At 66.0% G+C, this 57,671-nt stretch carries 49 protein-coding genes (2 of these 49 cut by a window edge); 23 read left to right on the forward strand and 26 right to left on the reverse strand.

All coding sequences use genetic code 11. The annotated features are described in order from the left end of the window. The 3 genes from ACSYAO_RS14130 to ACSYAO_RS14140 form a co-directional block, all read right to left on the reverse strand. Positions 1–131 carry the 5' end (the start) of a hypothetical protein gene (locus ACSYAO_RS14130; RefSeq protein ID WP_006376283.1) on the reverse strand. It extends 190 nt beyond the left edge of the window, so only the first 131 of its 321 coding nucleotides appear in the window; its start codon is at positions 129–131; its stop codon lies off the left edge, out of view. Positions 132–264: 133 nt separating this feature from the next. After that, complete coding sequence (locus ACSYAO_RS14135; RefSeq protein ID WP_049463182.1) at positions 265–1,017, reverse strand: hypothetical protein; 753 nt, start codon at positions 1,015–1,017, stop codon at positions 265–267. Positions 1,018–1,126: 109 nt separating this feature from the next. Next, complete coding sequence (locus ACSYAO_RS14140; RefSeq protein ID WP_049463181.1) at positions 1,127–3,589, reverse strand: S9 family peptidase; 2,463 nt, start codon at positions 3,587–3,589, stop codon at positions 1,127–1,129. Positions 3,590–3,845: 256 nt separating this feature from the next. Between ACSYAO_RS14140 and ACSYAO_RS14145 the strand changes: the two genes are divergently transcribed. Beyond that, positions 3,846–4,502 (forward strand): DUF6602 domain-containing protein, encoded by a 657-nt coding sequence (locus ACSYAO_RS14145; protein ID WP_149909395.1) that lies wholly within the window; start codon positions 3,846–3,848, stop codon positions 4,500–4,502. A gap of 131 nt (positions 4,503–4,633) precedes the next feature. On the opposite strand, the gene ACSYAO_RS14150 is transcribed toward ACSYAO_RS14145, so the two are convergent. Then, positions 4,634–4,963, reverse strand: coding sequence for a hypothetical protein (locus ACSYAO_RS14150; RefSeq protein WP_006376346.1), 330 nt, complete (start codon positions 4,961–4,963; stop codon positions 4,634–4,636). A 572-nt stretch (positions 4,964–5,535) separates the two neighbouring features. On the opposite strand from ACSYAO_RS14150, the gene ACSYAO_RS14155 reads away from it, so the two are divergent. The 4 genes from ACSYAO_RS14155 (at position 5,536) to ACSYAO_RS14170 (ending at position 8,693) form a co-directional block, all read left to right on the forward strand. Continuing rightward, the gene (locus tag ACSYAO_RS14155; RefSeq protein WP_223224724.1) at positions 5,536–6,042 is read left to right on the forward strand and encodes a hypothetical protein; all 507 of its coding nucleotides are present in this window, start codon (positions 5,536–5,538) and stop codon (positions 6,040–6,042) included. Between the two features lie 12 nt (positions 6,043–6,054). Further along, positions 6,055–7,476: an XVIPCD domain-containing protein gene (locus ACSYAO_RS14160; RefSeq protein ID WP_049463178.1), complete on the forward strand. Its 1,422-nt coding sequence runs from the start codon at positions 6,055–6,057 to the stop codon at positions 7,474–7,476. 70 nt (positions 7,477–7,546) lie between these two features. Then, entirely contained in the window at positions 7,547–8,323 is a 777-nt protein-coding gene (locus ACSYAO_RS14165; protein ID WP_049463177.1) for a HipA family kinase, read from the forward strand. After that, entirely contained in the window at positions 8,301–8,693 is a 393-nt protein-coding gene (locus ACSYAO_RS14170; RefSeq protein ID WP_049400180.1) for a DUF3037 domain-containing protein, read from the forward strand. The genes ACSYAO_RS14165 and ACSYAO_RS14170 overlap by 23 nt, the downstream gene beginning before the upstream one ends. Before the next feature lie 12 nt (positions 8,694–8,705). Here the strand turns inward: ACSYAO_RS14170 and ACSYAO_RS14175 are convergent, their stop codons facing one another. The 3 genes from ACSYAO_RS14175 to ACSYAO_RS14185 all read right to left on the reverse strand — a co-directional run bounded on the left by ACSYAO_RS14175 (position 8,706) and on the right by ACSYAO_RS14185 (position 11,548). Beyond that, positions 8,706–8,930 (reverse strand): hypothetical protein, encoded by a 225-nt coding sequence (locus ACSYAO_RS14175; RefSeq protein WP_149909396.1) that lies wholly within the window; start codon positions 8,928–8,930, stop codon positions 8,706–8,708. A gap of 62 nt (positions 8,931–8,992) precedes the next feature. Beyond that, positions 8,993–10,423 carry a serine hydrolase domain-containing protein gene (locus ACSYAO_RS14180; protein WP_049463175.1) on the reverse strand — a complete coding sequence of 477 codons (1,431 nt, stop codon included), beginning with the start codon at positions 10,421–10,423 and terminating at the stop codon, positions 8,993–8,995. A gap of 219 nt (positions 10,424–10,642) precedes the next feature. Continuing rightward, positions 10,643–11,548, reverse strand: coding sequence for a LysR family transcriptional regulator (locus ACSYAO_RS14185; protein ID WP_049400186.1), 906 nt, complete (start codon positions 11,546–11,548; stop codon positions 10,643–10,645). A gap of 119 nt (positions 11,549–11,667) precedes the next feature. Here ACSYAO_RS14185 and ACSYAO_RS14190 point away from each other — a divergent pair, with 119 nt between their 5' ends. Continuing rightward, a complete protein-coding gene (locus ACSYAO_RS14190) occupies positions 11,668–12,657 on the forward strand; it encodes a zinc-dependent alcohol dehydrogenase family protein (RefSeq protein ID WP_049463174.1) in 990 nt (329 codons plus the stop codon). Positions 12,658–12,700: 43 nt separating this feature from the next. On the opposite strand, the gene ACSYAO_RS14195 is transcribed toward ACSYAO_RS14190, so the two are convergent. From ACSYAO_RS14195 to ligA, 7 genes are all read right to left on the reverse strand, one after another. Further along, positions 12,701–15,229 carry a membrane-bound PQQ-dependent dehydrogenase, glucose/quinate/shikimate family gene (locus ACSYAO_RS14195; RefSeq protein WP_049463173.1) on the reverse strand — a complete coding sequence of 843 codons (2,529 nt, stop codon included), beginning with the start codon at positions 15,227–15,229 and terminating at the stop codon, positions 12,701–12,703. Positions 15,230–15,360: 131 nt separating this feature from the next. Continuing rightward, on the reverse strand, positions 15,361–18,075 hold the full coding sequence (gyrA, locus tag ACSYAO_RS14200; RefSeq protein ID WP_049400193.1) for a DNA gyrase subunit A: 2,715 nt from the start codon (positions 18,073–18,075) through the stop codon (positions 15,361–15,363). A gap of 220 nt (positions 18,076–18,295) precedes the next feature. Next, positions 18,296–19,360 carry an S-methyl-5-thioribose-1-phosphate isomerase gene (mtnA, locus tag ACSYAO_RS14205; RefSeq protein ID WP_049400195.1) on the reverse strand — a complete coding sequence of 355 codons (1,065 nt, stop codon included), beginning with the start codon at positions 19,358–19,360 and terminating at the stop codon, positions 18,296–18,298. Positions 19,361–19,407: 47 nt separating this feature from the next. After that, the gene (locus ACSYAO_RS14210; RefSeq protein ID WP_049463172.1) at positions 19,408–20,136 is read right to left on the reverse strand and encodes a DUF3011 domain-containing protein; all 729 of its coding nucleotides are present in this window, start codon (positions 20,134–20,136) and stop codon (positions 19,408–19,410) included. Positions 20,137–20,278: 142 nt separating this feature from the next. Then, positions 20,279–21,235: an EF-P lysine aminoacylase EpmA gene (gene epmA / locus ACSYAO_RS14215; RefSeq protein WP_049463171.1), complete on the reverse strand. Its 957-nt coding sequence runs from the start codon at positions 21,233–21,235 to the stop codon at positions 20,279–20,281. Continuing rightward, on the reverse strand, positions 21,232–21,717 hold the full coding sequence (locus ACSYAO_RS14220) for a GNAT family N-acetyltransferase (RefSeq protein WP_005413904.1): 486 nt from the start codon (positions 21,715–21,717) through the stop codon (positions 21,232–21,234). Before ACSYAO_RS14220 ends, epmA begins: the two co-directional genes overlap by 4 nt. A 49-nt stretch (positions 21,718–21,766) precedes the next feature. Beyond that, positions 21,767–24,238, reverse strand: a complete 2,472-nt coding sequence (gene ligA, locus ACSYAO_RS14225; RefSeq protein WP_188348097.1) for an NAD-dependent DNA ligase LigA — start codon at positions 24,236–24,238, stop codon at positions 21,767–21,769. Between the two features lie 338 nt (positions 24,239–24,576). Between ligA and ACSYAO_RS14230 the strand changes: the two genes are divergently transcribed. Beyond that, on the forward strand, positions 24,577–25,701 hold the full coding sequence (locus ACSYAO_RS14230; protein WP_049463169.1) for a pyridoxal phosphate-dependent aminotransferase: 1,125 nt from the start codon (positions 24,577–24,579) through the stop codon (positions 25,699–25,701). Positions 25,702–25,876: 175 nt separating this feature from the next. Continuing rightward, the gene (locus ACSYAO_RS14235) at positions 25,877–26,323 is read left to right on the forward strand and encodes an REP-associated tyrosine transposase (protein WP_080103081.1); all 447 of its coding nucleotides are present in this window, start codon (positions 25,877–25,879) and stop codon (positions 26,321–26,323) included. A gap of 134 nt (positions 26,324–26,457) precedes the next feature. On the opposite strand, the gene zipA is transcribed toward ACSYAO_RS14235, so the two are convergent. The 7 genes from zipA to ACSYAO_RS14270 all read right to left on the reverse strand — a co-directional run bounded on the left by zipA (position 26,458) and on the right by ACSYAO_RS14270 (position 33,359). Continuing rightward, positions 26,458–27,195, reverse strand: a complete 738-nt coding sequence (gene zipA / locus ACSYAO_RS14240) for a cell division protein ZipA (RefSeq protein ID WP_049463166.1) — start codon at positions 27,193–27,195, stop codon at positions 26,458–26,460. A gap of 46 nt (positions 27,196–27,241) precedes the next feature. Next, positions 27,242–30,745: a chromosome segregation protein SMC gene (smc, locus tag ACSYAO_RS14245; RefSeq protein WP_049463165.1), complete on the reverse strand. Its 3,504-nt coding sequence runs from the start codon at positions 30,743–30,745 to the stop codon at positions 27,242–27,244. 259 nt (positions 30,746–31,004) lie between these two features. Next, positions 31,005–31,454, reverse strand: coding sequence for a 50S ribosomal protein L9 (gene rplI, locus ACSYAO_RS14250; RefSeq protein ID WP_005410227.1), 450 nt, complete (start codon positions 31,452–31,454; stop codon positions 31,005–31,007). Between the two features lie 105 nt (positions 31,455–31,559). Then, the gene (gene rpsR, locus ACSYAO_RS14255; protein WP_002804494.1) at positions 31,560–31,790 is read right to left on the reverse strand and encodes a 30S ribosomal protein S18; all 231 of its coding nucleotides are present in this window, start codon (positions 31,788–31,790) and stop codon (positions 31,560–31,562) included. A gap of 11 nt (positions 31,791–31,801) precedes the next feature. After that, positions 31,802–32,239: a 30S ribosomal protein S6 gene (gene rpsF, locus ACSYAO_RS14260; RefSeq protein WP_005410228.1), complete on the reverse strand. Its 438-nt coding sequence runs from the start codon at positions 32,237–32,239 to the stop codon at positions 31,802–31,804. Positions 32,240–32,399: 160 nt separating this feature from the next. Then, the gene (locus tag ACSYAO_RS14265) at positions 32,400–32,942 is read right to left on the reverse strand and encodes a CbrC family protein (protein WP_049463164.1); all 543 of its coding nucleotides are present in this window, start codon (positions 32,940–32,942) and stop codon (positions 32,400–32,402) included. Between the two features lie 78 nt (positions 32,943–33,020). Continuing rightward, entirely contained in the window at positions 33,021–33,359 is a 339-nt protein-coding gene (locus tag ACSYAO_RS14270) for a HesB/IscA family protein (RefSeq protein WP_006376495.1), read from the reverse strand. 128 nt (positions 33,360–33,487) lie between these two features. On the opposite strand from ACSYAO_RS14270, the gene asnS reads away from it, so the two are divergent. The 12 genes from asnS (at position 33,488) to ACSYAO_RS14330 (ending at position 44,068) form a co-directional block, all read left to right on the forward strand. Continuing rightward, positions 33,488–34,882 (forward strand): asparagine--tRNA ligase, encoded by a 1,395-nt coding sequence (gene asnS / locus ACSYAO_RS14275; protein WP_049400203.1) that lies wholly within the window; start codon positions 33,488–33,490, stop codon positions 34,880–34,882. A gap of 30 nt (positions 34,883–34,912) precedes the next feature. Then, positions 34,913–35,212, forward strand: a complete 300-nt coding sequence (locus ACSYAO_RS14280) for a hypothetical protein (RefSeq protein WP_005417403.1) — start codon at positions 34,913–34,915, stop codon at positions 35,210–35,212. Between the two features lie 7 nt (positions 35,213–35,219). Beyond that, positions 35,220–35,534, forward strand: a complete 315-nt coding sequence (locus ACSYAO_RS14285; RefSeq protein WP_149909398.1) for a hypothetical protein — start codon at positions 35,220–35,222, stop codon at positions 35,532–35,534. A gap of 7 nt (positions 35,535–35,541) precedes the next feature. After that, positions 35,542–36,180, forward strand: a complete 639-nt coding sequence (locus ACSYAO_RS14290) for an FMN-binding negative transcriptional regulator (protein WP_149909399.1) — start codon at positions 35,542–35,544, stop codon at positions 36,178–36,180. A 72-nt stretch (positions 36,181–36,252) separates the two neighbouring features. Continuing rightward, on the forward strand, positions 36,253–36,915 hold the full coding sequence (gene can / locus ACSYAO_RS14295; RefSeq protein WP_014037740.1) for a carbonate dehydratase: 663 nt from the start codon (positions 36,253–36,255) through the stop codon (positions 36,913–36,915). Between the two features lie 19 nt (positions 36,916–36,934). After that, on the forward strand, positions 36,935–37,456 hold the full coding sequence (locus ACSYAO_RS14300; protein ID WP_149909400.1) for a 3-hydroxyanthranilate 3,4-dioxygenase: 522 nt from the start codon (positions 36,935–36,937) through the stop codon (positions 37,454–37,456). Between the two features lie 242 nt (positions 37,457–37,698). Further along, a complete protein-coding gene (gene kynU / locus ACSYAO_RS14305) occupies positions 37,699–38,973 on the forward strand; it encodes a kynureninase (protein WP_149909401.1) in 1,275 nt (424 codons plus the stop codon). A 31-nt stretch (positions 38,974–39,004) separates the two neighbouring features. Then, on the forward strand, positions 39,005–40,372 hold the full coding sequence (locus tag ACSYAO_RS14310; RefSeq protein ID WP_032127676.1) for an FAD-dependent oxidoreductase: 1,368 nt from the start codon (positions 39,005–39,007) through the stop codon (positions 40,370–40,372). Then, positions 40,372–41,811: an exodeoxyribonuclease I gene (sbcB, locus tag ACSYAO_RS14315; RefSeq protein WP_149909402.1), complete on the forward strand. Its 1,440-nt coding sequence runs from the start codon at positions 40,372–40,374 to the stop codon at positions 41,809–41,811. The genes ACSYAO_RS14310 and sbcB overlap by 1 nt, the downstream gene beginning before the upstream one ends. After that, complete coding sequence (locus ACSYAO_RS14320) at positions 41,808–42,494, forward strand: DUF2461 domain-containing protein (RefSeq protein WP_049463160.1); 687 nt, start codon at positions 41,808–41,810, stop codon at positions 42,492–42,494. The genes sbcB and ACSYAO_RS14320 overlap by 4 nt, the downstream gene beginning before the upstream one ends. Beyond that, complete coding sequence (locus ACSYAO_RS14325; RefSeq protein ID WP_049463159.1) at positions 42,494–43,474, forward strand: aldo/keto reductase; 981 nt, start codon at positions 42,494–42,496, stop codon at positions 43,472–43,474. The genes ACSYAO_RS14320 and ACSYAO_RS14325 overlap by 1 nt, the downstream gene beginning before the upstream one ends. A 42-nt stretch (positions 43,475–43,516) precedes the next feature. After that, entirely contained in the window at positions 43,517–44,068 is a 552-nt protein-coding gene (locus ACSYAO_RS14330; protein ID WP_049463158.1) for a DUF2939 domain-containing protein, read from the forward strand. Positions 44,069–44,203: 135 nt separating this feature from the next. On the opposite strand, the gene ACSYAO_RS14335 is transcribed toward ACSYAO_RS14330, so the two are convergent. The 3 genes from ACSYAO_RS14335 to ACSYAO_RS14345 form a co-directional block, all read right to left on the reverse strand. After that, the gene (locus ACSYAO_RS14335; RefSeq protein WP_087923029.1) at positions 44,204–45,148 is read right to left on the reverse strand and encodes a 5'-nucleotidase; all 945 of its coding nucleotides are present in this window, start codon (positions 45,146–45,148) and stop codon (positions 44,204–44,206) included. Between the two features lie 47 nt (positions 45,149–45,195). Next, positions 45,196–45,969 carry an NAD kinase gene (locus ACSYAO_RS14340; RefSeq protein ID WP_006376667.1) on the reverse strand — a complete coding sequence of 258 codons (774 nt, stop codon included), beginning with the start codon at positions 45,967–45,969 and terminating at the stop codon, positions 45,196–45,198. A gap of 208 nt (positions 45,970–46,177) precedes the next feature. Continuing rightward, complete coding sequence (locus tag ACSYAO_RS14345) at positions 46,178–51,154, reverse strand: NAD-glutamate dehydrogenase (protein WP_149909403.1); 4,977 nt, start codon at positions 51,152–51,154, stop codon at positions 46,178–46,180. A gap of 250 nt (positions 51,155–51,404) precedes the next feature. On the opposite strand from ACSYAO_RS14345, the gene ACSYAO_RS14350 reads away from it, so the two are divergent. The 3 genes from ACSYAO_RS14350 to ACSYAO_RS14360 are packed head-to-tail and all read left to right on the forward strand — an operon-like array spanning position 51,405 to position 56,518. After that, complete coding sequence (locus ACSYAO_RS14350) at positions 51,405–52,061, forward strand: TetR/AcrR family transcriptional regulator (protein WP_032127669.1); 657 nt, start codon at positions 51,405–51,407, stop codon at positions 52,059–52,061. Continuing rightward, positions 52,061–53,329 carry an efflux RND transporter periplasmic adaptor subunit gene (locus ACSYAO_RS14355; RefSeq protein ID WP_049422071.1) on the forward strand — a complete coding sequence of 423 codons (1,269 nt, stop codon included), beginning with the start codon at positions 52,061–52,063 and terminating at the stop codon, positions 53,327–53,329. The genes ACSYAO_RS14350 and ACSYAO_RS14355 overlap by 1 nt, the downstream gene beginning before the upstream one ends. A gap of 15 nt (positions 53,330–53,344) precedes the next feature. Beyond that, the gene (locus ACSYAO_RS14360; protein ID WP_049400218.1) at positions 53,345–56,518 is read left to right on the forward strand and encodes a multidrug efflux RND transporter permease subunit; all 3,174 of its coding nucleotides are present in this window, start codon (positions 53,345–53,347) and stop codon (positions 56,516–56,518) included. Between the two features lie 139 nt (positions 56,519–56,657). Here the strand turns inward: ACSYAO_RS14360 and ACSYAO_RS14365 are convergent, their stop codons facing one another. Together ACSYAO_RS14365 and ACSYAO_RS14370 are read right to left on the reverse strand one after the other, a co-directional pair. Continuing rightward, a complete protein-coding gene (locus ACSYAO_RS14365; RefSeq protein ID WP_080355173.1) occupies positions 56,658–56,921 on the reverse strand; it encodes a hypothetical protein in 264 nt (87 codons plus the stop codon). A gap of 155 nt (positions 56,922–57,076) precedes the next feature. Then, positions 57,077–57,671 carry the 3' portion of an acyl-CoA dehydrogenase family protein gene (locus ACSYAO_RS14370; RefSeq protein WP_149909404.1) on the reverse strand. Its footprint extends 554 nt past the window's final position, so only the last 595 of its 1,149 coding nucleotides appear in the window; its start codon lies off the right edge, out of view; it ends in the stop codon at positions 57,077–57,079.

Genomic DNA, 57,671 nt, shown 5'->3' on the forward strand with positions numbered 1-57,671 from the left:
AGGCGCTTGGCCTTGGCGTAAGGCATGCCGGCGACAATGCCCAATTGCGTCAGCTCAGCAGGAAACGACTGAGCATATGCCGTTGAAACCAGGGCCAACGACAACGTTGCAGCAAGGAGAATGGCTTTCATTGCACCGACCTGGAACGAGCGATCAGGTTCAGCCTAGACCATTTGCGTGGCGTGCGAATGTGCCGGTAACACGTCGTTACCGAGTCTCCACAGTTGATTGCAGAGCATCCATGGATGATCAATCTGCCGTTTCCTAGCGCAGGGTTCCACAACGCAGCGCCTCCAAGGCAAGGTCGCCGCGTAATCTGTTCTGAAACCAAGCGATCTTGAAGCGTTCGCGTGTGGGTTCTCCCGCAGGTAGCAGCCCCATCAATGCATCGCTCAACGCCGGACGCCACTCTTCCTGAGCACCTTCCAGAACCTGCTGATCGAAGTCCGCCGACGACAGGCGCTTCCAAGGCAGCATCATCGTGTGCTGGGAGGTGGACACCAAGACGGTATCCGGGTGGCCCAGCCGGGATACGACCACGGTCATGATGGGATAGTCATCGGTCCGGAGACTGTTGAAGTGCTCTGCAACGCGCTCCTGCAAACCCTGCCCGGCCAGAGCTTGCCGTGCCCAGGCCTGCTGCTGGGCAAACGAACATCTGGCCGGCGGCATGCTGCGCAGCTCCGGATCCAGCTTGAGTATCGCGGGCCGGTCCAGCTGCGAAGTGATCAGATCCACCGTGGCGTCCCTGGTCAACGGTGCTGCCCGCAGCGCGGCCTCGAACGCTGACAGCGCCCCGAACGGCAGAAGCTCCAGCAAACGCGGCTGGACGTCGGGCGCATCAACCACCTGTACACGGGTGGTCAAGCCATAGGCATCGCGCCGGATGACCCAGCGCTCAGATACAGAACCCCAACCAGACCAGTCGTACGTCACGTGCACGCTCATCGGGGGCTGCACCGCCATTGCCACTGGAGAAACCAACAACGTGGCCAGTACCAACATCCATGCCTTCATGAGACTTTCCTATCTCTGTCGAACAGCAGCCGAGCATGGCGCGGCTCTACAGGATGCAGGAAGGCCGCCCGAAGGCGGCCTCGTGCAAAGCAGTCGAGCTCGCTCGACGCTACTTGGCGTTCTTCACGTAGGTGTCGAACCAGTTCAGCATCTCCGACACCAGCTGCTCGTTGGACTCCAGCGCGGTGTACCAGTGCGGTTCGTTCGGCAGCATCACCAGGCGGGTGGTACCGCCGTTGCCACGAATGGCCTGGTACAGCTTGCGCGACTGGAACGGTTCGGTGCCCGGGTTGGCATCGTCCTCACCGTGCACCAGCAGCAGCGGCAGCTTGATCTTGTCGGCATAGAAGAACGGCGAGGCCTTCAGGTACACGTCCTGCGCCTGCCATACCGAGCGACGCTCGTTCTGGAAGCCGAACGGGGTAAAGGTCTTGTTGTACGAACCGCTGGTCGCCACACCGGCCTTGAACAGGTTGGTGTGCGCGATCAGGTTGGCGGTCATCAGGCCGCCATGGCTGTGACCGGTCACGCCGATGCGGTTGCGGTCGACCACGCCCATGTCCACGGCCTTGTCCACCGCTGCCTTGGCGTCGGCTTCCAGCTGCTCCAGGTAGGTGTCGTAGGCGTTCTTCGGGTCGCCCACGATCGGGAACGAGGCGTTGTCGATGATCGCGTAGCCGGCCAGCAGCATCAGGCGGTACGGCTGCAGACGGGTGAAGGTCTGCTGCGAACCGGACACCTGGCCGGCCTGCGCAGCATTGGCGAAGTCGGCCGGGTAGGCGTACAGGATCGCCGGCACGCGCTGGCCTTCCTTGTAGCCCGGCGGCGTATACAGGGTGAACGACAGGTCCACGCCGTCGGCACGCTTGTAGGTCACCAGCTGCTTCTTGATCTGGCGCACTTCCGGGGTCGGGTCGACCAGCTTGGTCAGCGCGGTCGCGGTGGACGCGAACTGCGCCTCGCCGGCCTTCGCATCGGCCACTGCCTCCCCCTGCTGGCGGATGAAGGCGTTCGGCGGATCGATCACCGACTGGTGCCAGGTCAGGTAGCGCCCCGGCGTGTTGCTGAAGCCGAGGAACTGTTCGTAGGCGTCGGCACTGCTGCGGAACAGGCGCTCGCTCTTCAGCGTGCCCAGGTCAAGGCGGTCGAGGAACGGACGATCGCCCTGCGGCGAGGCGCCACGGCCGCTGAGGAACACGTGGTTGCCCTCACGGCGCACGACCTGCGCACCATTCGGCAGACGGGTGAACACCAGGTTGCCGGGATTGCCGTACAGCTCATCGCTGGACATGTCCCACAGCAGGCGGCCTTCCTTCTTCGGCTGGTCCACATCGACGATGCGGGTCTGCATCCAGTGGCGGTTCTCGTCGTTCTCGTACTGGAAGGCTACGGCCGGATCGGCGGTCCACGCAAACCCTTCAAAACGCTGCGCGGTACGGGTGATTTCGGTCGGCTTGCCGTTGAACGGGGCCTTCAGCATCAGCACGCGGTCACGGTGCGGCACGCTGACCTTCCAGTCGCCTTTGTCCAGCGCTTCGGCATAGACCAGGGTCGCCGGATCGGTGGCTCGCCAGTCGAAACCGCGCGGGCCTTCCGGTACGCCGTGCACCGGCACGCGATCCGCCAGCGGCAGGCTGGCGATCGGCGTGCTGCGGCCATTGCTCACGTCCAGTACGGCCACGTCGTTGGCGAAGCGCTGGTAGGTCACCGCATGTGAGTACGGCGCCTTGATCGATTCGGTCAGCACGTGCACGCCGTCGGGCGCGGCGCTGACCTCGTTGAACAGCGCAGGCTGCCCCACCGGGCGCACGCTGCCCGCGGCGGTATCGACCACGGCCAGCTGCGAAGCGCCGTAGTAGGCGAACAGCTTTTCGTCATGCACGCTGGTCAGCGTGTCGCGGGCTTCGTAGGTGCTGCTCTCGCCACTGCTGCCCAGCGATTCCTGCGCATCCGGACCGGTCGGCACGCCACCGTTGGACGGCGCCGGACCCTGATTGGCCGGCACCAGTTTCACCAGCAGGTTCTGGCTGCCACCCAGCCACTGCACGGTGTACCCGAAGATCGGATTCAGCTGCACGTTCGGCACCTGCTTCACCTGGCCGGTGGCCGCATCGCCTACCCACAGCTGCACGCTGGTATCGACCGCATTCTGGAAGGCGAAGTGGCTGCCATCGGCCGACCACAGCGCGCCGGTGGCGCAGCCCTGCGGCAGGTTGACCTTGGTCTCCTTGCCGCTGCCGATATCGACCAGGGTGAAGTCGGCCACGCAGGCCGGAATACCGTAGCCGCCGGGGGTGTCATGCCGACTGCGGTTCTTCGGCTCCAGGCGAACGCCGGCCAGCTTCAGGTACGGCTGGGCGACGCGGCTGATCGACGGGTAGGTCTGCGCGGTGGTCAGCAGCAGGCGCTGGCCGCCCGGGGCCACGTTCGGTGCTGGCGGCGGCGGTGCCTTCAGCACCTTGAGCAGGTGTTCCGGCGGCTTCGCGTAATCGGCAAGCGCCGGGCCTGCGGCCAGCAGGCCGACGGTGGCAACGGCAACAGCCGCCGCCAGAGAGGTTCGACGGATCAGCATCCTTATCCCCTGGGGTGTGAACGGGCGCCCGAGGACGGGCAAGGGCCCGAATCTAGCACCGCAGGGGCTGTCGTGAATGGGCCGGAAGGGCTAGTGGCCGGATGGGGCAAAGTGGAGGACACCCCCGCACACGATGATTCTGCGCTCAATTATTATGAAGCTCCCCATTCGACGCGAAAACATGGGAACTCCCAAAGACCCCCCCTACCTTCAATACTGCCGAAGCGCAATCAACTCGCTTGTCGCTCAGTACGAGATGAGCAAGGTGATCGGGCACTCTGCCACTGCAGGAACCGTCCGCGAGCGACTAATTCATGACTTTCTCGAATCTCATATCCCTGAAATGACCAGTACTGTGAGCGGCGTCATTATTGACTCACAGGGAAGGCGGTCACGCCAGCAAGACATCGTTTTGATGCTGAAGTCCATGCCGAGGCTTCGCTTTAACAGCGGTCACGACATGATTTTCCACGAGGGCGTCGTTGCGACGATCGAAGTGAAAACAAATGTCTCCAAGTCCGTTCTACTTGAAATATCCAAGAACATCTCTAGCGTCAAGCGCCTGGATCCCACAAGCCTCGGGGGCGTCCAGCTGGGTGAGCTGGACTGGCCTATGCATCGAATTTTGCATTGTATTGTGGGTTACGGTGGATCAGGCCTTCACGATATATCCAATGTCCTCAGCGATTTCCCTGAAGGAGAGAAGCCAGACATCTATCTCGACCTTACCAAAGGAGCACTTCTCCGAAATGAAGGAATCTTCTCAGAGAAACTCCTTGGAACCGACTATCTAATCTATGACGATCCCGGCGAAGGTCTCGCTCGATTCCTGTCAGCCCTCACGATCGTTACATCTTCATATTCAGTTCGAGATGTAAAGTGGGAGAAGTACATTCAACCGCGTTCCGATTGACGCCCCCCACGCAACACCAAATCCTGCGAAAGGATCCGAACGTGGCCCGACTGGTATGAGGCCGGATGGGGCAAAGTGCAGCTCCGGGAGGTGCCGGGGAGCTGCCGGCACCTGCCAGGCATGGCCTGGCACTACTGCTGGGCGTGCAGGTCCCAGGCGGTGAGATAGTCCGGGTCAACCACGATCATGCCGCTGTTGCTCATCCGGTACTCTCCCGGCTGGGCCGGCAGGTACTGGTCAAGCATCGGCGGCAGGTAACGCTCGTGGCCATCATTCTCGTCGGCCAGCACCACGCCTTCATCGGCACTGATGCGCAGCACCGTTCCCGCGTACTGCTCCAGTCCCTGCACCTGGCCGTCGCCGCCGTAGCGGGTCACCCCGACCAGCACCAGTTTTCCGATCATTTCCTCGACCTTGGCATCGTCCAGGGCCGGCAGCATTCGTTCGTATTGGTCGCTCATGGGTGCACCTCCAAAGCCTGCAGGATCATCATGGACAAGCCAGCCTCCGCGCTGCGAAGGCCATCGGGCAACGCAGAGGACAATCTGGCGGGCGTATGTCTGTATTGCAGGGCCGGCAAGAGCATGCCGGGACCGCATCGGGTGAACAGTGGCAGATGCTGTGGGTGGCGGCCATCCGTGCCGGCAAAGTGGCCGTATCAGACCAGGGTCAACACCACGCGTTGCAGTGCATGCAGGGTAAAGCGTGACAGCTGCGCAGTTGTTGCATGACGGCCTCCTGTTGAAGGTCACACGCGAAGTTGATGCTCCATGGACCCGATGCTGACATCGCGCGCGGAATGGTCAAGTGAAGAATGCGCACCCGTTCACCTTTTGTAACGCATTCGGGTGCCTCGATTACGCTTAACCTCTGCTTCATCCGGCTGGCCCTAGGGTCAACCTTCAATCTGCAAGGAACGCACATGCCCCGGTACGCATTCATACGACCGTGGACGCTCGCACTTTCAGCGGCCACGCTCTGCGCCTGCGCACATGCCGCCGACCGCACGCCGACTTCTCAAGGAACCGACACCATGGCCCCCGCCGTATCCGAGACCACCTCGCCCTCCCCGCTCAATGCCGAGCAGTTGCTGCTGCGCCTGCTGGACCTGATCAAGGTCACGACCTCCACCCGTGAGCTCACTGCCGAGCGCCTGTCCGCGGCAATGCAGGCGCCGGCGCAGGTCTTCGGCCCCGGCCACTTCGGCTATGGCGGCACGCTGACACCGGAATGGGGCTATGGACTGGAAGTGCAGCGGGCCGGCACTGCCGACGCGCGGCTGGACCTGAACTTCATGGACACCAGCAGCGATCGCAAGGCCTCGGCTGCGGCGATCTGCCAGGTCGACTTCAACCACTTCGCTTCCGCACTGGATGCCGCTGGCTTCAAGCGCGAGACGGTGCGCGGCGAACACGGCCGGGTGATCTACGACCGCTTCGATCGACCGCAGCTGAGCATCAAGGTCGACACCATGCCCGAGAACCCCCACGCCCTCGGCGACGCCACGCATGCCTGCGTGCGTCTTGTCACCGTGCAGTAAGGGGAGCCATCAATGACGATCCTTTCCGCAGAAACGGAACGCCTGCTGGGCGAGTTCGCCGGCAAGACCGACGTCACCAGCGACCAGGTCGACAACCTGCGCAGCGTCATCGCGGGCTCGCCCGTCCTGGCGAAGCAGGTGGACGCCGCCATCGCGGCAGGCTACCTGGAACGCTTCGAACTGTTGCCCGCCACAAGCAACGCGGGTGGCACCTACGAGACCGGCACGAAATCCATCAACCTGCCCGCCAGCAGCTTGTCGACCCCGTCGGCCCCGGACAGGTTCGACGCGGCCGAGGTTGCCTTTGTGCTCGGTCACGAGATCCAGCACGGTTTCAACGATGCTGATGTCGAGCGCGCCTACGTGCAGTTCGAAGCCGACGTGGAGCAGGTCGCGGGCCGTACAACGAGCCATGATTACACCGAGGCCATCGGCACCCTGCTCGCGGCCAACCGCCGCGATGAGGCTTCTTCGAACATCGCAGGCTGGAATGCGCTGGTCAGCCAGGTACGTGCCAGCAACCCGGACGCTACCCTGCGCGACCTGTATGAAGCCAGCACCCGCTCGACAGACGTCATCCAGTCGCGACCCGGCCCGCCGATCACCTATGCCCCGCACCCGGAGCTGACCCTCAATGCGGACCTGACCATCTCCCCCACCGCAGCCAACATCGAGGGAATGGCCAGGCACTATTACGATCAGGGCGTCAGCACCGGCCTGGGCCATCATGGGAATTCGGACTACCAGAATTTCTACGGCGCCCTGGCGATCGGACTGGCCAGCGAATACGAGGCCGCGAATCCAGCGCCCGATGGCGTCAGCCGGATGGAAGTGAACATGAAGAAGCTGGGCCTGGACGAGCGCCTGCTGGAGCAGAACGGGCTCAACCTCGGCGAGGGCTCGCCCCCGCGCCAGCCCTACTTCGATACCAGTACCTCGCCGTCGACGCTGCATTACTTCGACCACACTGAGGGCACGCATACGCATGTGCCGATCACCACACAGCATGCGGTGGAGGGCGATGGCTTACCGACGCTGCTTGCGGAAGGCCGTGACCGTTCGCTGCACGAGCAGATCCGCGGCAAGGTAGCTGAGCTGGATGCTGCCAACGGACGCAGTTTCGATGCGTCCAGCGAGCGCCTGAGTGCCAGCCTGCTGGTGCTGGCCCGCGAAAACGGCCTGGACCGGGTCGACCATGTGGTGCTCAGCCGCCAGACCGAGGGTGCGGGCGCGGCGCAGAACATCTTTGTGGTGAAGGGGCCGCTGGATGATCCGGCCTCGCTGCGCGCCTCATCACCCACTGCCGAGGCCGCCCAGCGTCCGGTGCAGGACAGCCTGGATACGCTTGCCGTGGTCAACCAGCGGCAGGCCGATCAGGCCACGCAGGAACAGGTCCGCGTGCAGGAACAGCAGCGCGGTGCGCTGACGCACTGACGGGGAACGACATGGAGCCGCCGGGACGCGCCCGGCGCTCCCTTGGCGGCACCCACGCTAGAATGCGCGCATGCGCACCGTACATGCCCTCCGCTACATCACCCCCTTGCGGGAAGGTGGCTCCCTGCCGGCCGTGGTTGAGACCGACGACGACGGCATGGCCGTACTGAAGTTCCGAGGCGCCGGCCAGGGCCCGAAGGCCTTGATCGCGGAGCTGATCGCCGGCGAAATGGCGCGCACGCTGGGCCTGCCGATTCCGGAGATCCTGTTCGTGGAGCTGGACCGCGAGTTCGCCCGCACCGAGCCCGACCCGGAGATCCAGGAACTGATACGCGCCAGTGAAGGTTTGAACCTGGGCCTGGACTACCTGCCCGGTGCGATCAACTACGACCCGGCGGCGATGCCGGTGGATGCCGACCTGGCCTCGCGCATCGTCTGGTTCGATGCGTTCACCAGCAATGTCGATCGCACCACGCGCAATCCCAACCTGATGGTGTGGCATCGAAAGCTGTACCTGATCGATCACGGCGCGGCGATGTACTTCCATCACGACTGGGCCAACGCCGGCGATGCCTGCGAGAAGCCCTTCGTGCTGATCCGCGACCATGTGCTGCTGTCGTTCGCCAGCCGCATCGCCGAAGTGGATGCCGAGCTGGCCGCGCGCCTGACCGATGCCGAGATCGAGCGCATCGTCGGCCTGGTGCCGGACAGCTGGCTGGTCAACGAGCCGGCATTCGACAGCCCGCAGGCCTATCGCCAAGGCTACATCGACTATCTCAAGCATCGCCTGAAAGTGCGTGCGGTGTTCGTGCAGGAGGCCGTCCGTGCCCACGCTGCACACGTATGACTACGCGGTCATCCGCGTGGTACCGCGGGTGGAACGCGAGGAATTCATCAACGTCGGGGTGATCGTCTCCTGTCCCGGCGCGCGTCATCTGGAAGCGGCCATCGAGATCGATCCGGCACGCCTGCACGCCTTCGCGCCAGCGCTGGACCAGGAGGCGCTGCAGCCGTGGCTGGATGCGATAGTGGCGATCTGCCGCGGCGATGCCAGCGCCGGGCCGATCGCACAGCTGCCAGCGCGTGCGCGCTTCCATTTCCTCACCGCCAAGCGCAGCTCGGTGGTGCAGATGTCGAGCACGCATGTGGGCCGCACGGCGGACCCGGCGGGTGTGGTGGAACACTTGATGACGAAGATGGTGCGGGTGCCGCGCTGACGCGCCCGTCTCTCACTTCCGGGCGCGCGCCCTGTGCCAGGCAATGAACGCACAGGCTACTGCAGCGGCAATCAACACCCACCCGGCTGCCGCTTGTCCATGCAGGTAGCCTTGTGCATACGCAGCACTGGCACCTTCGCTGGCCATGGCCGGAACACCCTTGAGTATCACGTGCACCCCACGCAGCAGCAGCACCATGCTGGCGACCAGACACACCACGGGAAGGAGTCGGCTCATGGCCCGATTCTGGTCCGCCACCTGCCCCAGCGTCAACATCGCTGTGGCATAGTCGCTCGGGACTACAGCGGCACTCTTCGCGCGATGTAGTTGACCACATTGCCGATCGCATCCGGATCGACATTGGCCAGCCCAACGATCACATAGCCCTGCGCGGGTAGCACCACGATGGCACTGTTCGATCCGGGCGCACCGCCTTCGTGGCCGTACTGATGCTCCCTGCCCTCGCCCTGCACCACGAAGCCGAACCCGTACCAGCCCTTGTGGTTCTGCGCCGTGGTGGCCTGCTGCAGCAATGCAGGTGAGACCAGCTTTCCGCTGCGCAGCGCCTCGGCGAACTTCACCATGTCGCTCACCGTGCTGTAGCCACCACCGGCTGACATGCCGCGCCAGGGCAGCGACTTCGTTTCACGCACCCATTGCCCATCCTGCTTCGTATAGGCGACCGCACGCCGTGGCACCGTCACTGTTTCCGGTTCGAAGCCGGTGCCGGTCATGCCTGCCGGGCGCAGGATGTGTTGCTCCACATAGGCGTAGTACGACTGCCCGGAGACGGCCTCGATGATCCGCCCAAGCACGATGAAGCCATAGTTCGAGTAGCTGTCCTGGCTGCCGGGCGTGAACTGCGGTGCATCCTTGGCAAAGCGCTGCACATAGTCATCCAGCGTCTTCAGCGACGCGGAATACTGCTCGAAATCGTCGCCGAAGAAATCACCCAGGCCACTGGTATGGGTCAGCAGCTGGCGAACCGTCACGCTGTTGGCAACGGCCTTGTTCGGATAGTCCGGCAGGTGCTTGCCGATCGTGTCATCGAGACTGAGTTTGCCCTCCTGCACCCGCTGCAGAATGGCCACTGCGGTGAACATCTTGTTGGAGGACGCAAGGCGGAACTGCGTATCCACGCCCACTGGAATGCCAGCGGTGCGATCGGCATTGCCACCGCGCCAGTCCAGCAGCACCTTGCCGTTCCGTGCCACCTGCAACGCACCCGACAGCGCGTCCTGGGCCCGCAGCGCCTCCAGCCTTGCTGTGGCATCGGCCATCAGGGCAGGCAAAGCAACCCTCTCCGGTCTGTACTTGTCCGGCGTTTCAGTGCCTTCGATCTGGAACTGCTTCACATGCGCCGGGCTGGCCGGATCCATGACGACCGTCACCCACATCGCGCGCTCGCTCAGCTGGCCCATCACCAGCACCTTCGCGTGACCGGGCGCGCTCTGGCGTGTTTCCAGCACACTCAGCGGGCCGGTGCTCTCGCGGAACTCGAGATAGTCCTTGGGGCTGCTGCCTTCCTTCTTCGCGTAGGTATCGGCGAACGCCTGCAGTTGCTCGAGGCTGCCAGCGTTGAAGGCCGCCAGCCAGTCATCGATGGCGTCCTGCGCACGTGGATGTGCACGCTCGGAAGATGTGGCGCCGATTGCTGGAAAAACCGGGGTAACCAGTAGAACCGAACAGGCCAGTGCACTGCAGAGAAACAGGCGTCCAACAATCCTCATGGCAGTTCCTTTGCGGGGATTCCTGGACGCATCCTAGACCAAGGATGCGGCCGCCGCATCGACACCAGGGACTCTGCTGCAACATCTCAACGGTGACACTGAATGCATCGATGCGCTGCCATCCACTCCGCCTGCGTGGTGGAATGCGCACAGCCCCGGATGCAACGTGAGTGCGAGATCCTTCGCAGTTGATGGAAACCCTTCTACCCGATGGCCCCGCTATCGCCTTGCCATCGTCTGTTCGCTGAATCTCGCCACGCAGAAGTCCAGGAAGCTGCGCAGCTTGGGCGTCAGCTGGCGATCGCGCGGATACACCAGATTGATCCAGGTCGACACCGGTACGTAGTCCGGCAGCACTTCCACCAGCTCACCACGCGCCAATGCTCCGGCCAGCATTTCGTGCGGTTGCAGGATCAGCCCCAGCCCTCCGATGGCGGCGGTCAGCAGCGGCTCGGCCTGGTTGACCATGAAGCGGCTGGACACTGGCACGGTCAGCACGCCGCCATCGGTATCGCGAAAGCTCCAGCGGGTGCGGATGATCGAATGCGCGAAGCCCAGGCACTCGTGGCGGCTCAGGTCATTGGGATGGGCAATGGCCGGTCGCGAAGCCAGATAGTCCGGCGAGGCACACAGGACCAGCGGATACGGCCCCAACCGCCGCGCCACCAGCCCACTGTCGGCCAGATCGCCAGTGCGGAACACCAGGTCGTAGCCGTCTTCAACGATGTCCACCAGACTGTTGGACAGGTTCAGATCGACCTGCACGTCCGGGTACTGCTGCAAGTAGGCCACCACCGCGGGGCCCAGCGCATGCACGCCGAAGGTGACCGGCGCACTGATGCGCAGGCGCCCCATCGGCCGCCCGCGCGCCACTTCGGCCAGCTGCTCGGCCCCCTCCACTTCCTCCAGGATCACCCGCGCCCGCGCCAGGTAGGCCTGGCCGAAGTCGGTCAGGCTCTGCTTGCGCGTGGTGCGGTTGAGCAGGCGCACACCCAGATGCTGCTCCAGCGCCTGGATGTGCTTGCCGACCAGCTGCGGCGACAGGTCCAGTGCCTCGGCAGCGGCGGCGAAGGAGCCGACCTCAGCCACCTTGGCGAAGGTCCGCAGGGGAACGATCAGGTCCATTGCAAACAATTGTTTTTCAATGAAACGCCAGATTACCCCTTATTCTGGATGCAGACTACGCGCACAGTAGCGCTCACCCTTTCGCCGGCGCCCTCGCCGGCCCTTCCTCGGAGCCCCCCATGAGCCAGGTTGTCCGCATCCACGAATATGGCACTGCCGATGTACTGCGCATCGACGATATCGACGTTCCCGCCCCCGCCCCTGACGAAGTCCAGATCCGGGTGAAGGCGATCGGCCTGAACCGCGCCGAGGTGATGTTCCGTAACGGCGCCTACCTGCAGGAAGCGCAGTTCCCCAGCCGCCTGGGCTACGAAGCGGCCGGCGTGGTTGAAGCCGTCGGCAGTGCAGTGAGCGGATTCACTGCGGGCGATGCGGTCAGCGTGGTGCCGCCGCTGGATATCGCGCGCTGGGGCACCTACGGCGAACTGGCCAACGTGCCGGCACGACTGGTAGTCAAGCATCCGCAGGCACTGGACTTTGAAACGGCCGCCGCGGTGTGGATGCAGTACGTCACCGCCTGGGGCGCGCTGTTGGAACAGGCACGCCTGGCCGCCGGCGATTTCGTCATCATCACCGCCGCCAGCAGCAGCGTCGGCCTGGCCGCCATCCAGATCGCCAATGCAGTCGGCGCCACGTCGATCGCTGTGACCCGTGGCCCGGGCAAGCGCCAGGCCCTGCTCGACGCCGGTGCCGCCCATGTCATCGCCACCCAGGAACAGGATCTGGTGGCCGAAGTGGCGCGCATCACCGGCGGCGCAGGTGCCCGCGTGGTGTTCGATCCGATCGGTGGTCCGCAGTTCGTACCGCTGACCGAAGCCATGGCGCGTGGCGGCATCCTGCTGGAATACGGCGCGCTGAGCAGTGAACCCACCCCGTTCCCGTTGTTCAACGTGCTGGGCAAGTCACTGACGCTGAAGGGTTACCTGTACTCGGAAATCGTCTCCGACGATGCCGCGCTGGCACGTGCCAAGGCCTTCATCGTGGATGGCCTGGACAAGGGCACGCTGGCGCCGAAGATCGCCAGGGTGTTCCCGTTCGCGCAGATCCAGGACGCACACCGTTACCTGGAATCGAACGAGCAGATCGGCAAGGTGGTAGTGACGGTGTGATCCAGCGTCATGCAACGGGGGCGGCCCACCGCCCCCGTTGCGGTTACCTCGGCAACGCAAAAGCCATCACGTAATCGCCGTTCGGGGTTTCCATGAAATGGTGGCCGCCGGCCATGATCACCACGTACTGGTGCCCGCCCTGCTCGTACACCATCGGATTGGCTTGGCCTCCCGCGGGCAGCTTGGCATGCCACAACTCCTTGCCGGTCCTCAGGTCGATGGCGCGCAGCAGGTCATCGGTGGCGGCGGCGATGAAGATCAGGCCGCTGGCGGTCACCACCGAACCGCCATTGTTCGGTGTGCCGATCTCGATCGGCAGGCCGGAGCGGATGCCGAAGGGTCCGTTGCCGCGCGCACTGCCGAATGGACGGTCCCACAGCAGTTTGCCGGTGCGCAGGTCGATGGCACGGATGCCGCCATAGGGCGGCTGCTTGCACAGCAGACCGGTGAACGGCAAGCGCCAACCGGCATTGACCTGGATGGCGTAGGGCGTGCCCACCTGCGGGTCACCCGCGCCTTCTGCTCCGCCCTTGTCGAACCGGATCTTTTCGCGCGGCAGCCAGCCCAACCGGTCGGCCTCCGCGCGTGGCACCAGCCGGTTGTAGTTCGGCATGTCGTTGTAGTTGGCCACGATCACGCCGCGGCGCGTGTCGATGGACACGCTGCCCCAGTCCGAGCCGCCGTTGTAGCCGGGGTACTCGATGGAATGGCGGTCACTGCTCGGCGGCGTGTAGAACCCTTCGTAGTAGGCCTTGCGGAACTGGATGCGGCAGACCAGCTGGTCGATCGGGGTGATGCCCCACATGTCACGTTCGGTCAGCTCATGCTCGCGACGCAGCGTGTGGTACAGCGAGAACAACTGCGTGGGTGAACGCTGCTCGGGTTCGACGCCGCCCACCGGCACCTTGCGCTCTTCGGCCGCGGTCAGAAGCTGGCCGTTGCGGCGGTCGAGGATGTAGATGTCGCCCTGCTTGGTCGGCAACAGGATCGCCGGCACTTTGCCGGCAGCGGTCGGGTAATCGATCAGGCTGGCCTGCGAACCCAGGTCGTAGTCCCACACATCCTTGCGCACCGCCTGGAAATGCCAGACCGGCTTGCCGGTGGCCACGTCGATCGCCACCAGTGACGTCGCATAGCGGTTCTGGTTTTCCGTGCGTGAGCCGCTCCAGTAGTCACCCGCGGAATTGCCCAGCGGCAGGTAGACCAGGCCCAGCGCCTCATCACCGGTGGCGGTGGTCCACATGTTGGGCGTGCCGCGCGTATAGGTCTGCTCGCGCGGCGGCAGACCGCTGCGCTCGGGCTGGTCCATGTCCCACGCCCAGCGCAGCTTGCCGGTGATGGCATCGTAGGCCTGGATCACGCCCGACGGCGCATCGCGGCGCTGCCCGTCCAGCACCTGGTGACCGGTCACGATCACCCCGCGCACGATCGCCGGTGGCGAGGTGATCGACACGTAACCCGGTGGCACCTCACCCATGCCTAGGGTGATGTCGACCTGGCCGTTGTTGCCGAAGTTGGCGCAGGGGCGGCCGCTGTCGGCGTCCACCGCGATGATGCGGCCGTCCAGCGTGCCTTCGATGATGCGTGCCCAGCACGCCGGGCGATTGCCCGGTGCAGCACTGCGGGTGACGCTGGGCGGCGGCTCCGGCAGCGCCAGATCGGCGGCGACATCGGCCAATGCCGCATCGGCAATGGTCGGCGTGCGGGGCTGCTCGTAGTAGCTCACCCCACGGCAGGCGGCGGTGTACGGAATCGAGGTGTCCTTCACCTTGGGGTCGAACCGCCACAGTTCCTTGCCGCTGGCGGCATCGAGTGCGATCAGGCGGTTGCGCGCGGTGCACAGGTAAAGGCGATCGCCGATCTTCAGCGGCGTGGTTTCCGCGCCCCAGCGATTCTTGGGCATATCGCCGGTACGGAACTGCCAGGCTGGCTGCAACGAGGCCACATTGGCCGGGGTGATCTGCTGCAGCGGCGAATAGCGGGTGGCGGCATTGCTGCGGCCCCACGCCGGCCAGTCGCCCTCGGCGGGCTGGTCAGCCGGCTGCAGGCCCGTGGTATCACGCGTAGGTTCCAGTCCGGCGCTGACCGCGCCTTCCGGGAACGGCTGATGCCCGTCCACTTCACCATGCGGCGCAAAGGCCAGGCCGAAGGCAGCCACGAACACCAGCATCAGCACGCCGGCCACGCTGCGCGACAGGCGTTTGGAGACCGGCTCGTGCAGGGTGGGCGCCAGCAAGGCCAGCACGATGCCGAGTGCGGTCACCAGGCCCAGCCGGGGCACCCAGCGCCAGTAGTCGCTGCCTGACTCCCACCAGGTCCACAGCAGCGTGCCGATGAACACCAGCGCGTACAGCAATGCACCGCTGCGGCGGTTGCCGAACAACAGGATGCCGCTGGCCAGCAGGCCGAGCCCGGCGATGGCGTAGTACGCCGAGCCGCCAAGGCTGAGCAGCCACGCACCGAGCCCGCCGATGACCAGGCCGAGCACGACCAGCAGCAGCGACAGCACGGTGACAAGGGGGTGCCGGGAGGCGCGAACAGGGGCAGGAGCGGACTGCGGCGTGGCGGACATCGTCGATCTCCGGGGGCAGCATGCGCCGTTATCCCACCGCCTGCGTGAAGCGCGCGCGTATGTGCGGCATCCGGATACGACGACGCCGGCACAGGGCCGGCGTCGTCGGGTACCTCAGGTTCGCGGCAGGATCACTCCTGCGCGGCGTCCTCGCTGCTGGCAGCAGCCGGTGCGCCGTCGGTCGCGGCCGGTGCGGCGACGGCCACCTCGTCCTCGTCTTCGTCGATCGAGGCATCCATGCGCTCCACCGCCTGCAGCTTCTCGTCCTTGGACAGGCGGATCAGGGTCACGCCCTGGGTGTTGCGGCCAACGCGGCTGATTTCCGAGCCACGCGTACGCACCAGGGTGCCACCATCGGAGATCAGCAGCACTTCGTCGCTGGAGCCCATCAGCACCGCGGCGACCAGCTTGCCGTTGCGCTCGGTGGTCTGGATGCCGATCACGCCCTGCGTGCCACGGCCCTTGCGCGGGTAGTCGGGCAGCGGGGTGCGCTTGCCATAGCCGTTCTCGGTGGCGGTGAGGATGTACTGCACGCTGGCGTCATCGGCGCCGTCGATCACCGCATCGCCATTGGCTGCGGTTTCCTCGACACCGTTGTCGTCCTCGTTCTCGTCCTCGCTGCCACCGGCACTCTCGGCCACGATCAGGCTGACCACTTCCTCGCCGGCCGGCATCTTGATGCCACGCACGCCGGTTGCGGTACGGCCCATCGAGCGGACCTTGTCTTCACCGAAGCGCACGGTCTTGCCGTTGGAGGCGAACAGCAGGATGTCGCGCTCGCCGTCGGTCAGGCCGACGCCGACCAGGGCATCGCCCTCGTCGAGGTTGATCGCGATCTTGCCGCGCGCCAGGCGGAAGGCGAACTCGCCCAGCGGGGTCTTCTTGACCGTACCGTTCTTGGTGGCGAAGAACACGAACTGGCCATCGGCGTATTCGCGCACCGGCAGCACGGCCTGCACGCGTTCGCCCGGCTCCAGCGGGATCCAGTTGATGATCGGACGGCCGCGGGCATTCGAACCGGCTTCGGGCAGCTGGTAGACCGGCAGCCAGAACACCTTGCCCGAGCTGGTGAAGGTCAGCAGCGTATCGTGCGTGTTGACCAGCCACAGCTGTTCGATGAAATCCTCTTCCTTGGTCGCTGCCGCACTGCGGCCACGGCCGCCACGGCGCTGTGCGCGGTACACGCTCACCGGCTGCCGCTTCACGTAACCGGCATGTGACACGGTGACCACCACGTCTTCCGGCGCGATCAGGTCGAGGATGTCCAGGTCTTCTTCGCTGTGGCGGATTTCGGTACGACGCTCGTCGCCGAACTCGGCCTTGACGTTGACCAGCTCCTCGCGGATCACCTGCAGCAGGCGGTCGGGATCTTCCAGGATGTGGATCAGCCCGGCGATCACTTCCAGCAGCTGCTTGTACTCGTCGGTCAGGCGGTCCTGCTCCAGCCCGGTTAGGCGGTGCAGGCGCATTTCCAGGATCTGGGTGGCCTGGATCTCGGTCAGCTGGTAGCCGCCCTCGATCAGGCCCACGCCCTTGGGCAGGTCTTCCGGGCGCGAGGCTTCGGCACCGGCGGCACCCAGCATCGCACCGACCAGGCCCGGCTCCCACACGCGCGCCAGCATGCGCTCGCGTGCTTCATTCGGGTTCGGCGAGGTCTTGATCAGCTCGATCATCTCGTCGATGTTGGCCAGCGCAACGGTCAGGCCTTCCAGCACGTGGGCACGGGCGCGCGCCTTGCGCAGCTCGAACACGGTGCGACGGGTGACCACTTCGCGACGGTGGCGGACGAACGCCTCCAGCATCTGCTTGAGGTTCATCAACTGCGGGCGGCCATCGACCAGCGCCACCATGTTGATGCCGAACACCGATTCCATCTGGGTCTGCTGGTACAGGTTGTTCAGCACAACCTCGGCAGATTCACCGCGCTTGATCTCGATGTAGATGCGCATGCCGTCCTTGTCGGACTCATCGCGCAGCTCGCTGATGCCTTCGATCTTCTTTTCCTTGACCAGCTCGGCGATCTTCTCGATCAGACGCGCCTTGTTCACCTGGTAAGGAATTTCGGTGACGATGATCGATTCGCGGCCGTTGTCGGCCACTTCGATATCGGCCTTGGCACGAATGCGCACACGGCCGCGGCCGGTGCGATAGCCGGCGACGATGCCGGCAGTGCCATTGATGATGCCGGCAGTCGGGAAATCCGGGCCCGGGATGTACTCCATCAGGCCGTCGACATCGATTTCCGGATTATCAATCAGCGCGATGCAGGCGTTGATCGATTCGCTCAGGTTGTGCGGCGGGATGTTGGTGGCCATGCCCACCGCGATACCGGCCGAACCGTTGACCAGCAGGTTCGGGAACCGGGTCGGCATGACCGTCGGCTCCAGTTCCTTCTCGTCGTAGTTGGGCTGGAAATCGACGGTTTCCTTGTCGATGTCCGCCATCAGCTCATGCGCGAGGCGCGACATGCGCGCTTCGGTGTATCGCATCGCCGCGGCGGAGTCGCCATCGATCGAGCCGAAGTTACCCTGGCCATCGACCAGCATGTAACGCAGCGAGAACGGCTGTGCCAGGCGCACCAGCGTGTCGTACACCGATTGATCGCCATGCGGGTGGTACTTACCGATGACGTCACCGACGATACGCGCCGACTTGAAGTAGGGCTTGTTGCTGTGCGCGTTGAGTTCGTTCATCGCGAACAGCACGCGGCGATGCACCGGCTTGAGGCCATCGCGCGCATCCGGGAGCGCGCGGCCCACGATCACGCTCATGGCGTAATCGAGGTAGCTCTTGCGCATCTCGTCTTCCAGGTTGACCTGGATGATTTCCTTGGCGTTTTCTGCCATTCGGGTTCCGTTGTCTGGTAGCGGTCCAGTCCGGCGCAGCCCTCTGCGGGAGGGGGTCGTGCCGGAACCTCGATTCAACCTGTGGATACTACCACAACAGGCCGTTCCCTGCCTCCATTTACGGGGATTTTACCAGCACAAATCAGGAACTTAGGGGGGGGGCGCGGCCAGCGGCCGGCACTACCGGGGGCGGAGGTCACGCTGCCCCCTCCCCTGTGCCTCACCCGCCGAAGGCGGCGCGCATGTTCTCGATGGTCGGGTTCAGGATCACCCCGCGCTCGGTCACGATGGCATCGATCAGTTCACCCGGGGTGACGTCGAACACCGGGTTCCAGGCGGCGATGCCTTCGGCCACGGTGCGGGTACCGCCCACGCCGTACAGCTCGCCCGGGTCGCGCTGCTCGATCTCGATCTGGCTGCCATCCACGGTCTCCATGTCCACGGTCGAGGACGGCGCCACCACCATGAACTTGACCCCGTGGTGGCGAGCGGCGATGGCCAGCTGATAGGTGCCGATCTTGTTGGCGGTATCGCCGTTGGCGCAGATGCGGTCGGCGCCGACGATCACCCATTGCACCGCACCGGTCTTCATCAGGTGCGAGGCTGCCGAATCGGCGATCAGGGTGGCGTCGATGCCATCCTGCTGCAGTTCCCACACGGTCAGGCGTGCGCCCTGCAGCCACGGACGGGTCTCGCCGGCGAACACGCGGGCGATGCGGTGCTGGGCCATGCCGGCACGGATCACGCCCAGTGCCGTGCCGAAGCCGGCGGTGGCCAGCGAGCCGGTGTTGCAGTGGGTCAGCACGCCGCTGCCGGCCTCGATCAGGCCCGCGCCCAGCGCGCCCATGTGGCGGTTGGCGGCCAGGTCCTCCTCGGCAATGGCCTGCGCTTCGGCTTCCAGCAGAGCCTTCCAGTCGGCGCCGGCGACGTTCAGGCAGCGACGCATGCGCGCCAGCGCCCAGGCCAGATTGACGGCGGTCGGGCGCGATGCGTTCAGGCGCTGCAGCGCCGGCTCCAACTGCTGAAGCGCATGCGCGCCATCAGCGGCCTGCACGTCCCGCGCCGCCAGCACCACACCCCACGCTGCGGCAATGCCGATCGCGGGCGCGCCACGCACGGTCAGCGCGTGGATGGCGCTGGCAACTTCGTCACTGTCATGGCAGACCACGTGCTCGACCACGAACGGCAGCTTGCGCTGGTCCAGCAGTTGCAGGGCATCGCCGGTCCAGAGGATCGGGCGGATGTGGTCATAACGGGCGTAGTCGATGTCGGAGGCAGTGTTCATGGGCCCATTGTAGGGCCACGCCCCGCGTGGTTGGAGCCTGCCCGGGCTCAATTCACCGAGAATTCGGCGCGGCAGCCGCCGTCCACCCAGATCCCGTTGCGGCTCCAGCCCCAGGTACTGCCTTCCTCGCACGGCGTGCTGGACAGCTGCTCGGAGACGGCGGCACCGACCGAGATGCTGGCGCCACAGAAGCGGCGCTTCTTCGACTTCGACTCGCAGGTCAGGCGGCGTGGCACGTCGACAAAACGGCCGTCCTCGTCAGCCACTTCGAAATCGCCCTGGCAACCACGGCTGGTCCAGACTTCATTGCGCTTGTAGCCCCAGCCCTGCCCTTCGCGGCACGGCAGCACCGACAGCTGGCGCAGCAGGCGCACCGGCGCCCCGTCCAGGCGCACCGGGCAACTCTGCGGGCGGCCATTGGATTCGCAGCGCACCACACGGCGGACCAGGCGCTTGCCTTCCGTTGCCGCAGGCGCTGCACCTTCCGCACGACGCGCACGGAACTCTGCGCGGCAGCCAAGGGTGACCCACACGCCACTGCGGTCGGTGCCCCATTCGCTGCCACGGATGCAACTGTTGCTGGACAACTGGCGCACAAGGTCGATGCCATTGCTGACGTCGATATCGCAATGCACCCAGCCCATGTCGCGCGATTCGCAGGTCACCACTTCGCCGTCATAGCCCGCCTGCTGGGCCGACGCCGATGACGGCAGCCAGGCACCCCAGAGCGCGATGGAGTACACCGGTGCAGCGACAACCGCAAACCACTTGACCAAAGCCTTCCCCAGCAGGAATGGATGAACTGCGTGCCAGTGTCCGGCATCTGCCGTGATAAGAGCATCATCCTGCTTACCGAAGCAAGCGCGGAAACGCGGAATTCCGTTCAGTCTTGGATGTTCAGGAACGTGCGCACCGCGCTCACGCGTGGGCGAAGTCGTAGGCCAGCACATCGGCGATACGCGGCGTGCGGTTCATCGCCATCAACAACCGATCGACACCCACCGCCACGCCAGCGCAGGCAGGCATCGATGGCAACGCCGACAGCAGCGCCTCATCCACGGACGGTTGCACCTGGCCCCGCTCATGGCGGCGCTGCAGGTCACGCTGGAATCGCGCACGCTGTTCGTGCGCGTCGTTCAGTTCGTGATAGCCGTTGGCCAGTTCCACGGCCCCCAGATAAAGCTCGAAACGCTCGGCCAGCGGCGGCGTGCCGGCTCGAATGCGTGCCAGTGCGGCCTGGCTGGCAGGCCAATCATGGACCACGGTCATCACCGCGTCATCGAAATGCGGCTGGATATGATGGGTCATCAGCAGATCCAGCCAGTCATCGCGGGTCAGCCCGACCGGGTCGATATGTACCTCGCCCAGCGCGGCACGCAACGCGGCCTCATCGGCATCGAACGGATCCACACCCACGTACTGCTGGAACAGCTCGCGGTAACTGAGCACACGCAGCGTCGCACTGCGCCCGACCAGGGCCAGCGCCTGGCCGACCAGCTCGGCGGTTTCCTGCACCAGACGATGGTGGTCCCAACCGACCCGGTACCACTCCAGCATGGTGAATTCCGGATTGTGGCGGCCGCCCGCCTCGCCGTTGCGGAACACCCGGCCCAGTTCGTAACAGTCACCCACGCCCGCCGCCAGCAGGCGCTTGAGCGGATACTCCGGCGAGGTGCGCAGCCAGCGGCGGCGGCCACCGGCATCGACATGGCCGGTGAAATCGGTGTGGAAGCTGTCGATGTTCGGCTCGGTGTTGCCGGCCACCGACAGGATCGGCGTCTCCACCTCCAGCACATCGCGTTCGGCGAAGAAGCGGCGGACCAGCGCATTGAGCGCGGCGCGCTGCTGCAGCGCGCGCAGCAGGGCCTCGCTCACAGGATGCCCTCCGGGCGCGGGTGGTCCAGCGGCAGGGTCAGCAGATCGCGGGTGTCATCGATGTAACCGCTCGCCAGATAGAGGCGACGGGCCAGCTCGTTGTGATGGTTCACTTCCAGGCGCAGGCGGCTTACGCCGCGGCCCCGTGCCCGCTGTTCGCAGATGGCCAGCGCCTGCTTGCCGCGGCCGCGACCACGCGCACGATGGCTCAGGTACAGCTCGTCCAGCAGCATGAAGTGGCCGCCCTGCTCCAGGCTGAAGCCCATCGCGATCACTGCGTAACCGACCACCTCGGCCGCCTCGTCCAGCCACAGCAGCACTTCGCCGTTGCGTGGGTCGGCCAGCAGCGCATCCACGCCGCGACGCACGCGCGCGTCGTCGAAGTCGATCCTGTCTTCGGCATAGAACTCGCGCATCAACGCGATCAACAGTTCTTCGTCGGCACGGGTGGCCAGGCGGAAATCCAGTGGGGCAGTCTGCATCGGTGTTCCTTTGTGCTTCATGCCGGGTGCCGGGCACCCGGCGGCGTCATCATTCGTGTTCGGCAAGATAGGCCAGCAGGCGGTCCTCATCCCACACCGGCACGCCCAGCGACTGTGCCTTGTCCAGCTTGGAGCCGGCCTCGGTACCGGCCACCACGAAGCTGGTCTTCTTCGACACACTGCCGGAGACCTTGGCACCCAGCGCTTCCAGGCGTTCCTTGGCGGCATCGCGGGTGAGCTGGGCCAGGGTGCCGGTCAGCACCACGGTCTGCCCATCCAGCGGACCCGCCACGATCTCGGCCAGCGCCGGCGCCTTGGCCAGGATCTCCCGCATCGCGTTCTCGGCGGCCAACAGCATCGCACCGTGGCCATCAGCGTCCAGCCATTCGGCCAGACCGCGCGCGGTGTCATCGGGCAGGCCGGCGTTGACGAACTGGCCATGCTCGGCATCGAGCACCGCCTGTGCGCCGGGAAGCGCAGCCACCAGCTTTTCGGCGCGCAGACGGGTGATGCCGGGGATCTCCGACTCGACCAGCAACTGCGCCAGATCCAGCCCGTCGCGCAGCTTGGCACTGGGCGCATGCACGTCGCTGATGCGCACCTGGCCGACCTGCAGCAGGTCATCGATGGCCTGCTGGTTGCCCTGCTGCTCGAAGAAGTGGCCAAGCGAACGCGCCACTTCGCCACCGATGTCCGGCACACGCTTGAACAACGGCCACGGCAGGTGGCGGATCAGCTCCAGGTCACCGAACCACTGCGCCAGCGCCTTGGCCGTGCTCTCGCCCACGTGCTCGATGCCAAGCGCGAACAGCACGCGCTCCAGCGTGGCCGCACGGCTGGCGTCGATCGCTGCGATCAGGTTGTCGGCCCACTTGGTGGCGATCTTCTTCGTGTTCCATTCGAAGCTGGCCGGCTGCGCCAGCGCCTGCGCGCGCCAGCCCGGATCGTTGCCGTCCAGCTTGAGCACCGCATTGAGCACCGCACCACTGCCCTCGGCGGGAAGGTGCAGCTTCAGCGCCGCTGCCAGCGCCGACGGCTCCTCGGCGTCCAGCACCAGCTTCAGGTGCAGCAGCGTATCGCGGCTGAGCCGGTACAGGTCGGCCACGCTCTTGACGATGCCCGCGTCGACCAGGGTTTCGATGTACTTGTCGCCGAGACCATCGATGTCCATGGCGCGGCGCGAGGCGAAATGGGCAATGGCTTCCTTGCGCTGCGCCGGGCAGGACAGTTCGCCCGAACAACGCCACGCCGCCGCCCCCTCCTCACGCACGATCTCCGAGCCGCACACCGGGCAGCGCGTCGGCATCTGCCACGGCGTGGTGCCCTGCGGGCGGCGGTCGAGGATGACGCTGACCACTTCCGGAATCACATCACCGGCGCGGCGCACGATCACGCTGTCACCCACGCGCACATCCAGGCGTGCGATCTGGTCGGCGTTGTGCAACGTGGCGTTGGACACGATCACGCCGGCCACCGCCACCGGCGCCAGCCGCGCGACCGGTGTGGCTGCACCGGTGCGGCCGATCTGGATCTCGATCGCCTCTACCGTAGTGCTCTGTTCCTGTGCCGGGAACTTGTGCGCGATGGCCCAGCGCGGCGCACGCGAAACGAAGCCCATGGCCTGCTGGCCGGCGCGGTCATCCAGCTTGTAGACCACGCCATCGATATCGAACGGCAGGCCATCGCGGCGCTCACCGATATCGCGGTAGTAGCCGAGCAGGCCGTCGGTGCCTTCCACGACCTTGCACAGCTCACTGACCGGGAAGCCCCAGGCACCGAGCTTGGCCAGTGTGCCCGAATGGGTGTCCGGCAGCTCGCCGCCCTGCACTTCGCCGGTGCCGTAGGCGAAGAAACTCAGCCGGCGCTGCGCACTGATCTTCGGGTCGAGCTGGCGCAGCGAACCGGCGGCGGCGTTGCGCGGGTTGGCCAGTACCTTGCCGCCCTGCAGGCGCGCACGTTCGTTGTAGGACTCGAAGTCGGCGCGGGCCATGTAGACCTCGCCACGCACCTCCAGCACATCCGGCCAGTCCTTGCCGTGCAGCCGCTTGGGAATATCACCGATCTCGCGCAGGTTGGCGGTAACGTCCTCGCCGGTACTGCCATCGCCGCGGGTCGCGCCGAGTACGAAATGACCGTCCTCGTAGCGCAGGCTGATCGCCAGGCCGTCCATCTTCGGCTCGGCCGAGAACCGCAGGCTGCGGCGGCCCAGGCGCTCGTCGATGCGGCGTACGAAATCCGCCACTTCCTCGTCGCTGAAGGCATTGGACAGCGACAGCATCGGCACCGCGTGGCGCACTTCCGGGAAGCGGCCGGAGGGGCGCGCACCGACCTGCTGGGTCGGGCTGTCGGCACGGGCCAGCTCCGGATGCTCGCGCTCCAGCGCTTCCAGCTCGCGCACCATCCGGTCGTAGTCGACGTCGGGGATCTCCGGCGCGTCCAGCTCATGGTAGGCGCGGTTGGCCTGGGCGATCTGCCGGCGAAGGTCTTCGGCGCGTTCGGCGGGGCTGGGGCTCATCGGGATCCGGTGGTTCTGGGATGGCCGGGGATTCTACCGCGCCCGACCGTCAGGCCCTGTAACGCTCCCGCCTTTGTAGCGTCGAGCTTGCTCGACTGGTGCTCCCTCGCTCTGGCAGGTGCCAACCACTCCCCCATCCTGGTACGTGCCAACCACTCCCCAGCTCTGGTACGTGCCAACCACCCTCCCGCTCTGGTAGGTGCCAACCACTCCCCAGCTCTGGTAGGTGCCAACCTTGGTTGGCACATTTACAGTCGAACATGGTTCGACTCCGCAGAAGAGCAGCTTGCCGCCCATCCCCACCGGCGCTAGCGTGCGACGGTCTTCCCTTCGGAATCCCGCCCGTGACCCTGCCCGCTTCCCGTCGACGCTTCCTGCAACTGGCTGGTGCTGGCCTCGCCGTCGCCGGCACCGGGCTGCCGCAGCTCGGCCATGCCCAACCCGCGACAGCCGCCGCCCCAGCCCCTGCCGAAGGCGCCGTACTACTGAACTTCAACGAATGCCCGTATGGCCCCTCGCCCGCCGCCCAGCAGGCGGCGCGCGACAGCATCGCCAGCTGCGGCCGCTACCGCTTCGAACTGGCGGGCCAGGTGCGCGATGCCTTCATCGAACAGGCCCGCATCCCGGCTGATCACGTGCGGCTGTATCCGGGTTCCAGCGAGCCGCTGAACCGCGCCGCCGTGCTATGGACCGGCCCGCAGGCGGGGCTGGTAGTGGCCGACCCGACCTTCGAGACGCTGGGCGAGGTCGCCGCCGCACACGGTGCACACGTGCAGAAAGTGCCGCTGCGCGAGGACGGTGCACACGACCTGCGTGCGATGGTCGCCGCCGCACACGCACGCCCGACCGGGCTGCTGTATGTGTGCAACCCGAACAACCCGACCGGCTCGATCAGCCCACCGGATGAGCTCGCCTGGCTGCTGGCCCACAAGCCCGCTTCCACCCGCGTGCTGTTGGACGAGGCGTATCTGCAGTACAGCGAACAGCCGAGCCTGATCGCGCAGGTGGCGCAGCGCGATGACCTGATCGTGTTGCGCACGTTCTCCAAGCTATATGGCATGGCCGGCCTGCGCCTGGGCGTGGCGACCGCACATCCCGACCGCCTGCGCGAACTGGCCAGCCTGGGCGACAACCCGCTGCCGGTGCCGGCGCTGGCGGCGGCACTGGCCAGCCTGCGCGATCCGCAGTTGATTCCACAGCGCCGCCTGCAGAATGCCAAGGTGCGCCAGGCCACCATCGCGTGGCTGGGCAAGCGTGGTTTCCGCTGCGTGCCGTCGGAAGCAAACTGCTTCGTGGTCGACGTGCAACGCGATGGCAGCGCGTTCGCCAAGGCGATGGCGGACAACGGCGTGGTGATCGGACGCAGCTGGCCGATCTGGCCACAGCGCGTGCGCGTGACCGTCGGCACCGAAGAAGAAATGGCCGCGTTCCGCCATGCGTTCGCGAAGGTGGCCGGCGTGCCGGCCTGATCCTGTTGGTGGGGGCGAACCTTGGTTCGCCCCATCCACGCATGGCGTGGATCTACTGTTGTGGGTGCCGACCTGGGCCCCTGTAGAGTCGAGCCATGCTCGACTGGGGCCTTCCCTACAAGCCTTACCGCACTCAAGCGATATCCAAGCTGCCTCGGCCAGCCAATGCTGAGGCATGCCCAGTCCACGTCTCCTGAGAGGCCGCTGGTCGCAACTGCGGAACGTCTACGCGATCACCACCGTCACTCACCAGCGCCATCGGCACTTTGATGATCCACACCAGGCCGCCGTCGTTGTAGCGGGCCTGCAGTGGATTCAGCAGGAGGGTCGATGCCTTAACCTCGCATGGGCGGTCATGCCAGATCATGTGCATTGGTTGATGCAACTGCGCTCAGGAACCCTTGCCGCGTCGGTCCAGATGATGAAATCCCGCTGCAGCCGACTCATAGGCATCGACGGGCCGCTCTGGCAGCGTGGTTACCATGATCACGCTGTGCGATGTGATGAGTCCCTGAGAAACCAAGCTCTGTACATCGCAGCGAATCCTGTGCGCGCCGGGCTGGCGGCACAGCTCGGCGATCATCCGTTTGCCTGGTGCCGGTGGTTCGATCGATCGCCCTAGAGGCGAGTCAGGGATGGCCGACCCTGTAGAGTCGAGCGATGCTCGACTGGGGCTTACCCGGGGATCCGCAAGTCGAGCATGGCTCGACTCTACAGAAAGGCAGTCGAGCATGGCTCGACTCTACAGTTGGGGGCTTACCAGCGCGGGGTCTTGGTCAGCGGCGGGGCCTGGTGCTGGCGGTCGTAGGCGCGCAGCTCGTCACGGATGTGTGCGATGCGCTGGCGGCCCAGGGCATTGCGGCTGTCATCGAGCACCACGCCATCCAGCAGTTCAGCCATGCGCTGCACGGTCGGCAGCATCTTCTCCCAGGCGTCCAGCGCGGTCAGCGGCGCCGGCAGGGTCAGGAAGAAGGCGATGGCCGGGGTTTCCATGGCACGGATGTTGGCCATGTCGAAGCTGCCCGGCTTCATGATGCTGGCCATCGAGAAGATCGGGCCGCGCTCGGGGTGGCCTTCCACCAGGCGATGGAACACGTTCATGTGGCCGAACACCAGGCCAGTCTTCTCAGCCGCCACCACGATGTCCTCACCACGCAGCTGCTCGCCGGCCCGGGCAGCCACGAACAAGGAGACGATCTTGTCGAAATCCTGGGTGGCGCGCTTGCCCAGATCACTGGCGCCCGGGTCGGTTTCGCCCAGACCAAGTTCGGCCTGCTCGCCTTCCGTGCCCATGCCCGGTTCGACGCGGCCATCGGCCACGGCGACGCCTTCTTCGCCCAGTACCGGCTCGCGGCGCTCGCCGCTGGTCGGTTCCGCGCCTTCCACGCGGCGCCCCTGGGGCTTCTTTTTCGGACGGCCAAACAGGAAGATCGCGGCGATCAACAGCAGGCCGGCGGCCAGGATGCCGATGCGCAACAGTGCCGTGTCGGACATTCGATAGGTTCTCCGGCTAGTTCATTCAGGTAACTAGGATGGCACGTCAGGCCGCGCCCGCCAATCGCGCGGCTTCTTCCAGGTCCACGCTGACCAGGCGGCTGACGCCCGGCTCGCGCATGGTCACGCCCGACAGCTGGTGCGCGGCCTCCATCGTCGCTTTGTTGTGGCTGACGAACAGGAACTGCACCTTTTCGCTCATTTCCTTGACCATGTTGGCCAGGCGGCCGACGTTGGCTTCGTCCAGCGGCGCGTCCACCTCGTCCAGCAGGCAGAACGGCGCGGGGTTGAGCTGGAAGATGGCGAACACCAGCGCCACCGCGGTCATCGCCTTCTCGCCGCCGGACAGCAGCGAGATGCTGGACACGCGCTTGCCCGGCGGACGCGCCATGATGGTCACACCGGTGTCGAGCAGGTCTTCACCGGTCAGTTCCAGGTAGGCGTGGCCGCCACCGAACAGGCGCGGGTACAGCGCCTGCACGCCAGCGTTGACACGATCGAAGGTGTCCTTGAAACGACCGCGGGTCTCGCGGTCGATCTTGCGGATCGCATCTTCCAGGGTTTCCAGCGCCGTGGTCAGGTCGGTGTGCTGCGAATCCAGATAATCCGAGCGTTGCGAAGCCTCGCCGTACTCGTGGATGGCGGCCAGGTTGACCGGCTCCAGCCGGCGCATGCGGCCATCGATCTGGTGCACGGCCTGCTCCCAGTCGCCCAGGCGGGCGTCCTCGGGCAGTGCGTTGAGCACGTCCTGCAGCACGAACCCGGCCTTCTCCACCGCGCCCTGCAGGGTGTCCGCGCTGAGCACCAGCGCCTGCTGGTCCAGCTTGCGTTGCGAGATTCGCTCGCGCTGGGCCAGCGCCTGTTCGTCGCGCTGGTGGCGGGTCTGCTCGTAATTGCGCAGCTCGGCGTCGATGCCGTCCAGCAGCGTGCGCGCCTCGGTCAGCACGCGATCGGCCCGCACACGCTCTTCCAGTGCGTTCTGGTGCTCGGCCTGCAGCGACTCGACCGGCGAATCACCTTCGTCCAGCTGCGAATGCAGTTCGCCCAGTCGCGAATCCAGCTGCCCGCGCTGGGTACCCATGCGTTCCAACGCCTGGCTCAGTGAAGCCAGCTGCGCCCGCTGCGATTCCAGGGTCAAGGCCAACGAGTGCGAGCGCTCGCGCACCGCTCGCGCCGCGTCTCTGGCCAGGTCGCGGGCCTCGGTCAGCTGGCGACGCTCACCCTCCAGCCGCTGCCGGGTCGATTCCAGGTCACCCATGCTGCTGACCGCGTTTTCCAACCGCGAGCGCGCTTCACGCGCCTGCTCGTTGTTGGCTTCCAGCGTTTCCTGCAGCTGCTTCAGTTCACCTTCGATGCGGTCGATGCGCGTTCGCGCCGCCTCCACCTTGCCCTGCTGTCCCTGCAACTGGCCAGCCAGTTCAGAGACCGCACGATGGGCCTGGTACAGCGCACGCTGCGCGTCTTCGCGCTGCTGCTCGGCGGCCTGCAACTGCTCACGGAAACCACTCAGCTGTTCTTCCAGCTCGGCTTCGCGATCCTGCAGTTGCTCGATCTGCTCGCGCAGCTCGTTGATCTCACGTTCGCGCAGCAGCGCACCCTGCTGGGCCGCACCAGAGCGCGATACACGCAGCCAGCCCTGGCCCAGGCGTTCGCCGCTCTGGGTGATGATCGAATCGCCTTCCGGAAGGCTGGCCTGCAGAGCCTTCGCCTCGGACAGGTCCTTGGCACCATGCAGGTGCGCAAGCAGGCGACGGATCGCGGCCGGGCCACGCACGCGGGCCGCCAGCGAGGTTGGCGCGACCTTCAGGTCCGCGCCATCGTTGGCGACCAGTGCGATGTGGCCCTCGCCAAGTTCGCCGAGCGCATCGACCAAGCTGGCCGGATCATCAACCAGCACGCCTTCGATCAATTGGCCCAGCGCGCTTTCCACCGCGTTTTCCCAGCCGGCATCAACGTCCAGGCGTTCGCCGACACGCGCTGCCGAATCCAGCCCACGCGCCTTCAGCCACGCCACGGCAGCGCCCTGCTCCTGGCCCAGCGCGGCCTGCTGCAGGGTTTCCAGCGAGGCAAGGCGACCGCGCAGGCCGTTGGCCTGCTTGCGCAGTTCGGCCAGTTCGTTCTGGCCATTGCGCTGCTGTTCCTGCACGGCCGCCACGCCCTGCTTGCGCAGCTCGACGTCTTCGCTCAATTCATCCAGCGCAGTCTTCTGCGTGTCGTGCTGCAGGTGCAGCTGCTCGAAGGCTTCTTCCAGCGCGTCCACGTCCAGCCCGGCGCGTTCGGCGGCCAGCGCTTCACGACGCCGATCAGCGTCGAGGATCTGCTTGTCCAGGTAGTCCACGCGCGTGCGCTCGACATCGCCGGCGCGCGAGGCCTCCGAACTCTGCGAGGTGTGCTGCTCCCAGCGCTGCTGCCAGCTGGCCAGCCGGTCTTCGGCCTCGCGCAGGCTTTCCTGCTTGATCTCGTTCTCTTCCTGCAGCTCTTCCAGCTGCGGGGTCGCGGCCTCCACCGCTTCGCGCAGCACCATCAGCTTGGCCTCATCACCACTGATGTGCTGGCCCAGTTCCGCCAACGCCTGACGGGTCTCGTCGCGCGCCTTGTGCAGGCGCTGCGACAGTTCGCGCTGGTGCTGGATCTGCTGTTCCAGGCGCGCCAGCGTGCTGCCGACCTGGTAGACTGCGGCCTGCGCGGTGTTCAGCGCATCGGCGGCCTCTTCGCGGCGCACGCGCGAGGTCTCGATGCGGGCCTCGGCGTCACGCTGGTCGGCGATCAGCTGCTGCAGTTTGGTCTCTTCCTGCGACAGCCCTTCGCGCAGCTTGGACAGGCGACCGTCCAACCCGCGGAATTCCAGGGCCTTCCACTCGGCATCCTTGACCCGGCGCTCTTCCTGCAGGGCCTGGTACTGCTCAGCCTGCCTGGCCTGGCGCTTGAGGTGTTCGAGCTGCTTGCTGATCTCGTCGCGCAGGTCGCCCAGCCGGTCCAGGTTCTCGCGGGTGTGGCGGATGCGGGTCTCGGTCTCCTTGCGGCGCTCCTTGTACTTGGAGATGCCGGCCGCCTCCTCCAGGTACACGCGCAGGTCTTCCGGGCGCGCCTCGATGATCTGGCTGATCATGCCCTGCTCGATGATCGAGTAGCTGCGCGGGCCCAGGCCGGTGCCGAGGAACAGGTCGGTGATGTCGCGGCGACGGCACTTGGTGCCGTTGAGGTAATAGTTGCTGGTGCCGTCGCGGCTGACCGTGCGCTTGACCGAGATCTCGTTGAACGAGGCGTACTCGCCGGAAATCGTGTGGTCGGAGTTGTCGAAGATCAGCTCGACCGTGGCCTGCGACACCGGCTTGCGGGCGTTGGAGCCGGAGAAGATCACGTCGGTCAGCGAGTCGCCACGCAGGCGGCTGGCCGAGCTCTCGCCCATGACCCAGCGCACGGCGTCGATGATGTTCGACTTGCCGCAGCCATTGGGGCCCACCACGCCGGTCATGTTGGTCGGCAGGTGCAGGGTGGTCGGATCGACGAACGACTTGAAGCCGGACAGCTTGATCGTGGAAAGACGCATAGGGGTTCCGGACTGGGGCCGGCAAGCGGCCTGCGTTTACCCTCCAAGCCATTGATCCTGTTGGGATCGATGCCCGTGGAACGGGTGTGACGCCCTGAGTATACCGATGTGGCCGTGTTCTACGAATGGGCGTGAAACATTGTCCAGCCCTGCCTCGTCGGCCGGACGTCGCTCGACACCCCGAACCGGAGCCACAAAACAAAACGGGCACCCTTGCGGGCGCCCGTTCTGCGGTGATGCCAGGCCTTGCGGCGTGGGATCAGGCTTCGGCGACGACGACGACCTTGACGGTGGTCTCGACGTCGGCGTGCAGGTGGACCAGCACGTCGTATTCGCCGATGTTGCGGAAGGCGCCTTCGCCCAGGATGACTTCGCTCTTTTCCAGCGGCAGGCCGGCGGCGGTGAAGGCCTCGGCGATGTCGCGCGGGCCAACCGAGCCGTACAGCTTGCCTTCGGTCGAAGCGTTGGCGGCGATGGTCACGCTCGCGCCTTCCAGCTTGGCCTTGCGGCCTTCGGCGTCAGCGTGGATGGCCTGGGCCTTGGCTTCGTATTCGGCGCGCTTGGCTTCGAACTCGGCCTTGTTGCTCTCGGTGGCCGGAACGGCCTTGCCCTGCGGCACGAGGAAGTTACGGCCGTAGCCCGGCTTCACGTCGACCAGGTCGCCCAGGTTGCCGAGGTTGGTGACTTTCTGCAGGAGGATCAGCTGCATGGTATTGCTCCAGATAAGTTATTCGTTAGCGAGGCGATGCCCCGCAACAAAGGCTGTCCGAATAGCTGGCACAGCGGGGGCGGCACCGGGCCGCCCCGCCGGGCATCAGACGTCGTGGTTGTCGGTGTACGGGATCAGGGCCAGGAAGCGAGCGCGCTTGACGGCGGTCGCCAGCTGACGCTGGTACTTCGACTTGGTACCGGTGACGCGGCTCGGCACGATCTTGCCGTTCTCGGTCAGGTACTGGCGCAGGGTGTTGAGATCCTTGTAGTCGATCTCCTTCACACCTTCAGCAGTGAACTTGCAGAACTTGCGGCGACGGAAGAACTTGGACATGGGAAGGCTCCTTAGGCGGCGGAAGCGGCGTCGTCGCCGGCTTCGTTGTCAGCGGTGTTGTTGGACTCGCCTTCTTCGTCGTCACGACGACGGCGCTCACCGCGCTCCGGCTTGTCACCCTTCTCGTCCTTGCTCTTCATGATCAGCGACTGCTCGGTGTCAGCCTCGTCACGCTTGATGACCAGGTTGCGCAGCACGGCGTCGTTGAAGCGGAAGCTCTCGGTCAGTTCGTTCAGAACGGCCTGGTCGGCTTCGATGTTCATCAGCACGTAGTGGGCCTTCACCAGGTTCTGGATCGGGTACGCCAGCTGGCGGCGGCCCCAGTCTTCCAGACGGTGGATGGTGCCGTTGCCGTTCTCGACCAGCGACTTGTAGCGCTCGATCATGGCCGGGACCTGCTCGCTCTGGTCCGGGTGGACCATGAACACGATTTCGTAATGACGACTCATGTTTTTTCTACCTTTCGGATGTGGCCTCGCGGCCGGACAGCCCCCCGCCGTTGAGACCGCGGTGGGGCAAGGATTCCCGCCAGGAAGGCAGGAAGCCGCGCATTATGGCGCAGATGGGGTGGCCGGGCAACCGGCGGGCCACAGGGCAACCTGAACCGGGCTACCCCAGATCCACATGAAGGCGGTGCTGGCCGCATTCCAGGCACTGGAACAGGCAGCCAATCATCTCCCCGTCCCGGCTCAGGTGGTCCAGCACCCAGTCGGCGTCGCGCGGATTGACCTCGACCACGTCGGGCCGGACCTCGTCGAGGATGGGCTGGAGGTCCTCGCTACCGGCGTAACCGAGGAAGGCGCAGGGCCGCTCACAATGGCTGAGCCAGACCGACTGCTGCCAGGACGAGTAGCCCGGGGTGCGCTCGCAGATCTCCAGCAGCAGCTCACGGGCGATGGTCGGCGGCGGATCGGCCGGATCCGGGGATACCCCTTCGATATCGCTCCAGCCGGTGAATTCACCCTCGTAACTGGCCGCTGCCCTGCCATCGGCGATACACCAGGGGCACAGGTAATCGGGGCTCAGAACGGAGTAGAACGGCCCCCGGTAGCGCAGTGTGCGCGGCTGACCGCAGCAGTCGCAGACCCCGTCGACCTCTTCGAAGGAGAGGGCGTAGGCGTTGGGGTGATAAATGAAAAGCGGTCGTTCCATCCGTGGATCCCTTCCCTGCCGACCAAGGTCGGCATCTACCAGCGCCCGGCCATGCCCGGCGGACGCCAGAACCAGCCCTCAGGCCTTGTCGGCGTCGGTGGTGAAGCTTTCACCGCAGCCACACTCGGCGGTGGCGTTCGGGTTGCTGAACGTGAACGTTTCGCTCAGGCCGTGCTTGCCAAAGTCGATCACGGTGCCGTCCACCAGCGCCAGGCTCTTGGCGTCGACGTAGATCTTCACGCCGTCCTGGTCGAACACGGTATCGCCCTCGCGCTCGTCGCGGGCCAGGTCGGTGATGTGACCCCAGCCCGAGCAACCGGTCTTGGTCACGCCGAAACGCAGGCCCAGCGCGCCGGGGGTCTGGGCGACAAAGCGCTGCACGCGCTCGAAGGCAATGGGGGTCAGGCTGACGGCCATGGGGCTACTCCAGAGGTACGGGGACATTATAAGGAGCCGTTGCCACGAAAAATGCCTCGCAAGCAGAACGCTGCAACCGGTAAACTCCCGTGTTCACAGATCGAGTCGATCAGCAGAGGATTCAAGTCATGACGGTGGTCAGCGTTGAACATGCGCTTGCCGGGAAGATCCCGGAAGGCGGCGAAGTCACGGTACGCGGATGGGTGCGCACGGTGCGCGGTTCAGCGAATCTGGCCTTCGTGAATGTGAGCGACGGCTCCTGCTTCGCGCCGATCCAGGTCGTGGCCGGCGACAGCCTGGCCAACTTCGATGAGATCAAGCGCCTGACCAGCGGCTGCTCGGTCATCGCCACCGGCACTCTGGTGAAGTCGCAGGGCAAGGGCCAGTCGTTCGAGATCCAGGCCAGCACGCTGGAAGTGGTCGGCTGGGTCGAAGACCCGCTCACCTACCCGATCCAGCCCAAGCCGATGTCGCCGGAGTTCCTGCGCGAAGTGGCGCACCTGCGCCCGCGCACCAACCTGTTCGGCGCGGTCACCCGCATCCGCAACTGCCTGGCCCAGGCAGTGCACCGTTTCTTCCACGAGAACGGCTTCAACTGGATCAGCACCCCGATCATCACCACCTCCGACGCCGAAGGCGCCGGCCAGATGTTCCGCGTGTCCACCCTGGACATGGTGAACCTGCCGCGCGACGAGAAGGGCGCGATCGATTTCAGCCGCGACTTCTTCGGCAAGGAAACCTTCCTGACCGTGTCCGGCCAGCTGAACGTCGAGGCCTACTGCCTGGCGCTGAGCAAGGTCTACACCTTCGGCCCGACCTTCCGCGCCGAGAACAGCCACACCACCCGCCACCTGGCGGAGTTCTGGATGATCGAGCCGGAAATCGCCTTCGCCGACCTGGCCGAAGACGCGCGCCTGGCCGAAGAGTTCCTGAAGTACCTGTTCCGTGCGGTGCTGAACGAGCGTGGCGACGACCTGGCCTTCATCGCCGAGCGCGTGGACAAGAACGCGATCACCAAGCTGGAAGACTTCATCAATGCGCCGTTCGAGCGCATCGACTACACCGATGCGGTCAGCCTGCTGCAGAAGTCCGGCAAGAAGTTCGACTTCCCGGTCGAATGGGGCCTGGACCTGCAGACCGAGCACGAGCGCTGGCTGACCGAAGAACACGTCGGCCGCCCGGTGGTGGTGACCAACTATCCGGAGCACATCAAGGCCTTCTACATGCGCCTGAACGACGACGGCAAGACCGTTGCCGCGATGGACGTGCTGGCCCCGGGCATCGGCGAGATCATCGGCGGCAGCCAGCGCGAAGAGCGCCTGGACGTGCTGGACGCGCGCATGGCCCAGTTCGGCCTGGATCGTGAGCACTACAGCTGGTATCGCGACTTCCGCCGCTATGGTTCGGTGCCGCACGCCGGCTTCGGCCTGGGCTTCGAACGCCTGGTGGTGTACGTCTGCGGGCTGTCCAACATCCGCGATGCGATCCCCTACCCGCGCGCCCCGGGCAGCGCGGACTTCTAAGCCCCACACGACCACGGAGGTACCACTCCCATGACCCTGTTCTTCGCCCTCTGTTTCGTCGGCGTTGCAGTGGCCGGGTTCAGTGCCTTCGTGATCTTCTGGCCGCTGACCCTGGTGCACGTACGCGATCGCCATCCGGCGCTCGCCGAGCGCTTCGGCAGCGGTGCCTTCCTCAAGCCCGATGCCCTGGCCTGGCTGCTGCGCCGTGACTATCGCCAGCAGCCGGACCGCTCGCTGTCCGGGCTGGCGACGCCGGCCTGGGTATCGCTGCTGACCCTGCTGGCCGGACTGGGCATGGCCGCCCTGCTCTGGCTGGCCTCGCTCTGGTAACACATCCATGAATGACATCACCGCCTCGCGCGACAGCTGGTGGCTGGCCAGCCTCGGCAACACCCTGATCTGGGCGCGCCTGCGCGTGCGCCCGGCCGGCACCGCCGAAGTGCTCGACAGCGATGGCAACACGCTGAGCTATGACAGCGAAGACACCGCGCGTTCGCAGCTGTTCGACGCCGAATTCGTCGAGTACGACGGCCTGGACGAGGAAGACGCGCTGGTGCGCGGCTTCAGCCTGCGCGAAGTGCAGCCGCCGCAGGCCGACAGCGACGAGGGCCTGCGCGGCCGCATGATCCAGTCGCTGGGCGGGCGCGCCTGACCCCTGCATGTTCACCCCGCGCGCCTTCGCCGAGACCGACCTGCTCTGGCTGGACCGCCTGCTGGCGCGCGACCCGTTCGTTACCTTGCTTACGCCCGGCAGCGATGGCCTGCCGGAGCTGACCCGGATGCCGGTGCTGTACCGGCGTGACGGCGACCAGATCGAACTGCGCGGCCACTGGGCGCGCGCCAACCCGCAGTCGCGCCACCGCGGCGCGGCCAAGGTACTGATCGATGGTCCGCATGGCTACGTCTCGGCCAGCTGGTATCCGGACAAGGAGCCCGCTGCGCGGGTACCCACCTGGAACTACGCCGCCGCCGAACTGCGCGGCCAGCTGCAGACGTTCGACGATGCCGAAGCGCTGGCCGAACTGGTCGGCGCGATCAGCGATCGCTTCGAAGCCAGTGTCGGACAGGCTTGGCATTTCGATCCCACGCGTGCCGAGCATGGCCCGGAGCTGCGCGCCATCGTCGGCTTCCGTTTCCAGGTCGAACAGGTGCAGCTGAAGCTCAAGCTGAGCCAGAACCATCCCGATGCGAACCAGCGCGCGGTGATCGCCGAACTGGAACAGTTGGGCACCCCCGCTTCCACCGAGTTGGCGCAGTGGATGCGCTGGCACCGCGAACAGGCTGCCCGCAGCGACTGAACGCCCCAGATTCCCGCGACGACGCAGCCGGACGGCTGCGGCGAGCCCCCACCCGACGCCAGGGACCCATACATGAAAGACATCCACAAACTCCTGCAGAACAACCGCGACTGGGCCGACCGGATCGAGAAGGAAGACCCCGAGTTCTTCCACCAGCTCGCCAAGCAGCAGCACCCCGAATACCTGTGGATCGGCTGTTCCGATTCGCGCGTACCGGCCAACCAGATCATCGGCATGGCCCCGGGTGAAGTGTTCGTGCACCGCAACGTCGCCAACGTGGTCGCCCACACCGATCTGAACTGCCTGAGCGTGGTGCAGTACGCGGTGGACCAGCTGAAGGTGAAGCACATCCTGATCGTCGGCCACTACGGCTGCGGCGGCGTGCATGCCTGCCTGCACAACACCCGCGTCGGCCTGGCCGACAACTGGCTGCGCCACGTTGGCGACGTGATGCAGAAGCACACCGGCATCCTCGATGCGATCGAGACCGACGAGCTCAAGCACGCACGCCTGTGCGAACTGAACGTGATCGAGCAGGTGGCCAACCTGTGCCGCTCGACCATCGTGCAGGACGCCTGGGCCCGCGGCCAGAAGCTGATGGTGCACGGCTGGGTCTACAGCCTGAAGGACGGACGCGTGCGCGAGATGGGCATCGACGTCGGTTCGCAGGAAGAGCTGCAGCCCGCCTATGAAAAGGCCCTGTCCTACGTCCCGCGCAAGGGCAAGCGCGACTGATCCCTTACGGATGACCACCATGCTCGCTTCGCCGATCAACCTGCACGCCTGGATCGAAGAAAACCGCCACCTGCTGAAGCCGCCGGTGGGCAACAAGATGATCGACAACGGCGACTTCATCGTGATGGTGGTGGGCGGGCCGAACTCGCGTACCGACTTCCACTACGACGAAGGCCCGGAGTGGTTCTACCAGCTCGAAGGCGAGATGGTGCTGAAGGTGCAGGAAGACGGCGCGGTGCGCGACATTCCGATCCGCGCCGGCGAGATCTTCCTGCTGCCGGCAAAGGTTCCGCACTCGCCGCGGCGCCCGCCCGGTGGTATCGGTCTGGTGGTCGAGCGCAAGCGCCTGCCGCACGAGATGGACGGCGTGATCTGGCACTGCGAGCGCTGCAACCACAAGCTGCACGAAGAGTATTTCCCGCTGCAGAACATCGAGACCGACCTGCCCAAGGTGTTTGCGCGCTATCACGCCAGCCTGGAACTGCGTACCTGCAGCCAGTGCGGGCACGTGGACCCGCTGCCGGTGCCAGCGGTCGGCTGAGCCATCGAACGGTAGTTCCCCACCTCGGTGGGCGCATGCTCGCCCCCGCTCTGGTAGATGCCCACCTTGGTGGGCGCTTGCCCCCGCTCTGGTAGTTGCCCACCTTGGTGGGCGCTTGCTTGTACGTGCGCCAACCAAGGTTGGCGACAACCGGGTCATGCGGCGCTGGCGTTGGGTTGGCAGCTACCGGGCCATGCCCCAGGCGCTACACTGGCGGTCCCGTTGCAGCCTGTTGCCCGACCATGTCCGACCTGCTCAGCCGCACCCACGCCATTGCCCTGGACGCCGCCGATCCGCTGCGCCCGCTGCGCAATGAATTCCTGATTCCGCGCCATGGCGGCGGCGAGCAGACCTACTTCGTCGGCAACTCGCTGGGCCTGCAGCCGCGTGGCGCGCAGGCGGCCGTGCAGGAAGTGATGAAGCAGTGGGGCGAGCTGGCGGTGGAAGGCCACTTCACCGGCCCGACGCAGTGGCTGTCCTACCACCGCCTGGTGAGCGCGCAGCTGGCCCGCGTGGTCGGTGCGCTGCCCAGCGAAGTGGTAGCGATGAACACGCTGAGCGTGAACCTGCACCTGATGATGGTCAGCTTCTACCGGCCGACCACGCAGCGCCCGGTGATCCTGATGGAAGCCGGCGCATTCCCGACCGATCGCCACGCGGTGGAAGCACAGATCCGCTTCCATGGCTTCGACCCGGCCGAATGCCTGGTGGAAGTGCAACCGGACGAAGCCAATGGCACGATTTCACTGACCGCGATCGAGCATGCCATCGCCGAGCACGGTTCACGCCTGGCGCTGGTGCTGTGGCCTGGCGTGCAGTACCGCACCGGCCAGGCCTTCGACCTCGATGCGATCACCCGCGCCGCACGTCTGCAGGGCGCGCGTATCGGCTTCGACCTGGCACACTCGGTCGGCAACCTGCCGCTGCGCCTGCATGACGTGGCCCCTGATTTCGCCGTGTGGTGCCACTACAAGTACCTCAACAGCGGCCCGGGCGCGGTGGCCGGCGCCTTCGTCCACGAGCGCCATCACCGCGACACCACCCTGCCGCGCTTTGCCGGCTGGTGGGGCCATGAGGAATCCACCCGTTTCCAGATGGCGCCGCAGTTCACCCCGGCCATCGGCGCCGAGGGCTGGCAGCTGAGCAACCCACCGATCCTCGGCCTGGCCCCGCTGCGTGCATCGCTGGACCTGTTCGAGCGTGCCGGCATGGAAGCGCTGCGCAGCAAGTCGCTGGCGCTGACCGGCATGCTCGAAGCGCTGGTGCGCGCGCGCCTGTCCAGCGTGCTGGACATCATCACGCCGGCTGACCCGCAGCGCCGCGGCTGCCAGCTGTCGCTGCGCGTGATCGGTGGCCGCGAACGTGGCCGCGCACTATTCGAACACCTGCGCGGCATCGGCGTGCTCGGCGACTGGCGCGAGCCCGACGTGATCCGTATTTCGCCCACCCCGCTCTACAACCGCTACCTGGACGTGCACCACTTCGTCGAGGAAGTGGAAGCCTGGGCCGGCCTCTAAGCCGGCCCCTCCCCTACTGCTGGACAGTTCGTTGATCGCACACGCTTCCCGCTCGTTGAGCATTATCGGTGCCGGCCTCGCCGGGTCCCTGCTGGCCATCCTGCTGTCACGCCAGGGCTGGCGCATCACCCTGTACGAACGCCGCGGTGATCCGCGCGTGGCCGATTACGAGAGCGGCCGCTCGATCAACCTGGCGTTGGCCGAGCGCGGGCGCAATGCGCTGCGCCAGGCGGGCGTGGAGGACGAAGTGATGGCGCGCGCGGTGATGATGCGCGGACGCATGGTGCACCCACGCGAGGGCGAACCGCAGCTGCAGCGCTATGGCCGTGATGACAGCGAAGTGATTTGGTCGATCCACCGCAGTGATCTGAATACCACGCTGCTGGAGCTGGCCGAACAGGCCGGCGCCACCGTGCACTTCCATCGCCGCCTGCACACCGTCGATTTCGATGCGGGTTACGCGCGTTTCATCGATGACCGTGACGACAGCCCGCACGACATCCGCTTCGACACCCTGATCGGTGCCGACGGAGCGGGCTCGGCACTGCGTGCGGCGATGAACCGCCGTGCACCGCTGGGCGAGGACATTGCCTTCCTCGACCACTCCTACAAGGAGCTGGAGATCCCGCCGGCTGCCGATGGCAGCTTCCGCATCGAGCGCAATGCACTGCACATCTGGCCGCGCGGCCACTACATGTGCATCGCCCTGCCCAACCATGAAGGCACCTTCACCGTCACGCTGTTCCTGCCCAACCAGGGCGACCCCAGCTTCGCCACGGTCAACACCGGCGCACAGGCCGAGGCGCTGTTCGCGCGCGAGTTCGCCGACACCCTGCCGTTGATCCCGAACCTGCGCGCGGACTGGGAGCAGCATCCGCCGGGCCTGCTTGGCACGCTCACTCTGGAACGCTGGCACCAGCAGGGCCGCGCCGTGCTGATCGGCGACGCCGCGCATGCGATGGTGCCGTTCCATGGCCAGGGCATGAACTGCGCGTTCGAGGACTGCGTTGCGCTGGCCCGTCACCTGATGGAGGCCGATGATCTGGAAGGCGCGTTCGCCGCGTTCGAAGCCGAGCGCAAGCCAAATGCGCGCGCAATCCAGCAGATGGCGCTGGAGAACTACCTGGAGATGCGCGACCGCGTGGCCGATCCCGCCTTCCTGCTGCAGCGCGAGCTGGAACAGGAACTGCAGCGGCGCTGGCCGACCCGCTTCGTACCGCACTACACGATGGTCACTTTCCTGCACACGCCGTACGCCGAGGCGCTGCGCCGCACCGAACTGCAGCGCGACATGCTGGTGGCCGCCACCGCCGGTCACGATTCACTGGACAACATCGACTGGACCGCACTGGAAGCACAGATCCACGCCCAGCTGCCGGTCCTGGAGGGCGCGCACTGATGGCTGACAGCTTCCTGTTCTACGACCTGGAAACCTTCGGCCAGGACCCGCGGCGCACGCGCATCTCGCAGTACGCCGCGATCCGTACCGACGCCGATCTCAACGAAATCGACACGCCGGTCAGCTTCTTCGTGCGCCCGGCCGATGACCTGCTGCCCTCGCCGATGGCCACGCTGGTCACCGGCATCACCCCGCAGCAGGCACTGGCCGAGGGCATCAGCGAGGCCGAGGCCTTCGATCGCATCAACGAGCAGCTGTCGCGCCCCGGCACCTGTGCGCTGGGCTACAACACGCTGCGCTTCGACGATGAGTTCGTCCGCTACGGCCTGTTCCGCAACTTCCACGACCCGTACGAACGCGAGTGGCGCAACGGCAATTCGCGCTGGGACCTGTTGGACATGCTGCGGCTGATGCGCGCGATGCGCCCGGACGGCATCCAGTGGCCGCTGCGCGAGGATGGCGCCACCTCGTTCAAGCTCGAGCACCTGGCCGAGGCCAACAACGTGCGCGAAGGCGATGCGCACGAAGCGCTGTCCGACGTACGCGCCACCATCGGCATGGCACGCCTGTTCAAGCAGTCGCAGCCACGACTGTGGGAGTACGCGCTGAAGCTGCGCGACAAACGCTTCGTCGGCAGCCTGCTGGACGTGGCCGCGATGAAGCCGGTACTGCACATTTCCATGCGCTACCCGGCCAGTCGCCTGTGCGCGGCCCCGGTGCTGCCGCTGGCCGCGCACCCGACCATCAACAACCGGGTGATCGTGTTCGACCTGGAAGGCGAGATCGACGATCTGCTGGAACTGCCGGCCGAGGTGATCGCACAGCGCCTGTACATGCGCGCCAGCGAGCTGCCCGAAGGCGTGGCGCGGGTGCCGCTGAAGGAAGTGCACCTGAACAAGGTGCCCGCGCTGATCGCCTGGAACCACCTGCGCGCCGATGACCACGCGCGCCTCGGCCTGGACGTGGCCGCGATCGAGGCCAAGGTGGAACGCCTGCGCGCGTTCGCCCCGCAGCTGGCCGAGAAGGCCCGGCAGGTCTACAACCAGCCCCGCGCCGCCACCGTGGCCGATGTCGATGCCTCGCTCTACGACGGCTTCCTCGGCAATGGCGACAAGCCGCTGCTTGCGCTGGCACGCACCACCGCGCCGGAGCAGCTGGCCGCCCTGGAAGGCCGCTTCCGCGACCCGCGCCTGCCGGAGCTGCTGTTCCGCTACCGCGCGCGCAATCATCCCGACAGCCTCGCGCCGGCTGAACGCCAGCGCTGGCAGGATTACCGCCGCCAGCGCCTGCTCGGAGACGGCGGGCTGGGCGAACTCAACCTGCCCCAGTACCGGCAGCAGCTCGATGCACTGGCTGCCGAAGCGCCCGACGACACGCGGCGCCAGGCCCTGCTGCAATCGCTGCGCGACTGGGGCCAGCACCTGCAGGAGACCTTGTGAGTACCTATTTCTCGGACGCCAGCTTCAAGTTCCTGCGCAGCCTGGCGCGGCATAACGACAAGGCATGGTTCAACGACCACCGCCAGCAGTACGAAGACCACGTGCGGCAGCCGTTCCTGCGCCTGCTGGGCGACCTTCAGCCGGCGCTGGCCGAGGTCAGCGAGCACTTCCGCGCCGATACCCGCGGCGTCGGCGGCTCGCTGTTCCGCATCCATCGCGACGCGCGCTTCTCCAACGACAAATCCCCGTACAAGACCTGGCAGGGTGCGCGCCTGTTCCACGAACGCCGCCGCGAGGTGGCCGCGCCTTCGTTCTACGTGCACCTGCAGCCGGGCGAGAGCTTCGTCGGTGCCGGCCTGTGGCATCCGGAACCGGAGACCCAGCGCCGCGTGCGCCACTTCATCCTCGACAACCCGGGCAGCTGGAAGGCCGCAGCGCATGCACCGGCCCTGCGCAAGCGCTTCGACTTCGAAGAGAGCGAGAAGCTGGTGCGTCCGCCGCGCGGCTTCCCGGCCGACTTCGAATTCATCGACGACCTCAAGCACCGCAACTGGGTGATGTGGCGCTCGCTGGACGACGCCACCATGACCGGCCCGCGCCTGCTGTCCACGCTGGGCAAGGACCTGGCCGCGCTCGGCCCGTTCGTCGACTACCTGTGCGCGGCGCTGGACCTGGAATTCTGATGCCGTTGGCACAGCAACGCCGCACGCTGGGCCGCACCGGCCTGGCGGTTTCGCCGGTGGGCCTTGGCTGCTCCGGCTTCTGGGGGCATCGCCGCTTCCCTGAACAGTCGGCCGCGCACGTGGTAGAGCATGCACTGGCACAGGGCGTGAACCTGTTGGACACCGGCCACAACTATTCCGGTTTCCACGCCGAGCCGCGGCTGGGCCGCATCCTGCGCCCGTTGCTGAAGCGATACCCGCGCGAGTCGCTGGTGATTTCCAGCAAAGGCGGCACGCTGACCGGCCAGGCCGGCGTCAGCGGCGCCGAGCAACGCAATTTCTCGCCGGCAGCCATCACTGCCAGCTGCGAGGCCTCGCTGCGCAACCTCGGCCTGGATTACCTGGATATCTACCAGCTGCACGGTGCCAGCCAGCACGACATCAACGATGACCTGCTGGCCGCGCTGCAACGCCTGCGCGAACGCGGGCTGATCCGGCACACCGGCATCAATACGCACACGGCATCGACCCTGCGCTGGATGATCGACCATCCCACGCTGTTCGACGTGGTGCTGCTCGATTACAACGCCCTGCAGCAGGACCGTGAACCCCTCATCGACCAGTTGCACGCGGTGGGCATCGGCGTACTGGCCGGCACCGTGCTGGCGCAGGGCCATCTGCTGCCACCACGCCCGCGCCTGCCACGACCGGCGGATGCCTGGTACCTGGCCAGGGCCTGGCTCAAACCGAGCAGCCGTCAACTGATGCGCAGCGCACGCAACATGCGGAAGGCACTCGCCGCCATCCGCAGCCAGCGCCCGGCCCAGACCGCGTTTGCCTACGCCCTGGGCCATCCCGGCGTGGCCAGTGGCATCCTGGGCACCACCCGCACCGGCAGCCTGGACGAAGTACTGGCGACGCGGCTTGAGGCACTGACCGCAGCCGAACGCCAGCAGCTGGTGGACGCCTTCGGTGATGGCCGCGGATCTCCCAGTCATTGAGTCTTCACCCCATGCTGCTGCGGTTGCGGCAGTCTGGGCGGCATGAAGAAACTCACCGCACTCGTTGGGCTGCTGGTCCTGGCCTTGGCCGCCTGGTGGTTCGGCGGCCCGTACATGACCGTCAATGGCCTGTCCAAGGCCATTGAGCAACGCGACACCGCGCGCCTGGAGCGTTACGTCGATTTCCCGCGCGTGCGCAGCAGCCTGCGCGCGCAGCTCAATGACTATCTGGTGCGCCAAGCAGGCCCGGATGTGGCGGCCAGCCCGTTCGGTGCCCTGCTGTACGGGCTGGGCGACCAGCTTGGTGGTGCCGCGGTGGACACCATGGTGACCCCGACCGGGATCGGCGCGATGCTGCAGGGCCACGTGCTGTGGAAGCGTGGCCGCAATGAACTGCAGGGCGGCGATGCCTTCGGTGCGACCGAACCGGCGCGGCCGTTGAAGCATGCCGAGCACCATTTCGAGGCACTGGACCGCTTCGTGATCAATGTCGATCGCGGCCCCGGCCAGCCGCCAATGAAGGTGGTGCTGGAACCGCAGGGCCTGCGCTGGAAAGTGGTGGACCTGCAGCTGGGGATGTCCGGCAGCCCTTGACGGGACCCGTGGCCTGACGGCAATGCCAACCAAGGTTGGCGACTACCGGGGCATGGCGCTCTGGTAGATGCCCACCTTGGTGGGCATGGATGCATGGCAGTGCCAACCAACGGTTGGCACCCACCCGTCGTGGCCTCAGCTCTCGTTGGCGACACCATGTGGTACGTGGCCGGCGGCCACATGCTCGCGGGCGCTGTCGATGTTGTGCTGCGAATCATCGAAGAAGATGTCGGCGCCGAACGCCTGCAGGAACGGGCCCTTGTGGCGGCCGCCGAGGAACAGGGCCTCGTCCAGGCGCACGCCCCACTCGCGCAGGGTGCGGATCACCCGTTCGTGCGCAGGTGCCGAACGCGCGGTCACCAGTGCGGTGCGGATCGGTGCACTGTCTCCGGCCGGGAACACTTCCTGCAGCGTGTGCAGCGCCGACAGGAAGCCACGGAACGGCCCGCCGCTGAGCGGTTCGCGCGCACGTTCGCGCTCGTGCCGGCCGAATGCCTCCACGCCCTGCTCGCGCGAAATGCGCTCACTCTCGTCACCGAAGATCACCGCATCGCCATCGAAGGCGATGCGCAGCTGGCCGGCCGGGCGACCGGTATCGATCTGGTCGGCCGCCGCAGCGGCGGTTTCGCCAGGCGGCTTGGGCAGGATGGTCGCCGCCGCGATGCCATGGCGCAGCGCGCTGCGCACCGATTCGGGGTTGGCCGACAGGAACAGGTCGGTGCCGAATGGCTTCACGTACGGCCAGGTCGGCTCGCCGGCGGTGAACGTTGCGCGGATGATGCCCAGGCCGTAGTGCTGGATCGAATTGAAGATGCGCAGGCCGGTATCGGCCGAATTGCGCGACAGCAGGATCACCTCGACCCGCGGGTTCTCCGGGCTGGCGCCCTGGTTCAGCGCCAGCAACTTGCGCACCACCGGGAAGGCCACCCCGGGCCCGAGGATATCGTCCTCGTGCTGGCGCTGGAATTCGGCATAGGCCGCCACGCCATCGCTCTCGAACAGCGCATGGCTTTCCTCGAGGTCGAACAGGGCGCGCGAGGTCACCGCGACGGTCAGCAAACGGGGGGAGTTGTCGCCCATCGGTGGGGGTCCTTCAAGCGGTCGGCGGGGCCGGCCGCCTATTGTCGTCAAAAAACGAACTGTTCGCTCAGGATCCGGTCTTCCAGGTTGTGCTCCGGGTCGAACAGCAGGGTCACGCGGCGGTCCTTCGACTCGCGGATGGTCACCTCGACCACGTCGCGGGTCTCGTGCGAATCCGCTGTAACGCTGACCGGGCGCTTGTACGGATCAAGCACGCGGAAACGCACCTCGGTGTCGGCCTTGAGGATCGCCCCGCGCCAGCGTCGCGGCCGGTAAGGGGCCAGCGGCGTCAGCGCGATGGTATGCGAGCCCAGCGGCAGCACCGGTCCGTGCGCGGAATAGTTGTAGGCGGTACTGCCTGCCGGGGTGGCCACCAGCACGCCGTCTCCGATCAGTTCGGCCACACGTTCCTGGCCGTTGAGGTCGATGCCGATATGCGCCGCCTGCCGGGTCTGGCGCAGCAGCGACACATCGTTGTAGGCCAGCGAACCGGTACTGGTGCCCGACTCGGTCAGCGCCACCATTTCCAGCGGGCGCAGGTTGGCCGGTTCGGCACGGGCAATGCGGGCCTGCACGTCGTCGTCGCCGCGGTACTGGTTCATCAGGAAGCCGACGGTGCCCAGTTTCATGCCGAACACCGGCTTGCCCAGGTGCCCGTGCCGATGCAGGGTCTGCAGCATGAAGCCATCGCCGCCCAGTGGGCACAGCACGTCGGCCTGTTCCGGCGCGTGGTCGCCATAGCGCGAGACCATCGCCGCGCGGGCCATCTGCGCGGGCTCGGTGGTGCTGGCCAGGAAAGCGATGCGGGGGGTGTCGCTCATCGGTGGATCCGGGTGGGTGTGCCAGCAAGAGCATACCCGGTAGTGCCGGCCGCTGGCCGGCAACCGCCTATCTGCGGGGAGGCCCATGGGGTTGCCGGCCAGCGGCCGGCACTACCCGTCCCAGGCATGCGCTACAAAACAAAACGGCCCCGCTTTCGCGGGGCCGTTCCGTTTCACTCATGCCAGGCATCGCCTGGCACCACTCCACTTATGCGCCGTGGGCAGCGAGCTGGCCCAGGCGCTGGACCGCGACCGAGACGGTCGGGTAGTCCAGGGTCTTCTGCTCGGCCAGTTCGGCCAGCATCGCCAGGGTGAAGCGCAGGCTGTTGTCGTCGCGACCCATCCAGGCCGCCACCTTCGCTTCAGCACTGCTGCCCTTGGTGCCCAGCACCTGGCCCGCCAGGTTGCGGTGGTTGGCGGCCAGCTCGTCACGCAGCACGCCACGTGCCACGGCGTGCCAACGGCCATTGACCTCCAGCGCGTCGACCTGCTCGAACAGCCACGGCAGCTGCAGGGCGTCGCCCAGGCGGAAGTGGACCTTGGACACGTCCACCGGCTTCAGCTTGCGGGTGCGGGCCAGTTCGATGATGTCGAACGCCGGCTCCAGGAAGTGCAGTTCGGCCAGCTGCTGTGCCAGTGCGGACGGCAGGCCCTTTTCCTTCCACTCGGCCACCAGGGCTTCGTAGGTCGGACGCTGCGAATCCGGCAGCACACCCGAGGCAACACGGATGTCGTTGAACGGACCCTGGTAGCGGTTGACCGCTTCGGTGATGCCCGGCATCGCGCCCGGGCGCGACAGCAGCCAGCGCACGAACGAGCGCTGCAGCTTCCAGATCACTTCCAGTGCGTCGATCTGCACCGACTCCGGCACCTTGCCGTCGAGGGCATCGATCTGCGCCCACAGCGCGCGTGCATCCAGCGTTTCACGGCTGATGGTGTAGGCCTTGGCGACCTCGGCGATGGAACGGCCGGTGTCTTCCTGCATGCGCATCAGGAAGGTGGCGCCCATGCGGTTGATGGTCTGGTTGGTCACGGCCGTGGCGATGATTTCGCGCTTCAGGCGGTGACGCTCCATCGCGTCGGCGTACTTCTTCTGCAGCGGGGTCGGGAAGTAGCGCTGCAGCTCCTTGGACAGGTACGGATCTTCCGGGATGTCCGAATCCAGCAGCTGGGCGAACGCCACCAGCTTGGAGTAGGACAGCAGCACCGACAGCTCCGGACGGGTCAGGCCCTGGCCGCGTGCCTTGCGCTGCGACAGCTCGGCATCGGACGGCAGGAACTCGATCTGGCGATCAAGCAGGCCCTGCTGCTCCAGGGTACGGATGAAGTGCTGCTTGGAACCCAGGCGCTTGACCGCCATCCGCTCCATCAGGCTCAGCGCCTGGTTCTGGCGGTAGTTGTCGTTGAGCACCAGCTCGGCGACTTCATCGGTCATCGAGGCCAGCAGCTTGTTGCGCTGCTCGACGGTCAGCTTCTTCGCCCGCACCACATCGTTGAGCAGGATCTTGATGTTGACTTCATGGTCGGAGGTGTCGACACCGGCCGAGTTGTCGATGAAGTCGGTGTTGAGCAGCACGCCGGCCTGGGCGGCTTCGATGCGGCCCAGCTGGGTCATGCCCAGGTTGCCGCCCTCGCCCACCACCTTGCAGCGCAGCTCGCCACCGTTCACGCGCAGCGCGTTGTTGGCGCGGTCGCCGACATCGCTGTGCTGCTCGCTGGCGGCCTTGACGTAGGTACCGATGCCACCGTTCCACAGCAGGTCGACCGGTGCCTTCAGGATCGCGCTCATCAGATCGTTCGGCGACAGCGCCTTGACGTTCTCGTCCAGGCCCAGCACTTCACGCACCTGCGGGGTGATCTCGATCGACTTCAGGCTGCGCGGGTACACGCCGCCACCCTTGCTGATCAGCTTGGCATCGTAGTCCGCCCAGCTCGAACGCGGCACGGTGAACAGGCGCTCACGTTCGACGAACGTGGTGGCTGCATCCGGGTTCGGGTCCAGGAAGATGTGGCGGTGATCGAACGCGGCGACCAGGCGGATGTGGCGCGACAGCAGCATGCCGTTGCCGAACACGTCGCCGGACATGTCGCCGACGCCGACTGCGGTGAAGTCCTGGCTCTGGCTGTCACGGCCCAGCGCACGGAAGTGGCGCTTGACCGACTCCCACGCACCGCGTGCGGTGATGCCCATGCCCTTGTGGTCGTAACCGACCGAACCACCGGAGGCGAACGCATCGCCCATCCAGAAGCCGTGCGCGATGGCCAGGCCGTTGGCAATGTCGGAGAAGGTCGCGGTGCCCTTGTCGGCAGCCACCACCAGGTACGGATCGTCCATGTCGTGGCGCACGACATCCACCGGCGGCACGATCTTGTTGTTGACGATGTTGTCGGTGATGTCCAGCAGGCCCTGGATGAACAGCTTGTAGCAGGCCACGCCGTTGGCGAAGATCGCGTCGCGGTCGCCGTTCACCGGCGGGGTCTTGGCGAAGAAGCCGCCCTTCGCGCCGACCGGCACGATGACGGTGTTCTTGACCATCTGCGCCTTGACCAGGCCCAGTACTTCGGTACGGAAGTCTTCGCGACGGTCCGACCAGCGCAGGCCACCACGGGCGACCGCGCCGAAGCGCAGGTGGGTACCTTCCACGCGCGGGCCGTAGACGAAGATTTCGCGGTACGGGCGCGGCTTCGGCAGGTCCGGCACCAGCGCCGAATCGAACTTGAAGCTGATGACATGGCCGTGCTGGCCGTTGGCATCGGTCTGGTAGTAGCTGGTACGCAGGGTCGCGTCGATCACGCCCATGAACGAGCGCAGGATGCGGTCCTCGTCCAGGCTGGACACGCGGTCCATCAGCTTCAGCAGCGCATCGCGCGCGGCCTGCATCTGCGCGTCGCGGTCACCCTTGCGGGCGTCGACCACGGTCTTGAGCACCTTCAGGGTGGCGTCGTCGCCAGCGGCCAGCACATCGAAGTGGGCCTTCAGCTGGGCCTGGCCGGCGGCGATATCGTCCTTGCTTTCGTGGCCGGTAGCCGGATCGAAGCGGGCTTCGAACAGCTCGACCAGCAGGCGGGCCAGCAGCGGGTAGCGCGCGAAGGTGCCTTCCACGTAGGCCTGCGAGAACGGCACGCCGGTCTGCAGCAGGTACTTGCAGTAGCCGCGCAGCATGGCGACCTGGCGCCAGTGCAGGCCAGCGGCCAGCACCAGGCGGTTGAAGCCGTCGTTCTCGGCATCGCCGTGCCAGACGCGGGCGAAGGTCTCGCCGAAGGCTTCATCGACGCTGGCGGCATCGATCGCGCCGGCGGTCGACTCGACCTCGAAGTCCTGCACGTACACCGGGGCGTTGTCGACCGACAGGCGGTACGGACGCTCGGCGATCACGCGCAGGCCCATGTTTTCCATCATCGGCAGCGCGTCCGACAGCGGAATGTCGTCCAGCTGGCGATACAACTTCAGGCGCAGGCCATCGCCGCTTTCGCGCGGCACGGCCTGCAGGCTCAGGCGCAGGTCGTCCGGGCCGGTCAGGGCATCGAGCTGGCTGACATCGTTGGCGGCAACGGCGGTGCTGTTGTCTTCAATGTAGCCGGCCGGCAGTGCCTTGCCGATACGGGCAGCGATGCGCAGGCCTTCGGTTTCGCCATGGCGGGTCACCAGCGCTTCGCGCAGGTCGTCCTGCCAGTTGCGCAGCACCTGGGCCAGCTTCTGCTCCAGTTCGGCGGTATCGACGTCCAGCATTTCGCCCGGCTTCGGGCGCACGATCAGGTGCACCTGGGCCAGCGGCGATTCGCCCAGTACCACCGAGCTGTCGACGTACTCGCCGTGCAGCGCGTCCTTCAGCATCGCTTCGATGCGCAGGCGCACGTCGGTGTTGAAGCGCTCACGCGGCAGGTAGACCAGCGCGGAGATGAAACGGCTGTACTTGTCGCGGCGCAGGAACAGGCGGCTGCGCACGCGCTCCTGCAGGCCCAGCACGCCCATGGCAGTGCGGAACAGTTCGTCCTCGCTGGACTGGAACAGTTCTTCGCGCGGCAGGGTTTCCAGGATGTGGCGCAGGGCCTTGCCGCTGTGGCTGGCCGAGGCCAGGCCCGACTGCTTCATCACGTGCTCGTGGCGCTGGCGCACCAGCGGGATTTCCCACGGGCGACGGTTGTAGGCGCTGGAGGTGAACAGGCCGAGGAAGCGCTGCTCGCCGATGATCTTGCCCTTGGCGTCGAATTCCAGCACGCCGATGTAGTCCATGTAGCCGGCGCGGTGCACGCGCGAACGGGCATTGGTCTTGGTCAGGATCAGCGCGTCCTTCAGCCCGGACGTGGTGTTCAGGCCCTGCGCGGCCAGGGTCTTGACCGGACGTGCGGCGGACTTGTCCTTGCCGCGCATCAGGCCCAGGCCGGTGTCGTTCAGCGGCGCCAGCACCTCTTCCTTGCCCTGCTTCTCGACGCGGTACTCGCGGTAGCCGAAGAAGGTGAAGTGGTTGTCGGCGGCCCAGCGCAGGAATTCCTGTGCTTCCTTGCGCGACGCGTCGTCGACCGGCAGCTGGCGGCTGCCCAGGTCGTCGGCCAGCGCCAGCGCCTTGTCCTTCATCGGCTGCCAGTCGCGCACGATCGCACGCACTTCGTCCAGCGCCTTGCTGATGGCCTGCTCGATGGCCGCCATGGCTTCGGCCGGCTGGCGGTCGATCTCCAGCAGCATCACCGACTCGGCATCACCCTCGCCGACCTTGACCAGCTTGCCGGCCTTGTCGCGGGTGAAGCGCAGCACCGGGTGGCCCAACACGTGAACACCCACGCCCTGTTCGGCCAGCGACATGGTGACGGTGTCGACCAGGAATGGCATGTCGTCGTTGACGATCTGCAGCACGGTGTGCGGCGATTCCCAACCGTTGGCCTTCGCGGTCGGATTGAACACGCGGACGTTGGCCTTGCCGGCCTTGCGGGCACGGGCGAATTCCAGCGTCTCAGCCGCGAGAGCGGCCCACTCTTCAGCGCTGTGGTGCGGGAACTCGTCCGACTCCATGCGCTTGTAGAAGTCAGTGGCGAAGGCCACCGCTTCGGCCTGTGCGGCCGCGGGGTAACGCTTGCGCAATGCCGTGTACACCGGCTCCAGGGAGAAACCAGCGGTCACTGCGACCTCCGACTCTGCTGGTTTGGTCTTGTTTTTCACGGTCTTGGCTGCGGTTTTTTGCGGTTTCATGGCAGAGCGATGCGCTTGCTCAGTTGGGAAAATGAAATTGTAGCCCTACCGCACGAAAAGGCCTTGCTGCAGGACGGAATAACCAGATTCGGGTTTGCTGCGGTTTAGACGCCTATTCAGTTCGCACCGGCATGGTGCTGGTGCGCGCTTCAGCACTGCCGACAGGATCGGCAAAGCGTGTTACCGGAAGACACACGCGGCGACGCCGATTCGATTCCACAATCCTGAACTGGACGGTATAGTCCACCGCGTGAACCCGGCCTACCTCCCCGTTGCCCTCGACGCACGCGATGAGCGCGTGTTCGATGCCGTGCGCGAGCTGTTGGCCCAGCAGGGCATGCAGATGAGCATGGACGCGGTGGCCCAGCATGCCGGCTGCTCCAAGCAGACCCTGTACTCGCGCTACGGCAACAAGCAGGAACTGCTGCGCCGGGTGATGCAGCGCCATGTCGGCCACGCTACCGGAGCCATGGTTCGTGCACTCCGCACTGACGACCTGCGTGCCAGCCTGCTCCAGTTCGCCACCGACTTCCTGGAGCATTTCAACCAACCGCACGTAGGGCAGGCCTGTCGGCTGATCGCCGCCGACGCGGCCCAGTTTCCCGAAGAGGCGCGTACGCTGTACCGGCATGGCGCCGGCGCGCTGACGCTTCATCTTGCTGAATGGATTGAAACCGTTTGCATGCGTGGCCAGCTCCGGCATGACGACCCGCACTTCATGGCCGAACTGCTGCTGAGCATGATCGCCGGTCAGGATTTCGACAAACAGCGTTTCCATACCCCCCATCGTGATGACGCGCAGCTGCGTCGGCGCTGGGCAGAGTTCTCCGTCGACAGCTTCCTGCGCGCCTTCGCGCCTCAGCCGTCGGCGGCCCCGTCTTCAAACCAACCCCGGAGTTCCTCCTGATGACCGCCCCACTCCGCACCCTTGCCTTGACGTGCGCCGTTGCTGTCGCGCTGGCTGCCTGCAAGAAGCCGGAACAGCAGACGCCCCCGCCGCCGGAGGTGGGCGTGATCGACGCCAAGCCGCAGACCCTGCCGCTGCAGCGTGAGCTGGTCGGCCGCCTGTCGCCGTTCCGTAGCGCCGACGTCCGCGCGCGCGTGCCGGGCGTACTGCTCAAGCGCGTCTACCAGGAAGGCTCGCAGGTCAAGCAGGGCCAGCCCCTGTTCCTGATCGACCCGGCGCCGCTGCGTGCTTCGCTCAATGCCTCCGAGGCCCAGCTGGCCTCGGCCCGCGCCACCTACGCCAATGCCAAGGTGGCCGCGGACCGCGCGCGTTCGCTGGCGCCGCAGCAGTTCGTCTCCAAATCCGACCTGGACAACGCCGAATCGGCCGAGCGCACCGCGCTGGCCGCGGTCAAGCAGGCCGAAGCGGCGGTGACCTCTTCGCGCATCAGCCTGGGTTATACCGAAGTGACCGCGCCGATCAGCGGTGTGGCCAACAAGCAGCAGGTCACCGAAGGCGCACTGGTCGGCCAGGGCGATGTGACCCTGCTGACCACTGTCGACCAGCTCGACCCGCTGTACGTGAACTTCTCGCTGAGCGTGGACGAGTTGACCCAGCTGCGCGCGCAGCAGGCCAAGGGTGCGCTGGCGCTGTCCGGTGACGGCAAGGCCACGGTCAACGTCAAGCTGGCCGACGGCAGCACCTACAGCGAGCCGGGCACGCTGGACTTTTCTTCGACCACGGTCGACCCGGCCACCGGCGCGGTGTCGCTGCGTGCGCTGCTGCCGAACCCGCAGCAGATCCTGCTGCCCGGCGCCTTCGTCAGCTTCCAGGCCAACCTCGGCGAGCGCAACAACGCCTACCTGGTGCCGCAGCAGGCGCTGCTGCGCGACACCACCGGCGGCTACGTGATGGTGGTCGGTGCCGACGGCAAGGTGGTGCGCAAGAACGTGAAGACCGATGGCGCGCAGAACGGCAACTGGCTGGTCAGCGACGGCCTGGCCGCCGGTGACAAGGTGATCGTGGCCGGCGTGCAGAAGGTCAAGGAAGGTGCACCGGCGGTGGCCAAGCCGTGGACCCCGGGGCAGGACGCCAACGGCAAGCCTGCCGCAGGCGGCGCCGCTCCGGCGGGCGCAGCACCGGCCGCAGGCAAGGCACCGGCCGACGCGGCCAAGCCTGAGCAGGCCGATGCGGCCAAGCCGGCCGCCACCGATTCGAACAAGCAGTAACGGGAACCTTCCGTCATGCCTAAATTTTTCATCGAACATCCAGTCTTCGCCTGGGTGGTTGCGATCCTGATCTCGCTCAGCGGCGTGATCGCGATCCTCAACCTGGGCGTGGAGTCCTATCCCAACATCGCCCCGCCGCAGGTCACCGTCTCGGCGACCTACCCGGGCGCCAGTGCGGACACCACCGAGAAATCGGTAACCCAGGTGATCGAGCAGCAGCTGACCGGTATCGATCACCTGCTGTACTTCAGCTCATCGTCCGCCTCCAACGGCCGCGCGCAGATCACCCTGACCTTCGAGACCGGTACCGATCCGGACATCGCCCAGGTGCAGGTGCAGAACAAGGTCTCGCTGGCCACGCCACGCCTGCCTTCGGAAGTGACCCAGCAGGGCGTGGTGGTGGCCAAGGCCAACGCCGGCTTCCTGATGGTGATCGCGCTGCAGTCCGATACGCCGGCCATCAACCGTGACGCCCTGAACGACATCGTCGGTTCGCGCGTGCTCGATCAGGTCTCGCGTATTCCCGGCGTCGGCAGCACCCAGCAGTTCGGTTCCGAGTACGCCATGAACATCTGGCTCAACCCGGAGAAGATGCAGGGTTATGGCCTGTCGGCCAGCCAGGTGCTCGCCGCGGTGCGTGCGCAGAACGTGCAGTTCGCTGCCGGTGCGCTGGGTTCGGACCCGTCTCCGGAAGGCCAGCACTTCACCGCCACGGTCTCGGCCGAGGGCCGCTTCAGCTCGCCGCAGGAGTTCGAGAACATCATCCTGCGGGCAAATCCGGACGGTTCGCGGGTGCTGATGAAGGACATCGCCCGCGTTGCCTTCGGTGCCAACAACTACGGTTTCGACACCCAGTACAACGGCAAGCCGACCGGTGCCTTCGCCATCCAGCTGCTGCCGGGCGCCAACGCCCTGAACGTGGCCGATGCGGTGCGCGCCAAGATGGACGAGCTGCAGCCCAGCTTCCCGTCCGGGGTGACCTGGTTCTCGCCGTACGACAGCACCACCTTCGTCAAGATCTCCATCCAGGAAGTGGTCAAGACACTGTTTGAAGCAGTGTTCCTGGTGTTCCTGGTGATGCTGATCTTCCTGCAGAACTTCCGCGCCACGCTGATCCCGACCCTGGTCATCCCGGTGGCCCTGCTCGGCACCTTCCTGGGCATGTGGATGATCGGCTTCACGATCAACCAGCTGACCCTGTTCGCGATGGTGCTGGCGATCGGCATCGTGGTCGATGACGCGATCGTGGTGATCGAGAACGTCGAACGCATCATGACCGAGGAAGGCCTGGCGCCGAAGCCGGCCACGCAGAAGGCGATGACCCAGATCACCGGCGCGGTGGTGGCGATCACCGTCGTACTGGCCGCGGTGTTCATCCCGTCCGCCCTGCAGGGCGGCGCCGCCGGTGAGATCTACAAGCAGTTCGCGCTGACCATCGCCATCTCGATGGCGTTCTCGGCGTTCCTGGCTCTGGGCTTCACCCCGGCGCTGTGCGCGACCTTCCTCAAGCCGACGCACAACGACAACCCGAACATCATCTACCGCACCTTCAACAAGTACTACGACAAGATCAGCCATACCTATGTGGGGCACATCACTTCGGCGGTGCGCCATGCACCGCGCTGGATGATCCTGTTCGTGGTGCTGACCGCACTGTGCGGCTTCCTGTTCACCCGCATGCCGGGCAGCTTCCTGCCGGAAGAAGACCAGGGCTATGCGCTGGCGATCGTGCAGTTGCCGCCGGGCTCGACCAAGGGCCAGACCAACGAAGTGTTCGCGCAGATGCGTGGCATCCTGGAAAAGCAGGATGGCTATGAAGGCATGCTGCAGGTGGCCGGTTTCAGCTTCGTCGGTTCCGGCGAGAACGTGGGCATGGGCTTCATCCGCCTGAAGCCATGGGAGGAACGCAAGTTCACCGCGCCCGAGTTCATCCAGAACATGAACGGCGCGTTCTACGGCATCAAGGAAGCGCAGATCTTCGTGGTCAACCTGCCCACCGTGCAGGGCCTCGGCCAGTTCGGCGGCTTCGACATGTGGCTGCAGGACCGCAGCGGTGCCGGCTACGAGCAGCTGACCCAGGCGCGCAACATCCTGCTTGGCCAGGCTGCGCAGAAGCCCGACCATCTGGTGGGCGTACGCCCGAACGGCCTGGAAAACGCCCCGCAGCTGCAGCTGCATGTCGACCGCGTGCAGGCGCAGTCGATGGGCATGTCGGTGTCGGACGTGTACAGCACCATCCAGCTGATGCTGGCCCCGGTGTACGTGAACGACTTCTTCTACGAAGGCCGCATCAAGCGCGTGACCATGCAGGCCGATGGTCCGTACCGCACCGGCCAGGAGTCGCTGAAGAGCTTCTACAGCCCGTCCAGCCTGACCACGAATGCCGACGGCACCAATGCGATGATCCCGCTCAATACGGTGGTCAAGTCCGAATGGGTGTCGGCACCGCCGTCGCTGAGCCGCTACAACGGCTACTCGGCGATCAACATCGTCGGCTCGCAGGCACCGGGCACCAGCTCGGGTGAGGCGATGCAGACCATGGAAGGCATCGTCAACGACGATCTGCCGGCCGGCTTCGGCTACGACTGGTCGGGCATGTCCTACCAGGAAATCCTGGCCGGCAACGCGGCGACGCTGCTGCTGGTGCTGTCGATCGTGGTGGTGTTCCTGTGCCTGGCCGCGTTGTATGAAAGCTGGTCGATCCCGGTGGCGGTGCTGCTGGTGGTGCCGCTTGGCGTGCTTGGCGCCCTCGGCCTGTCGATGCTGCGTGGCCTGCCGAACGATCTGTTCTTCAAGATCGGCCTGATCACCGTGATCGGCCTGGCCGCCAAGAACGCGATCCTGATCGTGGAGTTCGCGGTGGAGCAGCGCGCAGCAGGCAAGACCCTTCGCGATGCCACCATCGAGGCGGCACGCCTGCGTTTCCGACCGATCCTGATGACCTCGTTCGCGTTCATCATGGGCGTGATCCCGATGGCGATCTCCACCGGCGCCGGCGCCAACTCCCGCCACGCCATCGGCACCGGCGTGATCGGCGGCATGCTGTTCGCCACCCTGCTCGGCCTGCTGATGATCCCGGTGTTCTTCGTGGTCGTGCGCCGCATGCTGGGTGACAAGCTGGATGAGTCCTCCAAGGAATTCATGGAGCGCCAGCGCGACGCGGAAGCCGCGCACCGCCCGGATCGTTGATCCGGCGGTGGGTTGAAACGAAAAGGCCCCGGAGCGATCCGGGGCCTTTTCATTCGTGCCATGAAGCCGGTAGTCGCCAACCTTGGTTGGCGCCGCTGGATTCATGCCAACCAAGGTTGGCGCATGCCAAGCCGGCGTCTCAGCGCAGCAGTGCAACCACCACGCACACCACCACGAGAGCCAATGCAGCCCATTGCATCGGCACAAAGAAGAAATGATGGGGTGCAGCCATACCCTTCTGCCGCGGCGCACGGTTGAGCCACAAACCCAGCAATACGTTCACCGCTGCGCCGATGCCTGCACCCAACAGAACCTGGGGCAGCGGCGTGTTGCCCCTGGAGCCTTCATGCGGAAAGAAGTACGCCAGCAGCAGGATGGCTGCAATCGGCGTCACCAGCGTCATGAATCCCCAACCTCGATAGATCATCTTTGCAGACCGCGTAAAAACCGGCTTGCATTGGACCAGATCGGGTATCGCTCGGCCAAGAAGACCGTGTATCCACGCATGGCGTGGATCTACTGGCCGCGCCGCCGTTGCAGCGGCGCGGCCGGTCGAACTCAGCGCAGCCCGGTCTCGTTGCGGGCGATCACCAGGCGCTGGATTTCCGAGGTGCCCTCGTAGATCTCGGTGATCTTGGCATCTCGGAAGTAGCGCTCCAGCGGCATTTCCTTCGAATACCCCATGCCGCCATGAATCTGCACGGCCTGATGGGTGATCCACATCGCCGCTTCCGAGGCCGTCAGCTTGGCCACCGCCGCTTCGGTGCTGAAGCGCTTGCCCTGGCCCTTCACCCACGCCGCGCGCAGGGTCAGCAGCAGCGCTGCGTCCAGCTTGCACTTCATGTCGGCGATCTTGGCCTGGGTCATCTGGAAGGTACCAATGGCCGCGCCGAACGCCTTGCGCTCCTTCACGTACTCCAGGGTCGCTTCATAGGCGGCACGGGCGATGCCGATGGCCTGCGAGGCGATACCGATGCGGCCAGCATCGAGCACGCTCATGGCGATCTTGAAGCCCTCGCCTTCCTGGCCCAGCACGTCTTCAGCCTGCGCCACGTAGTCGTTGAACTCGATCTCGCAGGTGGCCGAAGCGCGGATGCCGAGCTTCGGCTCCGTCTTGCCGCGACCGAAGCCCGCCTTGTCGGTATCGATGATG

The sequence above is a fragment of the Stenotrophomonas sp. STK16_22 genome, assembly GCF_051984505.1.
Taxonomy (GTDB): Bacteria; Pseudomonadota; Gammaproteobacteria; order Xanthomonadales; family Xanthomonadaceae; genus Stenotrophomonas; species Stenotrophomonas maltophilia_A.

Excerpts from the sequence above, each read along its gene's own strand:
- ACSYAO_RS14135 (WP_049463182.1), bottom strand. The coding sequence starts at position 1,017 with ATGAAGGCATGGATGTTGGTACTGGCCACGTTGTTGGTTTCTCCAGTG.
- ACSYAO_RS14140 (WP_049463181.1), bottom strand. The coding sequence starts at position 3,589 with ATGCTGATCCGTCGAACCTCTCTGGCGGCGGCTGTTGCCGTTGCCACC.
- ACSYAO_RS14145 (WP_149909395.1), top strand. The coding sequence starts at position 3,846 with ATGAGCAAGGTGATCGGGCACTCTGCCACTGCAGGAACCGTCCGCGAG.
- ACSYAO_RS14150 (WP_006376346.1), bottom strand. The coding sequence starts at position 4,963 with ATGAGCGACCAATACGAACGAATGCTGCCGGCCCTGGACGATGCCAAG.
- ACSYAO_RS14155 (WP_223224724.1), top strand. The coding sequence starts at position 5,536 with ATGGCCCCCGCCGTATCCGAGACCACCTCGCCCTCCCCGCTCAATGCC.
- ACSYAO_RS14160 (WP_049463178.1), top strand. The coding sequence starts at position 6,055 with ATGACGATCCTTTCCGCAGAAACGGAACGCCTGCTGGGCGAGTTCGCC.
- ACSYAO_RS14165 (WP_049463177.1), top strand. The coding sequence starts at position 7,547 with ATGCGCACCGTACATGCCCTCCGCTACATCACCCCCTTGCGGGAAGGT.
- ACSYAO_RS14175 (WP_149909396.1), bottom strand. The coding sequence starts at position 8,930 with ATGAGCCGACTCCTTCCCGTGGTGTGTCTGGTCGCCAGCATGGTGCTG.
- ACSYAO_RS14180 (WP_049463175.1), bottom strand. The coding sequence starts at position 10,423 with ATGAGGATTGTTGGACGCCTGTTTCTCTGCAGTGCACTGGCCTGTTCG.
- ACSYAO_RS14185 (WP_049400186.1), bottom strand. The coding sequence starts at position 11,548 with ATGGACCTGATCGTTCCCCTGCGGACCTTCGCCAAGGTGGCTGAGGTC.
- ACSYAO_RS14190 (WP_049463174.1), top strand. The coding sequence starts at position 11,668 with ATGAGCCAGGTTGTCCGCATCCACGAATATGGCACTGCCGATGTACTG.
- ACSYAO_RS14195 (WP_049463173.1), bottom strand. The coding sequence starts at position 15,229 with ATGTCCGCCACGCCGCAGTCCGCTCCTGCCCCTGTTCGCGCCTCCCGG.
- gyrA (WP_049400193.1), bottom strand. The coding sequence starts at position 18,075 with ATGGCAGAAAACGCCAAGGAAATCATCCAGGTCAACCTGGAAGACGAG.
- mtnA (WP_049400195.1), bottom strand. The coding sequence starts at position 19,360 with ATGAACACTGCCTCCGACATCGACTACGCCCGTTATGACCACATCCGC.
- ACSYAO_RS14220 (WP_005413904.1), bottom strand. The coding sequence starts at position 21,717 with ATGCAGACTGCCCCACTGGATTTCCGCCTGGCCACCCGTGCCGACGAA.
- ACSYAO_RS14235 (WP_080103081.1), top strand. The coding sequence starts at position 25,877 with ATGCCCAGTCCACGTCTCCTGAGAGGCCGCTGGTCGCAACTGCGGAAC.
- zipA (WP_049463166.1), bottom strand. The coding sequence starts at position 27,195 with ATGTCCGACACGGCACTGTTGCGCATCGGCATCCTGGCCGCCGGCCTG.
- smc (WP_049463165.1), bottom strand. The coding sequence starts at position 30,745 with ATGCGTCTTTCCACGATCAAGCTGTCCGGCTTCAAGTCGTTCGTCGAT.
- rplI (WP_005410227.1), bottom strand. The coding sequence starts at position 31,454 with ATGCAGCTGATCCTCCTGCAGAAAGTCACCAACCTCGGCAACCTGGGC.
- rpsR (WP_002804494.1), bottom strand. The coding sequence starts at position 31,790 with ATGTCCAAGTTCTTCCGTCGCCGCAAGTTCTGCAAGTTCACTGCTGAA.
- rpsF (WP_005410228.1), bottom strand. The coding sequence starts at position 32,239 with ATGAGTCGTCATTACGAAATCGTGTTCATGGTCCACCCGGACCAGAGC.
- ACSYAO_RS14265 (WP_049463164.1), bottom strand. The coding sequence starts at position 32,942 with ATGGAACGACCGCTTTTCATTTATCACCCCAACGCCTACGCCCTCTCC.
- ACSYAO_RS14270 (WP_006376495.1), bottom strand. The coding sequence starts at position 33,359 with ATGGCCGTCAGCCTGACCCCCATTGCCTTCGAGCGCGTGCAGCGCTTT.
- asnS (WP_049400203.1), top strand. The coding sequence starts at position 33,488 with ATGACGGTGGTCAGCGTTGAACATGCGCTTGCCGGGAAGATCCCGGAA.
- ACSYAO_RS14280 (WP_005417403.1), top strand. The coding sequence starts at position 34,913 with ATGACCCTGTTCTTCGCCCTCTGTTTCGTCGGCGTTGCAGTGGCCGGG.
- ACSYAO_RS14285 (WP_149909398.1), top strand. The coding sequence starts at position 35,220 with ATGAATGACATCACCGCCTCGCGCGACAGCTGGTGGCTGGCCAGCCTC.
- ACSYAO_RS14290 (WP_149909399.1), top strand. The coding sequence starts at position 35,542 with ATGTTCACCCCGCGCGCCTTCGCCGAGACCGACCTGCTCTGGCTGGAC.
- can (WP_014037740.1), top strand. The coding sequence starts at position 36,253 with ATGAAAGACATCCACAAACTCCTGCAGAACAACCGCGACTGGGCCGAC.
- ACSYAO_RS14300 (WP_149909400.1), top strand. The coding sequence starts at position 36,935 with ATGCTCGCTTCGCCGATCAACCTGCACGCCTGGATCGAAGAAAACCGC.
- kynU (WP_149909401.1), top strand. The coding sequence starts at position 37,699 with ATGTCCGACCTGCTCAGCCGCACCCACGCCATTGCCCTGGACGCCGCC.
- sbcB (WP_149909402.1), top strand. The coding sequence starts at position 40,372 with ATGGCTGACAGCTTCCTGTTCTACGACCTGGAAACCTTCGGCCAGGAC.
- ACSYAO_RS14325 (WP_049463159.1), top strand. The coding sequence starts at position 42,494 with ATGCCGTTGGCACAGCAACGCCGCACGCTGGGCCGCACCGGCCTGGCG.
- ACSYAO_RS14330 (WP_049463158.1), top strand. The coding sequence starts at position 43,517 with ATGAAGAAACTCACCGCACTCGTTGGGCTGCTGGTCCTGGCCTTGGCC.
- ACSYAO_RS14335 (WP_087923029.1), bottom strand. The coding sequence starts at position 45,148 with ATGGGCGACAACTCCCCCCGTTTGCTGACCGTCGCGGTGACCTCGCGC.
- ACSYAO_RS14340 (WP_006376667.1), bottom strand. The coding sequence starts at position 45,969 with ATGAGCGACACCCCCCGCATCGCTTTCCTGGCCAGCACCACCGAGCCC.
- ACSYAO_RS14345 (WP_149909403.1), bottom strand. The coding sequence starts at position 51,154 with ATGAAACCGCAAAAAACCGCAGCCAAGACCGTGAAAAACAAGACCAAA.
- ACSYAO_RS14355 (WP_049422071.1), top strand. The coding sequence starts at position 52,061 with ATGACCGCCCCACTCCGCACCCTTGCCTTGACGTGCGCCGTTGCTGTC.
- ACSYAO_RS14360 (WP_049400218.1), top strand. The coding sequence starts at position 53,345 with ATGCCTAAATTTTTCATCGAACATCCAGTCTTCGCCTGGGTGGTTGCG.
- ACSYAO_RS14365 (WP_080355173.1), bottom strand. The coding sequence starts at position 56,921 with ATGACGCTGGTGACGCCGATTGCAGCCATCCTGCTGCTGGCGTACTTC.